The organism is Pelomonas baiyunensis, from assembly GCF_043555935.1.
In the GTDB taxonomy this organism is placed as follows: domain Bacteria; phylum Pseudomonadota; class Gammaproteobacteria; order Burkholderiales; family Burkholderiaceae_C; genus Pelomonas; species Pelomonas baiyunensis.
This window is the reverse complement of the sequence record NZ_JBIGIB010000005.1, coordinates 56292-110241: the sequence shown is the minus strand read 5'-3', so window position 1 is coordinate 110241 and position 53950 is coordinate 56292. Positions and strand designations below refer to the sequence as shown.

66 protein-coding genes and 1 tRNA gene (2 of these 67 only partly in view) are annotated in these 53950 nt (G+C 64.7%); 25 read left to right on the top strand and 42 right to left on the bottom strand.

Features of this window, described 5'->3' with window-relative positions; translation table 11 throughout:
- The 3 genes from ACG01O_RS17390 to ACG01O_RS17380 form a co-directional block, all read right to left on the bottom strand.
- A protein-coding gene (locus ACG01O_RS17390) for a PD-(D/E)XK nuclease family protein (RefSeq protein ID WP_394386556.1) crosses the window boundary here: on the bottom strand, positions 1-200 show its 5' end (the start). It extends 1033 nt beyond the left edge of the window; the window shows 200 of its 1233 coding nt (coding positions 1-200); it begins with the start codon at positions 198-200; the stop codon falls past the left edge of the window.
- A 272-nt stretch (positions 201-472) separates the two neighbouring features.
- Positions 473-895, bottom strand: a complete 423-nt coding sequence (locus tag ACG01O_RS17385; protein WP_394386554.1) for a hypothetical protein — start codon at positions 893-895, stop codon at positions 473-475.
- A gap of 28 nt (positions 896-923) precedes the next feature.
- A complete protein-coding gene (locus ACG01O_RS17380) occupies positions 924-1859 on the bottom strand; it encodes a metallophosphoesterase (protein ID WP_394386552.1) in 936 nt (311 codons plus the stop codon).
- Between the two features lie 120 nt (positions 1860-1979).
- Here ACG01O_RS17380 and ACG01O_RS17375 point away from each other — a divergent pair, with 120 nt between their 5' ends.
- The 4 genes from ACG01O_RS17375 (at position 1980) to ACG01O_RS17360 (ending at position 4493) form a co-directional block, all read left to right on the top strand.
- A complete protein-coding gene (locus tag ACG01O_RS17375; protein WP_394386550.1) occupies positions 1980-2621 on the top strand; it encodes an NUDIX hydrolase in 642 nt (213 codons plus the stop codon).
- A gap of 36 nt (positions 2622-2657) precedes the next feature.
- A complete protein-coding gene (locus tag ACG01O_RS17370) occupies positions 2658-3026 on the top strand; it encodes a hypothetical protein (RefSeq protein ID WP_394386549.1) in 369 nt (122 codons plus the stop codon).
- Between the two features lie 113 nt (positions 3027-3139).
- Entirely contained in the window at positions 3140-3862 is a 723-nt protein-coding gene (locus ACG01O_RS17365) for a hypothetical protein (protein WP_394386547.1), read from the top strand.
- Positions 3863-4010: 148 nt separating this feature from the next.
- Positions 4011-4493, top strand: coding sequence for a hypothetical protein (locus ACG01O_RS17360; protein ID WP_394386545.1), 483 nt, complete (start codon positions 4011-4013; stop codon positions 4491-4493).
- 712 nt (positions 4494-5205) lie between these two features.
- Here ACG01O_RS17360 and ACG01O_RS17355 read toward each other — a convergent pair.
- A complete protein-coding gene (locus ACG01O_RS17355) occupies positions 5206-5823 on the bottom strand; it encodes a hypothetical protein (protein WP_394386543.1) in 618 nt (205 codons plus the stop codon).
- A gap of 714 nt (positions 5824-6537) precedes the next feature.
- Here ACG01O_RS17355 and ACG01O_RS17350 point away from each other — a divergent pair.
- On the top strand, positions 6538-7581 hold the full coding sequence (locus tag ACG01O_RS17350) for an integron integrase (protein ID WP_394386915.1): 1044 nt from the start codon (positions 6538-6540) through the stop codon (positions 7579-7581).
- Positions 7582-7753: 172 nt separating this feature from the next.
- Here the strand turns inward: ACG01O_RS17350 and ACG01O_RS17345 are convergent, their stop codons facing one another.
- The 6 genes from ACG01O_RS17345 to ACG01O_RS17320 form a co-directional block, all read right to left on the bottom strand.
- Positions 7754-8608 carry a GIY-YIG nuclease family protein gene (locus ACG01O_RS17345; protein WP_394386541.1) on the bottom strand — a complete coding sequence of 285 codons (855 nt, stop codon included), beginning with the start codon at positions 8606-8608 and terminating at the stop codon, positions 7754-7756.
- A gap of 32 nt (positions 8609-8640) precedes the next feature.
- Entirely contained in the window at positions 8641-9168 is a 528-nt protein-coding gene (locus tag ACG01O_RS17340; RefSeq protein WP_394386539.1) for a hypothetical protein, read from the bottom strand.
- A 13-nt stretch (positions 9169-9181) separates the two neighbouring features.
- Entirely contained in the window at positions 9182-9535 is a 354-nt protein-coding gene (locus ACG01O_RS17335; protein ID WP_394386537.1) for a hypothetical protein, read from the bottom strand.
- A gap of 191 nt (positions 9536-9726) precedes the next feature.
- The gene (locus ACG01O_RS17330; protein ID WP_394386535.1) at positions 9727-10155 is read right to left on the bottom strand and encodes a hypothetical protein; all 429 of its coding nucleotides are present in this window, start codon (positions 10153-10155) and stop codon (positions 9727-9729) included.
- Positions 10156-10352: 197 nt separating this feature from the next.
- Positions 10353-11582, bottom strand: coding sequence for a tyrosine-type recombinase/integrase (locus ACG01O_RS17325; protein WP_394386533.1), 1230 nt, complete (start codon positions 11580-11582; stop codon positions 10353-10355).
- Between the two features lie 34 nt (positions 11583-11616).
- Positions 11617-11850: a hypothetical protein gene (locus tag ACG01O_RS17320; RefSeq protein WP_394386531.1), complete on the bottom strand. Its 234-nt coding sequence runs from the start codon at positions 11848-11850 to the stop codon at positions 11617-11619.
- Between the two features lie 114 nt (positions 11851-11964).
- On the opposite strand from ACG01O_RS17320, the gene ACG01O_RS17315 reads away from it, so the two are divergent.
- Entirely contained in the window at positions 11965-12207 is a 243-nt protein-coding gene (locus ACG01O_RS17315) for a hypothetical protein (protein WP_394386529.1), read from the top strand.
- Between the two features lie 230 nt (positions 12208-12437).
- Here ACG01O_RS17315 and ACG01O_RS17310 read toward each other — a convergent pair whose 3' ends face one another.
- The gene (locus tag ACG01O_RS17310) at positions 12438-12560 is read right to left on the bottom strand and encodes a hypothetical protein (protein ID WP_394386527.1); all 123 of its coding nucleotides are present in this window, start codon (positions 12558-12560) and stop codon (positions 12438-12440) included.
- A 673-nt stretch (positions 12561-13233) separates the two neighbouring features.
- On the opposite strand from ACG01O_RS17310, the gene ACG01O_RS17305 reads away from it, so the two are divergent.
- The 9 genes from ACG01O_RS17305 (at position 13234) to ACG01O_RS17265 (ending at position 25772) form a co-directional block, all read left to right on the top strand.
- A complete protein-coding gene (locus tag ACG01O_RS17305) occupies positions 13234-14004 on the top strand; it encodes an NYN domain-containing protein (protein ID WP_394386525.1) in 771 nt (256 codons plus the stop codon).
- A 16-nt stretch (positions 14005-14020) separates the two neighbouring features.
- Positions 14021-15586: a class I SAM-dependent DNA methyltransferase gene (locus ACG01O_RS17300; RefSeq protein ID WP_394386523.1), complete on the top strand. Its 1566-nt coding sequence runs from the start codon at positions 14021-14023 to the stop codon at positions 15584-15586.
- Between the two features lie 7 nt (positions 15587-15593).
- Positions 15594-16061, top strand: coding sequence for a restriction endonuclease subunit S (locus ACG01O_RS17295; RefSeq protein ID WP_394386521.1), 468 nt, complete (start codon positions 15594-15596; stop codon positions 16059-16061).
- A gap of 96 nt (positions 16062-16157) precedes the next feature.
- Positions 16158-16910: a restriction endonuclease subunit S gene (locus ACG01O_RS17290; protein WP_394386519.1), complete on the top strand. Its 753-nt coding sequence runs from the start codon at positions 16158-16160 to the stop codon at positions 16908-16910.
- 71 nt (positions 16911-16981) lie between these two features.
- On the top strand, positions 16982-19180 hold the full coding sequence (locus ACG01O_RS17285) for an AAA family ATPase (protein WP_394386517.1): 2199 nt from the start codon (positions 16982-16984) through the stop codon (positions 19178-19180).
- Positions 19177-20478, top strand: coding sequence for an McrC family protein (locus ACG01O_RS17280; protein ID WP_394386515.1), 1302 nt, complete (start codon positions 19177-19179; stop codon positions 20476-20478). Before ACG01O_RS17285 ends, ACG01O_RS17280 begins: the two co-directional genes overlap by 4 nt.
- Before the next feature lie 150 nt (positions 20479-20628).
- Complete coding sequence (locus tag ACG01O_RS17275; RefSeq protein WP_394386513.1) at positions 20629-21024, top strand: hypothetical protein; 396 nt, start codon at positions 20629-20631, stop codon at positions 21022-21024.
- A 49-nt stretch (positions 21025-21073) separates the two neighbouring features.
- Positions 21074-24334, top strand: a complete 3261-nt coding sequence (locus ACG01O_RS17270; protein ID WP_394386511.1) for a type I restriction endonuclease subunit R — start codon at positions 21074-21076, stop codon at positions 24332-24334.
- Positions 24335-24506: 172 nt separating this feature from the next.
- Positions 24507-25772: a hypothetical protein gene (locus ACG01O_RS17265; protein ID WP_394386509.1), complete on the top strand. Its 1266-nt coding sequence runs from the start codon at positions 24507-24509 to the stop codon at positions 25770-25772.
- A 356-nt stretch (positions 25773-26128) separates the two neighbouring features.
- Here the strand turns inward: ACG01O_RS17265 and ACG01O_RS17260 are convergent, their stop codons facing one another.
- Positions 26129-26371, bottom strand: coding sequence for an ATP-binding protein (locus tag ACG01O_RS17260; protein ID WP_394386507.1), 243 nt, complete (start codon positions 26369-26371; stop codon positions 26129-26131).
- Positions 26372-26868: 497 nt separating this feature from the next.
- A tRNA-Met gene (locus ACG01O_RS17255) sits at positions 26869-26945 on the bottom strand.
- Positions 26946-27105: 160 nt separating this feature from the next.
- Here ACG01O_RS17255 and ACG01O_RS17250 point away from each other — a divergent pair.
- The 10 genes from ACG01O_RS17250 (at position 27106) to pdeM (ending at position 39431) form a co-directional block, all read left to right on the top strand.
- Positions 27106-27624, top strand: coding sequence for an RNA polymerase sigma factor (locus ACG01O_RS17250; protein ID WP_394386505.1), 519 nt, complete (start codon positions 27106-27108; stop codon positions 27622-27624).
- Entirely contained in the window at positions 27612-28424 is an 813-nt protein-coding gene (locus ACG01O_RS17245; protein ID WP_394386503.1) for an anti-sigma factor family protein, read from the top strand. The genes ACG01O_RS17250 and ACG01O_RS17245 overlap by 13 nt, the downstream gene beginning before the upstream one ends.
- Positions 28421-28609: a hypothetical protein gene (locus ACG01O_RS17240; protein ID WP_394386501.1), complete on the top strand. Its 189-nt coding sequence runs from the start codon at positions 28421-28423 to the stop codon at positions 28607-28609. Before ACG01O_RS17245 ends, ACG01O_RS17240 begins: the two co-directional genes overlap by 4 nt.
- A gap of 122 nt (positions 28610-28731) precedes the next feature.
- Positions 28732-30276 (top strand): S8 family serine peptidase, encoded by a 1545-nt coding sequence (locus tag ACG01O_RS17235; protein ID WP_394386499.1) that lies wholly within the window; start codon positions 28732-28734, stop codon positions 30274-30276.
- A gap of 110 nt (positions 30277-30386) precedes the next feature.
- Positions 30387-31808 carry a DUF4382 domain-containing protein gene (locus ACG01O_RS17230; protein ID WP_394386497.1) on the top strand — a complete coding sequence of 474 codons (1422 nt, stop codon included), beginning with the start codon at positions 30387-30389 and terminating at the stop codon, positions 31806-31808.
- A gap of 56 nt (positions 31809-31864) precedes the next feature.
- Complete coding sequence (locus ACG01O_RS17225) at positions 31865-32830, top strand: endonuclease/exonuclease/phosphatase family protein (protein WP_394386495.1); 966 nt, start codon at positions 31865-31867, stop codon at positions 32828-32830.
- Between the two features lie 618 nt (positions 32831-33448).
- Entirely contained in the window at positions 33449-34489 is a 1041-nt protein-coding gene (locus tag ACG01O_RS17220) for a ligase-associated DNA damage response exonuclease (protein WP_394386492.1), read from the top strand.
- Between the two features lie 73 nt (positions 34490-34562).
- Positions 34563-36290: an ATP-dependent DNA ligase gene (locus ACG01O_RS17215; RefSeq protein WP_394386490.1), complete on the top strand. Its 1728-nt coding sequence runs from the start codon at positions 34563-34565 to the stop codon at positions 36288-36290.
- Positions 36205-38775 (top strand): ligase-associated DNA damage response DEXH box helicase, encoded by a 2571-nt coding sequence (locus ACG01O_RS17210; protein WP_394386488.1) that lies wholly within the window; start codon positions 36205-36207, stop codon positions 38773-38775. The genes ACG01O_RS17215 and ACG01O_RS17210 overlap by 86 nt, the downstream gene beginning before the upstream one ends.
- Positions 38772-39431, top strand: coding sequence for a ligase-associated DNA damage response endonuclease PdeM (gene pdeM, locus ACG01O_RS17205; RefSeq protein ID WP_394386486.1), 660 nt, complete (start codon positions 38772-38774; stop codon positions 39429-39431). Before ACG01O_RS17210 ends, pdeM begins: the two co-directional genes overlap by 4 nt.
- A gap of 64 nt (positions 39432-39495) precedes the next feature.
- Here the strand turns inward: pdeM and rplQ are convergent, their stop codons facing one another.
- From rplQ to rplC, 29 genes are all read right to left on the bottom strand, one after another.
- A complete protein-coding gene (gene rplQ / locus ACG01O_RS17200; RefSeq protein ID WP_394386484.1) occupies positions 39496-39885 on the bottom strand; it encodes a 50S ribosomal protein L17 in 390 nt (129 codons plus the stop codon).
- Positions 39886-39980: 95 nt separating this feature from the next.
- Entirely contained in the window at positions 39981-40970 is a 990-nt protein-coding gene (locus tag ACG01O_RS17195) for a DNA-directed RNA polymerase subunit alpha (protein ID WP_056194188.1), read from the bottom strand.
- A gap of 139 nt (positions 40971-41109) precedes the next feature.
- Positions 41110-41733 (bottom strand): 30S ribosomal protein S4, encoded by a 624-nt coding sequence (rpsD, locus tag ACG01O_RS17190; protein WP_394386482.1) that lies wholly within the window; start codon positions 41731-41733, stop codon positions 41110-41112.
- Positions 41734-41965: 232 nt separating this feature from the next.
- Positions 41966-42370, bottom strand: a complete 405-nt coding sequence (rpsK, locus tag ACG01O_RS17185) for a 30S ribosomal protein S11 (RefSeq protein WP_056194196.1) — start codon at positions 42368-42370, stop codon at positions 41966-41968.
- Between the two features lie 29 nt (positions 42371-42399).
- The gene (gene rpsM / locus ACG01O_RS17180) at positions 42400-42765 is read right to left on the bottom strand and encodes a 30S ribosomal protein S13 (RefSeq protein WP_394386479.1); all 366 of its coding nucleotides are present in this window, start codon (positions 42763-42765) and stop codon (positions 42400-42402) included.
- 30 nt (positions 42766-42795) lie between these two features.
- Positions 42796-42909: a 50S ribosomal protein L36 gene (gene rpmJ / locus ACG01O_RS17175; RefSeq protein WP_056194202.1), complete on the bottom strand. Its 114-nt coding sequence runs from the start codon at positions 42907-42909 to the stop codon at positions 42796-42798.
- Positions 42910-42969: 60 nt separating this feature from the next.
- On the bottom strand, positions 42970-43188 hold the full coding sequence (gene infA / locus ACG01O_RS17170; protein ID WP_009855680.1) for a translation initiation factor IF-1: 219 nt from the start codon (positions 43186-43188) through the stop codon (positions 42970-42972).
- A gap of 62 nt (positions 43189-43250) precedes the next feature.
- Complete coding sequence (gene secY / locus ACG01O_RS17165) at positions 43251-44561, bottom strand: preprotein translocase subunit SecY (protein ID WP_394386475.1); 1311 nt, start codon at positions 44559-44561, stop codon at positions 43251-43253.
- A gap of 21 nt (positions 44562-44582) precedes the next feature.
- Positions 44583-45014: a 50S ribosomal protein L15 gene (rplO, locus tag ACG01O_RS17160; protein WP_394386473.1), complete on the bottom strand. Its 432-nt coding sequence runs from the start codon at positions 45012-45014 to the stop codon at positions 44583-44585.
- A 24-nt stretch (positions 45015-45038) separates the two neighbouring features.
- A complete protein-coding gene (gene rpmD / locus ACG01O_RS17155) occupies positions 45039-45221 on the bottom strand; it encodes a 50S ribosomal protein L30 (protein ID WP_056877725.1) in 183 nt (60 codons plus the stop codon).
- Between the two features lie 20 nt (positions 45222-45241).
- Positions 45242-45763 (bottom strand): 30S ribosomal protein S5, encoded by a 522-nt coding sequence (gene rpsE / locus ACG01O_RS17150; RefSeq protein ID WP_394386470.1) that lies wholly within the window; start codon positions 45761-45763, stop codon positions 45242-45244.
- 16 nt (positions 45764-45779) lie between these two features.
- Positions 45780-46136 (bottom strand): 50S ribosomal protein L18, encoded by a 357-nt coding sequence (gene rplR, locus ACG01O_RS17145; RefSeq protein ID WP_394386468.1) that lies wholly within the window; start codon positions 46134-46136, stop codon positions 45780-45782.
- An 11-nt stretch (positions 46137-46147) separates the two neighbouring features.
- A complete protein-coding gene (gene rplF / locus ACG01O_RS17140) occupies positions 46148-46681 on the bottom strand; it encodes a 50S ribosomal protein L6 (RefSeq protein WP_394386466.1) in 534 nt (177 codons plus the stop codon).
- Positions 46682-46698: 17 nt separating this feature from the next.
- Positions 46699-47094, bottom strand: coding sequence for a 30S ribosomal protein S8 (rpsH, locus tag ACG01O_RS17135; protein ID WP_394386464.1), 396 nt, complete (start codon positions 47092-47094; stop codon positions 46699-46701).
- Between the two features lie 23 nt (positions 47095-47117).
- A complete protein-coding gene (gene rpsN, locus ACG01O_RS17130; protein WP_088484488.1) occupies positions 47118-47423 on the bottom strand; it encodes a 30S ribosomal protein S14 in 306 nt (101 codons plus the stop codon).
- An 8-nt stretch (positions 47424-47431) separates the two neighbouring features.
- Positions 47432-47971: a 50S ribosomal protein L5 gene (gene rplE / locus ACG01O_RS17125; protein WP_394386462.1), complete on the bottom strand. Its 540-nt coding sequence runs from the start codon at positions 47969-47971 to the stop codon at positions 47432-47434.
- A 10-nt stretch (positions 47972-47981) separates the two neighbouring features.
- Positions 47982-48296 carry a 50S ribosomal protein L24 gene (rplX, locus tag ACG01O_RS17120; RefSeq protein WP_088484486.1) on the bottom strand — a complete coding sequence of 105 codons (315 nt, stop codon included), beginning with the start codon at positions 48294-48296 and terminating at the stop codon, positions 47982-47984.
- A 23-nt stretch (positions 48297-48319) separates the two neighbouring features.
- Positions 48320-48688, bottom strand: a complete 369-nt coding sequence (gene rplN / locus ACG01O_RS17115; RefSeq protein ID WP_056194233.1) for a 50S ribosomal protein L14 — start codon at positions 48686-48688, stop codon at positions 48320-48322.
- 283 nt (positions 48689-48971) lie between these two features.
- Positions 48972-49481, bottom strand: a complete 510-nt coding sequence (locus ACG01O_RS17110; protein ID WP_394386459.1) for a peroxiredoxin — start codon at positions 49479-49481, stop codon at positions 48972-48974.
- Between the two features lie 93 nt (positions 49482-49574).
- Positions 49575-49844, bottom strand: coding sequence for a 30S ribosomal protein S17 (gene rpsQ / locus ACG01O_RS17105; RefSeq protein WP_394386457.1), 270 nt, complete (start codon positions 49842-49844; stop codon positions 49575-49577).
- Positions 49841-50041 carry a 50S ribosomal protein L29 gene (gene rpmC, locus ACG01O_RS17100; protein WP_394386455.1) on the bottom strand — a complete coding sequence of 67 codons (201 nt, stop codon included), beginning with the start codon at positions 50039-50041 and terminating at the stop codon, positions 49841-49843. The genes rpsQ and rpmC overlap by 4 nt, the downstream gene beginning before the upstream one ends.
- A gap of 11 nt (positions 50042-50052) precedes the next feature.
- Positions 50053-50469 (bottom strand): 50S ribosomal protein L16, encoded by a 417-nt coding sequence (gene rplP, locus ACG01O_RS17095; RefSeq protein WP_088484481.1) that lies wholly within the window; start codon positions 50467-50469, stop codon positions 50053-50055.
- Between the two features lie 2 nt (positions 50470-50471).
- Complete coding sequence (gene rpsC / locus ACG01O_RS17090; RefSeq protein ID WP_394386453.1) at positions 50472-51329, bottom strand: 30S ribosomal protein S3; 858 nt, start codon at positions 51327-51329, stop codon at positions 50472-50474.
- Between the two features lie 15 nt (positions 51330-51344).
- Entirely contained in the window at positions 51345-51674 is a 330-nt protein-coding gene (gene rplV / locus ACG01O_RS17085; protein ID WP_394386452.1) for a 50S ribosomal protein L22, read from the bottom strand.
- A 12-nt stretch (positions 51675-51686) separates the two neighbouring features.
- The gene (rpsS, locus tag ACG01O_RS17080; RefSeq protein WP_088484478.1) at positions 51687-51965 is read right to left on the bottom strand and encodes a 30S ribosomal protein S19; all 279 of its coding nucleotides are present in this window, start codon (positions 51963-51965) and stop codon (positions 51687-51689) included.
- 10 nt (positions 51966-51975) lie between these two features.
- Positions 51976-52800: a 50S ribosomal protein L2 gene (gene rplB / locus ACG01O_RS17075; protein ID WP_233395050.1), complete on the bottom strand. Its 825-nt coding sequence runs from the start codon at positions 52798-52800 to the stop codon at positions 51976-51978.
- Positions 52801-53115 (bottom strand): 50S ribosomal protein L23, encoded by a 315-nt coding sequence (rplW, locus tag ACG01O_RS17070; protein WP_394386449.1) that lies wholly within the window; start codon positions 53113-53115, stop codon positions 52801-52803. It abuts the gene before it with no gap.
- Positions 53112-53732 (bottom strand): 50S ribosomal protein L4, encoded by a 621-nt coding sequence (gene rplD, locus ACG01O_RS17065; RefSeq protein ID WP_268169255.1) that lies wholly within the window; start codon positions 53730-53732, stop codon positions 53112-53114. Before rplD ends, rplW begins: the two co-directional genes overlap by 4 nt.
- Positions 53732-53950, bottom strand: the final stretch of a protein-coding gene (gene rplC, locus ACG01O_RS17060; protein ID WP_394386446.1) for a 50S ribosomal protein L3. Its footprint extends 453 nt past the window's final position; the window shows 219 of its 672 coding nt (coding positions 454-672); its start codon lies off the right edge, out of view; its stop codon occupies positions 53732-53734. Before rplC ends, rplD begins: the two co-directional genes overlap by 1 nt.

Sequence of the window (53950 nt, the reverse complement as noted above, 5' to 3'; positions counted from 1 at the left end):
TCACCCAACTCGTGCTCGTTGAGCGGATTGAATAGCCAATGCAGGATGCGTGCATGACGCACTTCACGTGGATCAGTGATCTCCAGAAGGCTACGAGACGTGATGCCGCCACGGAACTCTGCAACTTGAGGGTCTTCGCGAAACTTCTTGATCTGCGCTGCGGATGGAACTGCAGGGGATGCGTGTTTAGTGTTCTTCATGGGACGCGTTAGCGCGCATTAATTTGAGTGGCGACGAGAATCTGTCAACTGCAGGCAAAAGCAGCTGGGCGATTGTTCGCACTAAGAATACCTAACGCCATGGGCAATGAGATCATCCGTTTCCCTAGGGCCTCGCATTGCGAGCAGTGAGTGGCGCACTAGCCCATTCTTTCCGCCACGGGCAGCGCGTTCCGGATACACGACCTTCGACTGCGCCGACCTCCTAGCCGTTTCTTCAACCAAGTTCCGGACACCTAACTCGAGCAATCCGATCACGCCCCTTGAGCCGCTCGCGCCTCCGCCTCGGATACAAAGGGCCCATCGATCACTTGAACGTAGCCCCTGGTGAATCGCGTGCCCAGCTCTGCGGTGGACACCACCCGGTTGCAATAGGCGCCACCAAACTCCAGTTCACTGTGCAGGTGCGCGGCATCAACCTCCGCCACCCACCAGAACCCGCTCACCCTCGCCAGAGACACAGGCCCACGAAGCCCGAACCCGGCCAGCGTACGCGCCACGCGCGGGCTTACGCGGGTGAGCCGCGAATGCTCGGGCGCACTGCCATCGGGGGTGTCCTCGCAGACCAGACACACCGGCGCCTTGTCCATGCGCTGCACCACGGTCGACCGGGTGAGCCTGTCGATCAACGCGCGTGTCTCGCGATAGGCTTCCTGACTCACGAGGGGCTCATGCATCACACACCTCCTGTTCGAGCAGAGTCCGTCAAACGCCTGCAGTCACCCACTTGTCGTCGCTGAGCACCTGCTCGCCGTCCCAGCGGTAGGCCACAAGCGGCCCGTCACCGGCGGCCGACCAGTCCAAGCACGCGACCTTGGGGGCTTGCAACACCGGGCGCCCCTGCATCCAGTAGTGCCCGATGAACACGGGAACGTCGTCGACCGTGCGCCCGGCGTAGGCGCCACCCATCGGCTGCGCAGGCAATTCTCCTTGCTGGCCTGCCGTCAGGATGGCCGCTTCCTGCAGCGTCACATCGCTTCCCAGCCACCAGCGCGTGCGCACGTCATGCCGACGCACGCCGGCGTGATCGTGGACGAAAAGCCCGTCGGGAAGCCGCACTTCCAGCCCCTTGGCGATGCCCTCGACCGCGTGCCACTCGTCCGTGCCTTTGGTGAAGGCCGCGTGCAGGAAGTCCTCCTCCATAGGCGCGCCCCCTGGGTGCCGGCTGCGAACCAACTCGACATAGGGCTCATGCCACCAGGCGTGCACGACCCGCAGTTCCCCCAGATCCAGACACAGGGGCAGCGTCCGGAACCAATCCAGGATCTCGTGGTGCAGTGCACTGCCCTCCCCGACCTGCGCCAGAAACTCGGCGTGCTGGGCTCGTTTTTCGGCCGAGTGCTCTCGCAGGAAGCCTGCCCCGTCCCGGCGGGGCGTCGCGAAGCCGATCGCATTGAACTCGTGGTTGCCCATGATGGCCAGGGCTTGGCCGTTGTCGACCATGCTCCGCACGATCTGCACGACGCGCACCTGCTCAGGGCCACGGTCGCTCAGGTCGCCAACAAAGATCGCCTGCCGCCCGGGCGGCGCTTCCCAGCCCGACGCGGTCTCCACGTAACCCATCGCACTCAGCAGGGCTTGCAGCTTGCCCGCCTGCCCGTGGATGTCACCGATCAGGTCGTACGCCAGGTTCTTCTTCATTCCATACCCCTTAGTTGCATATCGCCACGAACAAAGTGTGGCACAGTTCGTTGCATTACACAACTAACGATCGAGATGCCGACATCACAGAGCGCCACCGCGGCGCGCTCCAAGCACCCGATGCCGTTCGTTCGCGTTGAGGTGTGCGTGCTGGGCCTGAGCGAGTCGGGTCTTCAGGTGCTCCTCGGCCAACGGGAGGCTGCGCCGTTCGCGGGTCAATGGGCGCTGCCAGGCGGTGTGCTGCGAATCGATCTGGACGAAGACTTGGACGCCGCAGCACGGCGGGTGATGGACGAGCGTTTGTCCTTGACGCTGCCGTTCCTTCGACAGTTGGTGACCGTCGGGAGCAGGACACGCGATCTCGATCGAGCGCCGTGGGCGTTGAGCGTGGTTTACCGAGCCCTCGTGTGGGTCGATCAAGTGCAGCCTCTGGCCGGCAAACGCATGCGTGGGCTGGCCTGGCGCCCTGTGGAGCAAGCGCAATCCGATGCGACGCTGGCCTTTGACCACCGAGACCTCATCGCGCTGGCCGTCCAACAGACACGCGATGAGGTGGACGCCCTGACGCTACCCAGCGGATTTGTTCCGTCCGCTTTCACGCTCGGGGAGTTGCAGGCCCTGTGCGAGCGAATCCTGGGGCGCGCCTTGGACAAGTCGAGCTTCAGGCGCAAACTGCACGACCGGGCCCTGGTTCGCCCCATTGAAGGCGCCATGAAGGGCGGAGCCAATCGGCCGGCGCAGGTGTTCGAGTTGCAGCGCTGACCACCCACCCCGCCCAGCAACCAGGCCCCCCATGTCATGAAGCACACGCCCTCGCACATTGCATCGGTCCTCTGCTCTGCCGCGTTCCGCCGCACGCAAGCCTCCCAATCTGCGCAAGAGTTCGCGCACCGTTTGGAGCACCCGGTGATCGCTTGGACCTGGCCGGGATCGATTGAAGCGCTTTCGACGGAAGCGTCCTCGACCGACCTCCCGTTGGCGGACTCACCCGAAGATCTGAGTGCCGCCCTTCTGGGTTTGCTCTTCCCCAAGACGGCGGGGAGAGATCGTGAATGGGTCGCGCCGATGGCTCTGCTGCCGAGCGGTGGAGCGGCGGGCCTGCGCGGCGTAGACGTTTGCGAACTGGACTTCTCAGCGCACGCTCACCTGTATCCCGCCGCCGATTGACGGTTTCCGGCGTATCCTTTGCGCATGGATTGGTCCACCTGACGGACTGGGGGATTTGTTCCTGCTTGTGGTCCCCGGCCTTCGCCGAATCCCACTAAAACTGGAGACCGTTCATGGAACGACGCGCATTTCTTCGCGCGCTGCTGGCCGTTGGTGCCAGCGCACCCTTGGCTTCCCTTCCCTCGAACGCCCCCGCTGCGGTGGTGGATCAGTTGTGGCAGCAGGCGATAGAAACGCCAACCGAGTTCGCCGTCGACAGCTACGGCACCCTGTGGGTCCCGGGAGTCCCCGAGGTCGAATACCGGCACCAAGCGTTCGAGCTGGTGGTTCGAGACGGCATGACGGGTGCGCAAATCGCATCCCTGGTGGAGGAGTGTCCGCCGCTAGCCGAGGATCTGAATGACGCGTGCTTGAGGGCGCTGGAGGACCTAGCCGAAGCTGAACAGGAGCCCGGGCGCGCGCAACACCGATCGCTGAAGCGCCGCATCAGCCGCGCCCCGGCAAGCGAAGCCTGGCGGGCTTGGATTGACTTCCTCGCCGCACAAAAACGTTTGCCCGAGTTGGTCGAGTTCATCCAGGCATGGTTGGCCCAACCGCTCGCGGTGGCTGACTACGAACATGTCAGCCCCTACAACGGCCCCCAGGGTGAGGCGTGTCGGTTCTTCGACACCTTGCCGCACAAAGCGCTGACCGCGCTCGGTGTGCGCCTGGTCGAGGGGGACCATCCAGGCAGCAGCTATTTCGCAGCGGAACTGACGGTGGGTCTGGATGACGCGAATGCCCGAGTGGCCAAGCTGGGGTGGCCGATCCGGTTCGTTGAAAGTTCGCGGTGGTGACAGGACTTTGCTATTGACGCAGGCGGCCCTCAGCTGCGAGCTTGGTAGGCCCCGTCAACCGTATTGACCTCGCACGAACTGCGGCTCTGCAGCGTGAGCGGACGGGGCTGGCAAACTGTGCGTCATCATCAAGAAGGGACGGTTTCAGATGAAGACGACGTGGATCGCGCTAGCGCTGGCCCTACTTGCGGGATGCGCCAAGAAGGCGCCAGAGCCAGTTGTGAACCTCAGTGGTTTTGAGCTGGGTGGCAGCGCAGAGCAGGTGATGCAATCGACGCCCGATTGGAAGAGCATAACCATCGGAGGCGTCCCTTCGTATTTCGTTCATTTAGGTCCATCGGCGGAGTTTGGAACTGATAACAAGCTTCAGTCGCTGATGTTCTCGTTCCAATCAACGAGCTTCAGCCAAGTTGTTGGAAATGTTTCGAGCAAGTACCCCAGCCTGGCCTGCAAGGACAGCAGGGGGTCGCATCCCAATGGCAGCGCCACCTTCGACCAAACCGTATGCTCGATGAGGGTCAAAGGCGGCGAGTTGGTCATCCAGCGTGTCCATGGTGACGTCAAGATGTCCGTCTTGACGCTGAAGAGCGATGCCGTCATCTCCAAAGAGAAGCAGAACAAACAGAAATGAAAGCGCGGCCTTGCCCTTCCTGCGGGGCAGTCAAACGCCTCTCGTAGCCGCGGTGGATGGCCGCTTCCAGCCTGACGCCGCCTTCGTAGGTCGACCGGCAGGTCTGCAGCGGTTGCGGTCTTTCGCTCCATCGAATTCGACGCCCGGAAGCTGCCGTTCAACGTGCGAGGTCAGCGGGCGGCGCAGCCGTCCGCTGCAGCGACCGGTTAGCCCTCAGGCTCGTGCGAGATTGGCGCATTACGGGTTGCCAGGGTAGAGCGGGGACGGCCTTGAAAAGGACACCTTGTCATCCCGAGGAGGCACAGCCTTCAAAGGCCAAGCAATTGCGGAAGCGCAGGTGAGCGCGACGGCTATAGCCGTCGCGGTAAACAGCAGCGAAGCCCCGCCGGAGAAGCCCCAAAGGACCAAAGCTGAGATTGCGACTAGCTCGAACAGAACCGCAGCTGGAGCGGTGGCGTTGGATGGCAGGAAACTGAACTCATCACAACCCGTGCATCGCACTGGACGGCGCTTGATTGATCGGAGTGCGGCAAGCACCGGTATTGATCGAGCGTGCCAATGCGGACAACGCTTCATGATGAAGGCTAACGCAGAGTTAACCGGGCGACGACGGTATGGCGCCTGGCCCGTGCGGCGCATGATGAGCAGACGGCGCCGCGTGGGCCAGGCGCCATGCCGTTGGCGATCCGGTTGAACGACCTGTTAGGCCGCACTATGGCAACAGCGTCTGCATGTCACGCGCATAGGTCGCGTAGTCTTCCCAACCGAGTAGCTCGACAATTTGCTTTGCCCGATTCTGCTGGGGATGCGCTGCAAGGGAGAAGTGTGTTCCCTGTTCTGACTCCAGGGTGGCGAACAGATCGGTGAGGGCCTTCTTGAAGTTGCCCTCTTCATAGTGCATCGACTGATTGCGTCCCTGCCAGATGATGTCTCTGATGCAGAGCGATCCAATCGTTCGACCCGTTGGCGCTGCGTTGAGGCCACCGTGGACTAGGGAGATCCCCTGTTTGGCAATCTGGAGGACTGCACCTGCGACCGCCTGGGTGGCTTGTTGATGTGCGCCAACGCTGGCTTGAAGCATGGCCACTTCAGATCTGAGCCTCTCAGCGTCCTGCGACGCCTTTGCTGCCCGCCCGAACGCGGCCATAACGTAGGCGTCGGAGAAGTCATCGTTCAAGTCGCTGGTTTGAAAGTCCCACTGGTGGACCCTAAGGCGCGCCTCGGCACTTGCCAGTTGACCTGAGAGTTCCCGCAGTTGCTGCTCCTCTTCTGTTGCCAACCGTAGGAGGTTTTGGGTGGCGTACTCGGTGTCTTTAAGGTACTGATGCATGTTGGACTGGGAGTTGTGCGGCCTAACGTTTAAGCTGAGCCGCGAGCGGCGGCTTGCCGACGCGAATCGGCTCGATCGACTGGTTAGCCATCGCTGTTGCCAACACGACTACTCGCCCTGCTTCTCGACGACCAAACCATGATGCTTCTCGAGATGCCCAATGACCTTCTCCAACGCAGACATCACATCGAGCTGATTGGCACCGAATGCGTAGTAAGCCCCGCGCACCATTTCGTCAGTTGCAGTTGGCGGAACTATTGTGGTTCGAACCTTCCTCGTACTGCCATCCGCTGCGCGAAGCGTCACGGGGTATCTGAAACTCCGACCCGCGGCTTCACGCACACCGCCCGGCCCGTAGTTCTGGATGCTCGCGTTGTAGCACTCGTTGCCAAGAATGCTCTCAAGTTGCACGAGGAGTTGCCGGCGAGCTTTGGATAGTGGCTTTGGCATCGGTGGGCTTTGGGTGCGTGTTGCGATGGCTAACGTTTTGTAGACCGCAGGGCGACGCGGTCTATCACCGCAACCCGCGCAGTAACGGGGCGCACCGCATGCGATCCAAGTACTTGTCGATGCTGGACTTTCAGTCTAGTTGACTGTTTATTCATACAGTACCAAATTTCCCACCAAGAGCCGCACCCGTTACAAAGCTGCTTGACCGGTTCGCGGCGCCGGCAAGCGGAGGCTGCCATGCTGCCCGCCGTCGTTCGCCCCACCATGCCTCGCGCAGCTTTGCGCCCGGCTCTCCCGGCCAACTTACCGCCCTTGCGAGCAGTGAAGTTGCTCGATCAGTTGCGTGAGCGCGTCCGGATGTTGCACTACAGCCGGCGGACGGAGCAGGCGTACTTGTACTGGTCTCGGGCGTTCATCCGGTTCCATGGCTTGCGCCATCCTGCGGAGATGGGCGGCCCCGAAGTCGAAGCCTTCCTGACCTATCTGGCATCCGACCGTGGGCTGTCGCCGTCCAGCCATCGCCAGGCCTTGTCGGCGCTCTTGTTTCTCTACGGCAAGGTGTTGGGCCTGCAGTTGCCTTGGATGCAGGAGATCGGCCGTCCAGTACCCAAGCGGCGCCTGCCCGTGGTGCTGAGTGTCGACGAGGTGTTGTCGGTGCTAGCCAGTTTGCAGGGCGAGCATCAGCTGCTGGCCCTGCTGCTGTACGGCACGGGCTTGCGGATCACCGAGGCCTTGTGCCTGCGGGTCAAGGACCTCGACTTTGCGCAGCGTGCGATCTATGTGCGCCAAGGTAAAGGGGGCAAGGATCGGGTGGTGATGCTGCCGCAGTCCTTGGTCTTGCCGCTGCGAGATCAGTTGGGGCGGGTTCGCCAGGTTTGGGCGGCTGATGTGGAGTCGGGCTGCGCCGGGGTGGAAATGCTCTATGCGCTGGAGCGCAAATACCCGCGGGTCGGTGCGAGCTGGGGATGGTTCTGGGTCTTCCCTCAAGACCATCACTCCACCGATCCGCGCAGCGGCGTCGTGCGTCGGCACCATCTCTACGACGAGACTTTTCAGCGCGCTTTCAAGCGGGCGGTTCAGGCTGCCGGCATCGACAAGCCTGCGACGCCGCACACGCTGCGGCACTGTTTTGCGACCCATCTGCTTCAAGCGGGTAGCGACATCCGCACCTTGCAGGAGTTGCTCGGGCACGCCGATGTGGCGACGACCATGATATATACCCATGTGCTCAGGATGGGCGGCGGTGCCGTGCGCAGCCCTCTGGACTCGCTTCCTGGCGCTGAGGAGCCGCAAAGCAGTCGTTGGTGAGCGACAGCAACCAGCCTGATGCAGCCAGAGGCATCGCTGGCATGGCCGGACAATTCTGGCCGACAACGGTCTCTTCAAATCGCGCTCAAGGTTAAGGGCGCCTACTGCAAGGCAGCGTTCCTAGCCCTGCGAGTCTGTGCACTGATCCGCTGACCCTAATCGTTCTACGCGATCAACCCAGCGATCGACGAGCCTTCATCCGCGCAATCAGCCCCTTGACCTGCCACGCCAGGTCATGCCCGCCGGACCAGCGCTCGATCACAGAGGTAGGCATAAACGTCAGCACCAAGTCGTCCTCCTCATAGGCCAAGGTTTTGACGAAATTCAAAGGCCGTGGTCCATCCCAGCATTGGTAGGTGCTGGTGTCGAGTGCCCGCTGACGAAGCAGGTACCACTCGCCGCCCAGTTCCATGGGCACTTGACGCACCTGATGAATCACCAGGGCCAGTTCAGGCGTGGCGCGCACCGACACACGTCGATGGTGAACGATGCGCAGAAGCAAATCTTCGATCAGCCACCACTGCGTCTGCGGATCGACTGTGCAGCCTTGAGCGTCGGGGCGATACAAGTCGTCTTGCGGTCGGGAACCCCACGGCTGCAAGACCGCCACTTTCAGGCTGTCGCGCCGCAGCGGGACGACTGACAGTGCGGCCTTCGCACGAAAGTACGACGCCCCCGCGAACCATTCCGACGAGCCAGCCATGCCAGGCGCGGCATGCAGCCGATACGGTGCGAGCAGTTTGTGCAAGGCCCGTTCCGATTGCTCAGCCCGCTCTCGCGAAGGCAACCAAATGACATGCGAGCTCGGCAGGTCCAGCGCCGAATCGAAATACTCGTAGAAGCTTTTGACGCGTGCAGACGGGTTGAAGGACCAGCCGATCTTGAACCGGGTGCGATCGATACGCTGCAACAGGTACACCGCAGCCGCCGAATCCCGCTGAGGGGATGACCATTGAATCGATGGTCGGACGGCTACGCGGTTCGATGCGACTTCCGGCTGCGTGCCAAAGAGGGAGGACGTTTTCATGGGAGTCCTGGTTCGGATGCTGGGGAGGGGTTTCAGCCTTGCGGCGGCTCTTGCGTCGTGTCCTCGCTCGGTGAGGCGCCCCAGCGGGCCATCCAGCGCTGGAATTCGGGAAGAAGCCAGCGCAGCGACATGCCACCCACGGTGCCGTTGAGTGCAATCACCTGCCAGGTCTCCTGAGCATCAAAGCCGGCCACCATGGCGGCCGTCCAGGACCAGGCGATCCAGGTCGCCGTGATGGCCGCGACGGCGCGAAGCGTCCAGGGGCTGGCCGGGCCGGCACCGAGGTGCCACATGGCGATCTCGCCGACCACGGGGATCCATCGCAGGCAGGCCAACGGCCACGCGCCCGGTTGTGCCGCGGCCAGTTGCCACAGGCTGGTACGCCCAGCGGAGTTCAGTGCATCCCCATGGGCGTGGCGGTGGCCTCGCTGGATCAACCAGAGCGAAGCGGCTTGATAGACGCTGAGCGTCAACAGGAAAAACGTCCCATGGGCGATCCAGCCGCCGTACCCAGGGAACAGTTGCAGCAACAGCGCATGACAGTCTTGAATGATGGGCATGGTGCGAACTCCTTCAATCGGCACTGCAGGCCGAGGGGTTGTTGAACGGGGTGATGCGGTCGGTGGTCAGGCCGGGACTTGCCTGGTCGTTGCCTTGGATGAGCCAGTGGCTTCGCTGGCTGTGGCGCGCGCTGAGCGTCTGCCCATACGGCATGGACGACCCGGGCGGCAGGCGCAGCGGTGGCAGCGACTTCTGTTGCACCCGCCGGCTGTAGCGACGCTGTCCGCGCGGGCCTTGAGGTGTGCGCGTCAGGACGATTTCTCGGTGTTGGATCGACAGCCAGATCCGGGCCCCGGTGCGGAACTCGCCCTGAGGCTCATGAGGCAGTTCGACGCGCAGCGAGCCATCGGCACGGCGGGTGAGCACGGTGCAGCGTCCGGGTTGGCTGCCTGCGCCATTCCGGCGTTGGCGGTTTTGTCCGTCGTGTGCGCAGCGCCGAAGAGGTTGGGTGGACATAGAAAGCTCCAAACGTGAGTTCGAACGAAGCGGGAGTCCGCCGGCCGCGTGCGTGCGACGGGCGGGGTGCTGATGAGGCAACGCGCGAGGCGGCGCTGCCTTCACGCTTGCCACCAAGGCGGCTCTTGCGACACGTCCTCGTCGCACGGGTGCGCGTCGTGGTGCTCCGCACGGGGGCAAGCCGAGTCCCTCGACTTGGATGCAAAAGTGACCGCACAGGCGCTGGAGGTGCGAGGCCGTGAGACATGGACGAGTCGCACCTCCGGGCGCGCGCACAGCCAGCCCATCACCGCTCCGCAGTCCTCGTCGGTGATGGCGGTGTCGACGGCCGTGATGGCGATGGCGTCGGCCGAGTACTGCGCGGCCAGTCCGCGCGTCGCGGCGAAGGCCGCCAACTCCGCGCGCAGCTGGCTTCGGGCCCTTTCTGGCAGGGCGTGAGTCACAACCGTGAGGGTCCAGTCCGCATGGGCAGTCGACGGTGCGAGGCGCCGAGAAGCGTTCAAGGCCGTTGTGCTGGGCGTGTTCTGCATGGGATCTCCGATGGGTGGCGCGGCAGACGGGTCGCCGGGCGGCACTGGGGCCTGCCGTCATCGCCAGGGCATTTGCGAGCGCAACGCAACAAGGGCTGCGAGGCGCTGGATTTATTCGGGGCAGTGCTCCGCCAGCCCGGCCGCTGACAGGCAGCGGGCCGTGCGGGTCACCTCAGGGGATGGGCGCCGATGCCGAATCAGGCGGCGTGGCGCTGCAGGTCAGGCGGAGGCTGGGCCTTGGCGCCGTCGTCGTTGGCGGACTCGGTGCGGGATGCAGAGGCCGAGTTCCCGCTCGCGAAACGGCTGGCCAGCAGGCGGTCCATGGCCGATCCGTCACGACGGGTCAGGTTGGGCACGTAGCGGCTGTAGACCTGGAACAGCATCTGCGTGTTGGCATGCCCCAGTTGGCGCGCGATCCACTCCGGCGCTTCGCCTGAGGCCAGCCAGAGCGTCGCGGCCGTGTGGCGCATCTGGTAAGGCCGCCGCTCCAGGCCCAAGTGCCGCAGCAACGGGTAGTACACCCGGTCGCTGAAGTTCTTGTTGTCGATGGGCTGGCCGGCACGATTGCAGAACACGTAGTCGCGCTTGCCCGTGGCTTCTTGTTGGCGCTTCAGCGCCTCGAAGACGGGCTGCGACATCTGGATGTCGCGCTGCGAACTGTCGGTCTTGGTGTACTCGTCCTCGCCCAGCACGAAGGTCTCGCGGATGAGGATGAGGCGGCGGTCGAAGTCGACGTACTTCCATTTGAGGCCATGGGCCTCGCCGGTGCGCATGCCGGTGAAGAAGCGCACCAGGAAGTAGTCCCGCCAGTCGGCGCGAACCTCAGCCAGCATGCGCTGCACCTCGTCCAGCGTGAATGGCTGAACGTCGGACTTGCGGATCTTGAGCGCTTTGACGTTCGCGCAGGGCGAGATGAAGTCGTAGCGGTCGGCCGCCTCGGCCATGATTTGGCGCAGCACCCCGAGGATGTTGTTGATCCGCTTGTTGCTGAGCTTGGCGCCGGTGCGGCCGGGTTTGTCGGCGAGCTTGGCGCGGAAGGTCAGGACGTCGGCTTTGGTGATGCTCGATACGGGTCGGCTGCCGAACTCGGGGAGTAGGTGGCCGTCCAGGGTGGAGTCGAGCACCTTGATGTGGGAGCGGCGCCATTCGACCTGGTGCTCTGATTTCCAGGTGGAGGTGAAGTCCTTAAACGTCGGCGCAAATCCGCTTGTCCGTACAACCTGGGGCGCCGCCGGTTCTGACGCCGCAACAACTGCAGGCTGCGCCGCCGAGCGGCTTCCCGGGAAGGTTGCGGCGTAATCGAAGGTCCCTGTTGCAATGTCCGCTTCGATCTTGGCCAGAACCTTTTCCAGCCGCTTCCGATTGCCGGGCGTGTCGGGCAGTACCGTGTATTCACGGCACCGCCGACCTTGGAACCTGAAGTCCATGAACAGCGTTCCACGGCCGGTCAGCGTGCGAATACTACCCATGGAGCACCCCACCATTCGCCATCGGGATGCCGACCGTCGTCTGACTGGGCTTGCCCATGTCGCGAGCGATCTGCGCCCAGATGTAGAGGATCTTCCTTCCGCCGAACGGCCGTATGTAGTGCACGCCCTCCAGCAGGACGCTGTCCTTGAGCCGCTCGCGAATGGTTCTTGCGTCGTACTTGATCCTCGCGGCGAGCTCATCAGTAGTCAGATATTCATCAGTCACGTCGACCCCTTCGTCTACCCAGCGTATCGCTAGACATAAAGAGTCTACCGCTATATCGCTAGACGTCAAGCGTCGTATCAAGGAAGCGATCTAGAAAACTACAATCACTGCACGATGACCGCCCCTACTCGCACTCAACTCAATGTCCGCATCAGTGAGCGGCTTGAACGCGCCATCGATGAGAAGCGTATTGAGCTGCGCGAGGCGCTCGGCGCTATCCCATCCCGCTCGGATGTTCTGAGGCTCGCCCTGGAGGCATACCTCGGCATCGACCTGACCGAGGATGAGCAAGATCGGCGGTCTACAACTGGCCCTGCGAAGCGCGTCAAGGCAAAACAAGGCCAAACGCGGAGCTAGCGCCGAACTTCCTGTCAGGGCCGATCAGGGCACGTCGTCAAGGGCTTTGTCGATGAGTTGGTGCCCTGCCGCCAGCAAGCTCGGACAGTTTGCGCGCTGAGGTTGCCGTGCGAGGGTGAAACGGCTCAGGCGGTGGATCTGGTCGCGCTGTCGAGGGGCGGTGCTCAGTCCAGCCTGCGGGGCACATAGAGCTAGATGAACCAGATGCGGCGTAGGTGCCGCGCTAGGTCCTAGACCCATTCCGTATTGAAGCCCAGCCAAAGGACCTCACCGCCGGTGCTGCACGGCATGGTCGGGTCAGGCTGCAGTTCAGCCATGAACTCGGCGCTGTCGTCATCTGGCGCAGCGAGCATGGTGTGATGCCCAAATCCGGAGTGCTGGGCAGCTCCGTCGTCATCACCGCGCCCCGGCGATGACGGCTTGAGTAAGCCCTGGAAACGGCTGAGCTCTCGTTCGTCGTCAACGTCAGCGACTGAAACGAAATCCTGTAGTTCGGTGCAGGACTACGCAGTAAGTGCGGGCATGGTGGTGGGGTTGCTGAACTACTGCCGAAGGTCGGAAAGAGGGATCAACGAGGCTTGCTGACTACAACGAAGGGCCACCTGTAAGACGTGTACACGTGGGGGCGGCAACCCTGCTTCTGCTTGAGCGTGGCGCATATCCGAAACACCGTGCCCACCGGATAGTCCGTATGCATCTCGGCGGCGCACTCAACCAGGAGCCCCTCGGGGAAACATTGGCCAGGCTCGGGACGTATCTCGACTGGATAACGATGATTCGACTCGCTGGATGGGTGAGACCGGACCAAGACCGATTGATATCCAGGCTTGCAACGGTGCATAGCGTCGGCTGCGCGTTGTAACGACCCGCTGAACTTTAGGCCCGTTAGTCGAGGTTGCCGACGGTGTCGGGCCGAGCAGTCACGCGCTGCCGCTCCGCGTTCATGGGCATTACCGCCCCATCCTCCAAGCAACAGATGCGGTGTGCACGCAATAACATCAGAGCAAAAGAGGGAGAGGTAAATCGATGGCATCAATCGATTCAGGCACAGACTCGCGCGTCGCCGTTTTGGTGGACTGCGACAACACGACGCCAGAGATTCTTGAATACGCGCTGCGCGTCGTTGCCCAGTTTGGGCGGGTGGTACTGCGCCGTGGCTATGGCAACCACGCCACCCTGGCCAACAAGTGGCAGGACGCGATGGTGCGCCTGGCCTTCACTCCTTGCCTGCAGTACCAGTACGCCGCCGGCAAGAACACGGCTGACATTGCGCTGGCGCTGGATGCCGTTGAGGCCCTGTTTGATCAGCGCGCCGACACCTTCTGCCTGGTCACCAGCGACTCCGATTTCGCCTACCTCTGCCGCAAGCTGCGCGAGCGCGGCGCCACGGTGCACATCGTGGGCGAAGCCAAGACGCCCGATGCGCTGCGCAACGCCAGCGACCAGTTCTTTGAATGGGCTCCATCTGACCCAGCCGTGCCCAGCGAAGCGACCGCGGCGAAAGCGCCAGCCCCGGCCAAACCGAAGCAACGGCCCAAGACGGTCGTCAACGCGGTGCGGCTGCTGGCCGCAGACACCCCTGACGGCCACGTCACCGTCAGCGGCTTGGGCTCCTACCTCCGGCGCACCGACCCAGCCTTCTCGCCCCAAACCCATGGGCACTCCGGCTTGCTCAACATGCTCAAGACCTACGATCTTCTTCAGGTCAGGCAGGAGGCCGGCGGCCACTGGACGGTGGCCCTCGCTGCACTGAAAGAGCCCACTGCCACCGCCCCAACTTCGAACGGCGCTGCCTAGATTCAATCCTCGCGACATGCTCGACGACATCAAGAAAACCCTCTGGGCCACAGCCGACAAGCTGCGCGCCAACATGGACGCGGCCGAATACAAGCACCTGGTGCTCGGCCTGATCTTCCTGAAGTACATCTCCGACACCTTCGCCGCGCGCCGGGCCGAGGTGGTGTCCCGGCTGGCGGACCCGGCCGACGAGTACTTCTACGGCGATGCCAGCCCCGAAGACCTGGCTGCGGAAGCTGACGACCGCGACTACTACACCGCCGTCAACGTGTTCTGGGTACCCGAGGCGGCCCGCTGGGAATCACTGCGTTCCCAGGCCAAGCGGCCCGAGATCGGCAAGCTGATCGACGAAGCCCTGAGCCTGATCGAAGCTGAGAACCCCAAGCTCAAGGGCATCCTAGACAAGCGTTATGCCCGTGCGCAGCTGCCCGACGGCAAGCTGGGCGAGCTGGTGGATCTGGTCTCCACCATCGGCTTCGGCGAGAACCCCAGCAGCGCCCGCGATGTGCTGGGCCAGGTGTACGAATACTTCCTGGGCATGTTCGCCAGCGCCGAGGGCAAGCGGGGCGGCCAGTTCTACACGCCGGCCAGCATCGTCAAGACGCTCGTCGCCGTGCTGGCACCGCACCACGGGCAGGTGTACGACCCCTGCTGTGGCTCGGGTGGCATGTTCGTTCAGAGCGAGCGCTTCATCGAGGCGCATGGCGGCAAGCTGGGCGATGTGTCCATCTACGGCCAGGAAGCCAACCCCACCACCTGGCGCCTGGCCGCGATGAACCTGGCCATCCGCGGCATCGACTTCAACCTGGGCCGCGAGCCGGGCGACACCTTCACGCGCAACCAGCACCCCGACCTGCGCGCCGACTTCATCCTGGCCAACCCGCCTTTCAACATCAGCGACTGGTGGCATGGCAGCCTGGAAGGCGACCCGCGCTGGCAGTACGGTGACCCGCCGCAGGGCAATGCCAACTACGCCTGGCTGCAGCACATGCTGCACCACCTCAAGCCCACCGGCCGCGCCGGCATCGTCCTGGCCAATGGCTCCATGAGCTCCAGCCAGAACAACGAGGGCGTCATCCGCGCCGCGATGGTGGACGCCGACGTGGTGGAGGTGATGGTGGCCCTGCCGGGGCAACTGTTCTTCAATACGCAGATTCCGGCCTGCCTGTGGTTCTTGGCCAAGAGCAAGCCTGCCGCGCGCAAGGGTCAGGTCTTGTTCATCGATGCGCGCAAGCTGGGTCGCATGATCTCTCGGGTGCAGTGCGAGTTCGCAGACGAAGAGATTGGCCGCATCGCGGGCACGGTGGCCGCGTGGCGCGGTGAGGCGGCGGGCGAGGTGGTTGGTGAGTACGCCGATGTGCCGGGCTTCTGCCGCAGCGTGTCGCTGGCCGAGATCGCCCAGCATGGCCATGTGCTGACGCCGGGGCGCTATGTGGGCGCCGAGGAGGTCGAGGACGACGACGAGGCCTTTGTCGAGAAGATGACGCGGCTGACCGAGCAACTGGGCGAGCAGATGGCGAAGGGGGCGGAGCTGGATGCGTTGATTCGAACGAAGCTGGGGGGACTCGGCTATGAGTTCTGAGTGGCCCATGGTGCGTCTCGGGGACCATGTTGACGCCTGTCTGGGCAAGATGCTCGACGCGAAGAAAAACAAGGGAACGCCACAACCGTATCTTGGCAATAGCAATGTTCGATGGGGGATTTTCGATCTCGACGATTTGTCAAAGATGCCATTCGAGTCTCACGAAGAGGAACGTTATAGCTTGATGCCCGGCGACTTGGTCGTGTGTGAAGGGGGTGAACCGGGGCGGTGCGCGATCTGGACGGGCCCAGCAGGCATGAAGGTGCAGAAAGCGCTGCACAGAATCCGATCGACAGGTTCGTTTGATTCCTATTACCTCTACTACTGGTTTCAGCAACAGGCCAATACTGGGCGGCTAGAGCCCCACTTCACGGGAACCACGATCAAGCACCTGACTGGCAAGGCAATTGCGGCGTTGGAGGTTCCTCTGCCCCCAATCGCGGTTCAGCGGTCGCTGGTGGACGTTCTTAGATGACTTGACGACCGCATCACCCTGCTCCGCGAAACCAACGCCACGCTGGAAGCCATTGCCCAGGCGCTGTTCAAGTCCTGGTTCGTAGACTTCGACCCCGTGCGCGCCAAACGCGACGGCCGCGCCCCCGAAGGCATCGACGAAGCCACCGTCGCCCTCTTCCCCGACAGCTTCGAGGACTCGGCGTTGGGGGAGGTGCCGAGGGGGTGGCAGGCCAGTTCGCTTGCCGAGCTCACCGCCCGAATTGGCGGCAGCATTCAAACCGGGCCGTTTGGCAGCCAGCTGCATGCCTCCGATTACGTCGCCGATGGCGTGCCCGTTGTCATGCCCAAAGACATCAGCCTGCGCCGCGTTCAAACGGATTCCATCGCCCGCGTGCCGGCAGCAGACGTCGAACGCCTGGCGAGGCACAAGCTCCTGCCAGGTGACATAGTGTTCAGTCGGCGAGGTGACGTTGAACGACACGCCTTGATCTCGGAAACGGAGCGGGGCTGGCTTTGCGGCACAGGCTGCCTTCTGGTGAGACCGGGCAAGGGCTGGCCCTCACCAACATTCCTGTCCATGTTGTTGGATGCTCCGCAATCGCGAGCCTGGCTTGTTCAGCATGCTGTTGGCGCGACGATGCCCAACCTCAACACTGGCATCTTGGGTTCGGTGCCCGTGGTCTTGCCTCCTTCCAATCTGCTGGCGGCATTTGAAGATGTAGTGTCGGTACTGGAAGCGAGCCGGGCTGACAACTCAGAGAGGGTCCGCACGCTTGCATCCCTCCGCGACACCCTCCTGCCCCGCCTCATCTCTGGCCAACTCCGCCTGAGCAAGACGTCTGTTGCCATAAAAGGCTTGTCGGCATGAGATCAGTTGATCAACGAGACGAACTTTGGACGTCGTTCATTAGACGTTGGCCGCTATCTGCTCTCAGGAACTTGACGCTTGAAGAGTACACACAGGCAGACAGTCAAGCTGGCTTCACCGGGTGGGTGAAGTTCAAGACTGATGGGCTGGGTTGGCGTCCGAAGGGCGGATCAAGCTTCGATCGCGTTGGTGTGTGCGCCTTGCCAGCGGATCCGAAATGGCGTGCGAAGGTAATCGACAGCTTCAGCGAGCGTCCGCACAGCGCGGTCGACGCCGAGCGGGGTTACTGCTGGCGAAGGACTTTGGGTGCTGACATCGATGCGGCATTTCGGGCCACCAGGCTGCGCATCGTGGAAATTGCAGAAGCAGCACAGGGGGGAAATCTCAATGTATTGAAAGCTCCACAACTTCACGCGGACTACGAGTGGAAGGTGTTCTTCCTCTATCAGGATCGTGACCACCCGGTGCTACTCCCGGCACAGGAGCAATCGGATGTTCGCCAGTGGTATCACGCAAGGTACAGAGAGCGATTGCCGATGGGCGGAGGGAAATCTGCTGAAGCGTCTGTGCTGGCCAACCAGCGCCTGATGGACCAACGCAGCGGACAGTCTCTGTTCGATTACGTGGATGAACTCACCGGCGAAACGTATGGCCCTGACGACGACACGACCGAGTCGCTCAGCCCTCAAACGCCAGAAGCCTCTTTCGACGCAGTACGGACCGTCATGCCTGCTTTGAATCAAATCCTGTACGGCCCGCCTGGAACAGGCAAGACCTACGAGACCATCGACACCGCGTTGGCCATCCTGGATCCGGCCTACCTGGCGCAGCAGCGCGCCGATCGTTCAGCACTGAAGGCGCGCTTCGATACTCTGGTGCAGGAGCGTCGCGTCCGGTTCGTGACCTTCCATCAAAGCTTCAGCTATGAAGACTTTGTGGAGGGCATCCGGGCCAGCACGCCAGAGGGTGCGGCAGGGGGCGGGCTGACTTATGCGGTCGAGCGCGGTGTTTTTGGCGAACTGTGTGCCGATGCGAGCCGAAATCGCGAGTCCGACGAGCGAATCGGCGTCGGTTCCTCTCCCACGGTCTGGAAGTTGTCAATCGCTGAAGCCAGCAGCAAGGACGGCACGCGCCAGTACTGCTTCGAGCACGACGAGGCACGCATCGGCTGGAAGGACATTGGCGACCTCGAACTGGCCAATCTCGCGAACCCGTCTATGGCGCTGGGCGCCAAAGATCGGGCCTCGCTGCAGAACTTCGCCCACGAGATACAGGTCGGTGACGTGGTGCTATGCCTGGGCAGCAAGACCACGGTGCGGGCCGTGGGTGTGGTGGCGGGCCCCTACGAGTACCAGCCCGAGGTACCGACAGGTGTGCGCAGCGACTACGTCCACCGCCGTGCTGTGCGCTGGCTGAACACGAAGCTGGACTTCGACATCACCAGCCTCAATGGCGGTAAGCAGCTCACCTTGCAAACCGTCTACCCGCTCAGTCGGATTGAATGGCCGCAGTTGGAGCCTGCGTTGCGAGCCGTCGGGGCCTTGCCTGATGTCGCCCCAGCAGGGCCGGGCGCAGAGAAACAGCCCTACGTGCTGATCATTGACGAGATCAACCGCGGCAACATCTCGCGCATCTTTGGCGAGCTAATCACGCTGATCGAGCCCTCCAAGCGGGCGGGCGCCGAAGAGGCGCTGGAGGTGGTGCTCCCGTACTCCAAGATGCCGTTCAGCGTGCCGAGCAACGTCTACCTGATCGGCACCATGAACACCGCCGACCGCTCGCTCACCGGCTTGGATGTGGCATTGCGGCGGCGCTTCGAGTTCCGCGAGATGCCACCACGCCCCGGGGAGCTTAAGGGCATCAATGTGGAGGGCATTGAGGTCGATCGTTTGCTCGACACGATGAACCAGCGCATTGAGGCCCTGCTTGATCGCGATCACCGCCTGGGCCACGCCTATTTCATGCCCTTGCGTGAACAGCGCACGTTGGCACGCCTTGAGCAGGTCTTCCGCAACCAGGTGTTGCCGCTGCTGCAGGAGTACTTCTTCGACGACTGGCAGCGCATCCAATGGGTGTTGAACGACCACCGCAAGGCAGAAGACTTCCGCTTCGTGCGTGCCGTCGCCGCTGACGTGGCGGAGCTTTTCGGTTTGGATGTGAATGTGACGCGCAATGCACAGACCTGGTCGATCAACGAGTTAGCCTTCAAGCAGGCGCAGAGCTATCTGGGTGTCATCGACCACCGCGACGCGCAGGACGCAGCCGCATGACACTTGGGCTGCACCGCGTCAGCGTTCGAGAGCACGCCTGGCTCTGCACCGAGCCCGTGCCCGCGTCGCTGGATTGCGCGCAGCTCACCGAATCAGCCTTCGACTACCTGTGCAGCTTGAGCGAGCGCTTCTCAAGTGGCGGTGCGCGACTCTTGCAGGTGGAAGGCCGGCGCCGGCTGAAGTTGGACAACTTCGTGGGCGTGATTCAAACGCCATGCGGCACAGTGCTGGAGATCGTGCCCAAGCATCACGCCGAGGGGGGCAGCTTGGCCGAGGCGCGCTTGCTGCTTCGGAAGCTGCTGCTGGCGCTGTTGGATTTACCCACGCGTGATGTGGGCGCGGCCTCACTGCAGCTGTTCGACGCGCCCTTGTCTGAATGGGTGATGGGGCGCTTTCTTCAGGAGCTGGACACGCTGGTCAGCCGCGGTCTGCGGTTCGAATATCAGCGGGTGGACGAGGAATTGCCGTTCCTGCACGGGCAGCTGAACCTCAACAGGCAACTTCGCCAGCCACCTGGGCGAGAGCATCGCTTTCATGTGCGGCATGAGGTTTACCTACCCGATCGACCCGAGAACCGGCTGCTGAAGCTGGCGCTGGAGCGGGTGCGACAAGGCACTCAGGACGCCAATCACTGGCGCCTCGCCCAGGAGCTGAGCTTCCGGTTGGCAGAGATTCCTGCCAGCCGCCAGGTCGAGCAGGACTTCCGCGCCTGGGGCCACGATCGCCTGTTGGCGCACTACCAGGCCATCAAGCCGTGGTGCGAGCTGATCCTGAGCCAGCACATGCCCTTGGCCGTGGCTGGCGACTACCAAGGCATGAGCCTGCTGTTTCCGATGGAGAAGCTCTTCGAGCGCTTCGTCGCGCGCTGGCTGCGCGCATCGCTGGCAGTTGGCCTGGATATGCGCACGCCGGCCCGCAGCGAGTCGCTGTGCGAGCACCAGCAGCAGCCGATCTTTAGGCTGGAGCCCGACATCCTCATTGCAGACGGCGGCCAGCGCTGGGTGCTGGACACCAAGTGGAAGCTGCTGGATGCCAGCAAGCGCGCGGACAAGTACGGACTCAGCCAATCGGACTTCTACCAACTCTTTGCCTACGGGCAGAAGTACTTGGGCGGGGCCGGCCGCATGGCCCTGATCTACCCGCGTACGGAATCCTTCCAGAGCCCGCTCGATACCTTCGACTTCGGTGGTGGCTTGAGCCTAGAGGTGCTGCCGTTCGATCTGGATCAAGAGCGTTTGCTCGGTATTGAGCGCCTCAGACTCGCTCGGCGAACCCACGAGGAACGGCTTGTGGCCTAACACGCGAGCGTCGGGGTTCTTGGCAGGCGCAACCGTGCAAAACGACACCCGATTGGCAGGGCTACGACCACTTTTCGCGTCAGCGCGTAACGCTATCATCGATTGGCAAATTCGCTCACAACAAGCACTCGCAATCGAGGGAGATCCAACATGGCTAAGAAGTTCGCAGATATCAAGACCACCGCTGGCGCTCGCGTCATGCTGAACCTGGACTGCACTGCGTATGTCACCGCTACACACGGCACCAACATGGCAGACGGCGCAGAGGTTGTTCTGATGACGTTGAACGAAGAGGGTTTCAAGCAGGTTAGCGTGCCGGCCAGCCAAGTCGAGAAGTTGCTCAAATCCATCAACGCACTGGGTGACCAGTTTGTGAAGGTGGCAGCCATTGGTGGGGGTGAGCTCTTCCTGAACACCATGTTCATTTCAAGCATCGACCCACTTCACGGCAATGACTTCAGCGACGGCGCAGCGGTTAACGTCATGAGCTCGGTCGTTCAGGTCAGCAGCAGCAGCGCGCTTGACCTGATCAACTTGGTCGTCTAACCCTACCCGGATGCGCAAGGCCTGACGCCAGGCCTGTTTGACGTGACCGGTGGGCAGTGGTCATCTGTCGACAGGAGCGGAAGCGTTCGCCACAGAGGGGGTGGAACTAGTGGTCACTGAGGGTCAGTTGGAGCGCGAGGCCCTGGGCTGGCTGGCAGAGGTGGGCTACATCCACCGCCAAGGCGCTGACATCGCGCCCGATAGCGCCACGCCCGAGCGGAGTGACTACCGCCAGGTACTCCTGTGCGGTCGGCTTGCCCATGCCATCCATAAGCTGAACCCTGGCATCCCGGGCAGCGCCCGCGACGATGCGCTGGCGCAGGTGCTGGACCTGGGCATCCCCGCCCTGCTCTCGGCCAACCGTGCCTTCCACAAGCTGCTGGTCAGCGGCGTGCCGGTGCAGTACCAGAAGGACGGCGAGACGCGCGGCGACTTCGTCCGCCTGGTCGACTGGGGCGATGTGGCCGCCAACGAATGGTGGGCAGTCAACCAGTTCACGATCAAGGGCGCGCACCACACGCGCCGGCCGGACATCGTGCTCTTCGTCAACGGCCTGCCGCTGGTACTGATCGAGCTGAAGAACCCGGCCGACACGCATGCCGACATCTGGAAGGCCTTCGACCAGATTCAGACCTACAAGGCCCAGATCCCCGACGTGTTCCAGTACAACGAGGTGCTGGTGATCTCGGACGGCAGCGAGGCACGGATGGGCTCGCTGTCGGCCGATGAAGAGCGCTTCCAGCAATGGCGCACGATCAGCGGCGCAGACCTGGACCCGCTGGGCCTGTTCAACGAGCTGGAGACGCTGGTGCGCGGCGCGCTGGCCCCGGCGATGCTGCTGGACTACCTGCGCTACTTCGTGCTCTTCGAGGACGACGGGCGGCTGATCAAGAAGATCGCTGGCTATCACCAGTTCCATGCGGTGCGGGCAGCCATCGCGCATGTGGTAGCGGCCTCGCGGCCGGACAGCAGCGCGGCATTGCGCGGCAAGGGTGGCGTGGTGTGGCACACCCAGGGCAGCGGCAAGAGCATCACCATGACCTGCTTTGCGGCTCGGGTGATGCAAGAGCCGGCGATGGAGAACCCGACCATCGTCGTGATCACCGACCGCAATGACCTCGACGGCCAGCTGTTCGGCGTGTTCAGCCTGGCTCAGGACCTGCTGCGCGAGCAGCCGGTGCAGGCGACCACGCGGCAGGAGCTGCGCACGCTGCTGAGCAATCGGCCGTCTGGCGGCATCGTCTTCGCGACGATACAGAAGTTCATGCCCGGCGAGGATGAGGACCTGTTCCCCATGCTCTCCGACCGACGCAACATCGTCGTCATCGCCGACGAGGCCCACCGGACCCAGTACGGCTTCGAGGCCAAGCTCAAGGAGGTCAAGGTTCGAGGCGGGTCTGCATCAAGCACCCTGACCACCGACGGGGCCGAGCCGGCGCATACGGCGGGGGATTTTGAGTCCCCTGCGTACAAGACCAAGTACCAAGTCGGCTACGCCCAGCATCTGCGCGATGCCCTGCCCCATGCCACTTTCGTGGCCTTCACCGGCACGCCGGTTTCCGCGGCCGACCGCGACACGCGTGCCGTGTTCGGCGACTACATCCATGTCTACGACATGCAGCAGGCCAAGGAAGATGGCGCCACGGTCGCCATCTACTACGAGTCGCGCCTGGCTAAGCTGCGTCTGAAGGATGAAGAGCTGCCCACCATCGACGATGAGGTGGATGAGCTGGCCGAGGACGAAGAGGAAAGCACCCAGGCCAAGCTCAAGAGCCGTTGGGCGGCGCTGGAGAAGGTCGTCGGTGCCGGCCCGCGCGTGGCCAGCGTGGCGGCTGATCTGGTGACGCACTTCGAGGCCCGCGACTGCGCCCAGCGCGGTAAGGCCATGGTCGTCGCGATGAGCCGCGACATCTGCGTTCACCTCTACGACGAGATCATCAAGCTGCGGCCAGCCTGGCACGACCCGGACCCCGAGAAGGGTGCGGTCAAGATCATCATGACCGGCTCGGCCAGCGACAAAGTGCTGCTGCGCCCCCACATCTACAGCAGCCAGGTCAAGAAGCGACTGGAGAAGCGCTTCAAGGACCCGACCGACCCGCTCAAGCTCGTGATCGTGCGCGACATGTGGCTCACCGGCTTCGATGCGCCCTGCGTGCACACCATGTACGTGGACAAGCCGATGAAGGGCCACAACCTCATGCAGGCGATTGCCCGCGTGAATCGCGTGTTCAAGGACAAGCAGGGCGGCCTGGTGGTGGACTACATCGGCATCGGCAACGAGCTGAAGGCGGCCATGCGCGAGTACACGGCCAGCCAGGGCCGAGGCCGGCCGACCGTCGATGCGCATGAGGCCTATGCGGTGCTGGCCGAGAAGCTGGATGTGCTGCGGGCCATGCTTCACGGTTACGACTGGAGCGGCTTCCTGACCGGCGGCCACAAGACCTTGGCGGGTGCTGCCAACCATGTGCTGGGCCTGAAGACCGAAGGCAATCGCGACGGCAAGAAGCGCTTTGCCGACGCCGCCCTGGCGATGAGCAAGGCCTTCACGCTGTGCTGCACGCTGGACGAGGCCAAGGCCGTGCGCGAGGAAGTGGCCTTCCTGCAGGCCGTCAAGGTGATCCTGACCAAGCGCGACATCTCGCAGCAGAAGAAGACCGACGAGCAGCGCGAGCAGGCCATCCGGCAGATCATCAGCCAGGCCGTTGTGTCCGACGCCGTCGTGGACATCTTCGATGCGGTCGGCCTGGACAAGCCCAACATCGGCCTGCTCGATGACGAGTTCCTGGCCCAGGTGAAGAACCTGCCCGAGCGCAATCTGGCGGTGGAACTGCTGGAGCGTCTGCTGGAAGGCGAGATCAAGTCCAAGTTCGCCAGCAACGTCGTGCAACAGAAGAAGTTCTCCGAGCTGCTGGGCAACGTCATCACCCGCTACCAGAACCGCTCGATCGAGACCGCGCAGGTCATGGAAGAGCTGGTCGAGATGGCCAAGAAATTCCGCGAGGCAGCGTCACGCGGCGAGGCCCTGGGGCTGACCGATGACGAGGTCCGCTTCTATGACGCGCTGGCCAACAACGAGTCGGCCGTCAGGGAACTGGCCGACGAGACTCTGAAGAAGATCGCCCACGAGCTGACCGAGAACCTGCGCAAGAACCTGAGCGTGGACTGGTCAGAGCGCGAGAGCGTGCGCGCCAGCCTGCGGTTGATGGTCAAACGCATCCTGCGCAAGTACAAGTACCCGCCGGATATGCAGGACGCGGCGGTGGAGCTGGTGTTGCAGCAGGCGCAGGCGTTGGGGGAGAGTTGGTCGTGAAGTGCCAAGAGATGTGACCAGCGGAAGACAACTGCGTGTCCGTATGGATGACCCAAGAATTCACGACCCATCCAAAAATCGACACTGGGCGTCTTTGACGCCGCCAGGGGGCAGCACATACTTGGGCTGGAAACGTTGAGCCCGCAAGCCGATACGAAAAGGCATATCTCAAATGCAGACATCCGTTGTCTTTGACATCCCGACAGACATTGCAGGCCGGATTGCCCTTGGGCAATACGAGCGAGTCGGTGGCGTCGTTCGGGAACGAGCTACTGGTCAGGTAGTCACATGGCTGAGGGAAACTGGGACGTCGGGGGGCGGAAAAGCGCTCGAACTTCTCGGCTCAGTGGGTAGCGCCGCCAGCATCCTGAACTTGGGCGCTACCGTCGGCTTCGGCATCGCGACGCTTCGCAAACTGGACAAGATTGAAGGAAAACTTGATCACATCAGCAACAAGCTGAACGAAATTGAGTCGCGAATTGCAAAACTCCACTGGACTGTGGAACTCGGCTTTGCGCAGACCCTGCACGCACTTAACCAGATCGCGGAGTGGAAAGAAATGGAATTGAGCGCTGCCTTAAGCAGCGCTGCCAACTTGGCGTGGAGCAGTCAATTCCTAGAGCCTGGCAGCACGCAGCGAGTAATGCGACTTGAAAACGCTCTGCACTCTGCCAATGAAGCCAAGGAAAAGCTTGTTTTACTGGCGCGCCGGGAAACGGACGAGGCTGTTGAAGGGATTAGAAAGTCTCGACAAACGGACGCCGGCTTCAACTTTGATTCAAGTGCCGCGACGACAGCAATCCGACTCAGGCAAGCAGTTGCCGCTAGTGCATTGTGTGCGTCGATAAGTGCTGAGGCCAATGACCTACTTTCTGCGGCCGCTGCGCTGAAGCAAGACTATTCCGTGCTAAACGGCCTGTATACAACCCTCGGTCTTGCAGGCATTGGACAAGGACTTGGGGTCGTCGAACTCTTGGGGCATACAAGCAAGAACGGATCGTTATCTACAGGCCGCTTAGACTCGCTCGTGCGTCGTTTCCGTGCGAATGGCATTCTGGACCTGGTCGATATGCGAAACACAATTGAAGAAAAGGCCGATCCCTCCAATTCTGGCGGCGAGCATATTGATGCTGGCGCGGCGCTTAAGATTGCAGGAACGATCATTGCCGGCGTGTCACCGTGGCCATTTCCGACAAAGATTTCTGGTGGCACGGCAAAGCCAGAACCGATTCGCGTCTCAACCGTCAGCCCCGACGCGATGCGATTTTTTGGGATGCTCGATCAAGTGGCTGAAGACATGGACCGGCTCAATGGGCACTCGCTTGAGTATGAATCCGGCGCGTTGATTGGTGCGTCAATTCACGAGTACCGACAAGCGTTCTGCGTCGATGATGCGCCTGACTCCGCTTCCATAGCCTATTTCAAGATCGCCGCTTAAGGTACTGCGATATCAGTTCAGTATCCGATTGGTAGGCCGTCAGCACTTGCCGCTTGAGGCGACTTATTCCACTCGAGACCATCGTCGTGGAACAGTGGCGGTGCGTCGTCGCCGACGTGAAGCAGGGCGTGCCGACAGCGTGCGTAGGTGCGATGTCGCATGGCGGGATGTGGTGCGGATGGCCGCAGCGCCCTACGCAGGTAGCGCCGACATCGGCTGCGCGCTGAGGCCAACTTGACCCTGCTCCCGATTCAGTACCGCTCGGAAGTAAAACTTTCCTGCCTATCTGAAGCAGCCCAAATGCTTAGGCCCACTCATCCGCCGGCGATCGCCCGACATGGCACGCCCATGTCGCGCTAGTTGTCCGGATGGCAGGTGAAGAACAGAACCTGGTGACGCTGCGCGGCATCGAACAGCACGCGCTTCATATGGGTCAGGCGCTCTGTGTCGCTGTGCACCATTGCGTCATCCAAGATCAGCAGAGTCGGGCGGCCAGCATCGCGCAGCAGATCGGCGTACGCGAACCGGCTGACCAAGCCCAGTTGCTCCAGTGCCCCAAAGCTCAGTGAGGAGAAAGTTCCTGCATCCGTCACGCCCATACCTAGCCGGCGCGTAAGGACGTCTGGGTGTTGTCGCGTCGCAAGCCAGAGCCACTTTCCCGCCTAAGGCGGGCGGCTCGGTGAGGTTTGATTGGGCAACCTCCAGCGGGGAGCTGGGCCCATGAGCCCGCGTCGACCGCGGGTTTAGGCCCCAGCCTTTCCGCCGGCGTCAGCCGGCAGTCAAGACGTCGACAGCCTTTTCTCTAGCCATGGCGCGCCACGTACGCCGCCGAACGGCCGCCGGCAGATTTAGTAGCCGCGCATCATTAAGGGGCCTCGGACTGCGCCCGGCAGCCATCCCGACGACCGGGGCACCTCGCCTCGACGAGGCGCTTGTTGCCTCGGGCTATGACCCAATGGTCATCGAGGCTAGGTGCAACTGACGGGTGGGCCAAGCCCAGGCCACCGGTGGGCCACACATGGGCCACGGCGCCCAGAAACGACAAAGCCCGCACTGGGCGGGCTTTGCTAAGCCCTTGTCAGGACTCATTATTTCTTGGTTGCGGGGGCCGGATTTGAACCGACGACCTTTGGGTTATGAGCCCAACGAGCTACCAGACTGCTCCACCCCGCGACTGAAGCTAGCAGTATATATCGGTTTTTGACCGAGTGGCAAGACTTTCTTGAAATTCTTGCTTTGGCCGCGTTCAAGACGCCGCGCGGACGAGGTCGAACGGCCGGGATGAACCCGCCAGGGAAGAAACTGGGGCGCTTGCACGTTGTGCGTGCATGTCATGAATTCAATGCACGACACCCCTTCTTTCGGCGCGTCGCTGTCGGCCCTGGTGCCGCGGCTGCGGCGCTTTGGGCGGCTGCTGACCGGGCACGCCCAGGACGCCGACGACCTGGTGCAGCTGGCGCTGGCGCGCGCCTGGCAGCACCAGGCCCGGTGGGAGCCGGGGACGCGCCTGGACAGCTGGATTTTTCGGATCATGCAGAACGCCTGGATCGACGAGGTGCGCGCCCGGCAGCGCCAGGCGCAGGTGCTGGTGGCAGACACCGACGAAGCCCTGGCGGCCACCGCGGGCGCGCCGTCGCCGGTGGACGCGATCGCGGTGCGGCAGGCCGTGGCACAGCTGAGCGAAGACCACCGCGCCGCCGTGGCCCTGGTGCTGGTGGAAGGGCTCTCCTACAAGGAGGCCGCAGAGGCCTTGGGGGTGCCCATGGGCACGCTGACCAGTCGCCTCGCGCGGGCCCGTGAACAGTTGCAGGCGCTGCTGGCGCCGGAGGAGAAACAACCATGCGCGACCTGAACGACGCCGCGCCCCGCTGGCCCACATCGCCCGACACCTTGCCCCTGAGTGACGAGGTGTTGATGGCCTGGGTGGACGGTGAGCTGGACGCCTCGGCACACGCCCGGGTGCAGGCGCAATTGGCGGGCGACCCGCAAGCGCGCGAGCGCGTCGCCCAGCTGCAAGCCCTGACCGTCCAGTTGCGCCACGCATTTGCGCCTGAACTGGGCGACACCGTGCCGGCGGCGCTGCAGGCCGCAGCCCGCGGCGAGGGGCTGCAGACGGCCCAGGTGCTGACCTGGCCGGACGCCCGGAGGACGCCACCCGCACCGGCCGATCGACGCGCCGGCTGGAGGGGCTGGGCCCGCTGGGGCGGGCTGGCGGCCAGCGTGGTGGTGGCGCTGGGGGTGGGCGCGGTGCTGTGGCAGCCCCAGCCAGGCGCCGAAACCCTGCTGGCCCAAGCCGACGGGCGCCTGGTGGCGCGCGGCGCGCTGGAACGCAGCCTGCAGCAGAGCCTGGCCAGCGAGCCGGGCCACGGCCCGGTGCGCGTGCTGCTGAGCTTCAAGGACCACGACGGCCAGTTCTGCCGCACGTTCGCATCCCCCGCCGGCTCAGGCCTGGCATGCCGCCGCGGGGCGGACTGGCAGGTGGCAGTGCTGGCCACGCCGCCCTCCACGGCCCCCAGCCCTTCCACAGGCCTGCGGCTGGCCAGCGGAGACCTGCCCGCCACGGTTCTGGAGGCCGTGGAACGGCGCATCTCCGGCCTGACGCTGGACGCCCCGCAGGAGCGCGCCGCACGTGACGGAGGCTGGCGTCCATGAAGCCGTCGCCCCGCCACCTCAAGCTGCTCGGCCTGACGTTGCTGACGGCGGCCGCGCTGTGGGCCCACGCCCAGGCGCCCGCCGCCCCGCTGCGCTGGCTGGACCTGATGTCGCGCACCTGGACCGACGTGCCCGACCCCGAGCCCGGGGGCTGCCGCGGCGATGATGAGGCATGGACGCTTTGAACCGTTGGCCCCGCCGCCGTGCCGCCTTGGGGCTCGCGGCGTGGCTGTGCGCAGCCGCAGGGCTGACGTGGGCAGGCGCAGGGGCTGGCGGGGGTGCCGCCGGCGGCCCGACGGTGCGGCCGATGGGTGCGGGGACCGGTGCAGGAACGACCGGGAGTACGGGCAGCTGGACACGCCCGAGCCTGCCCACGGATCGCCCGGTCGAGCGCCCGACCGGCCTGCCCACCACTCAACCCACCCGCGACGCGCAAGACGCCGCACGCCCCACCGGCCGCGACGCTCCGGCCAAAGACCTTCCCACCAAAGACGCACCCGCCAAAGACGCACCTGCCAAGGACACCGCCACGCCGGCCACCACGTCGACGACGCCCGCCCCACCGCGCGAGGGCGATGCCCCCAGCAACACCACCACTCCGGCACGCCGCGACGGTGAAGCTCGCGACGCCCGAGACCCGCGCGACGACACCCGCACCATGCCCAAGCCCGGTGACGCCGAGGCCCGCCCGCCCCGGGCGGAGCGGCCGGAGCGGAGCGAACGGGCCGAACGCGTGGAGCGCCTGTTGAGCGCCCTGCCCTGGGCCCTGGAGCGCGACCCTGCAGGCGCTGCGGTGCGTCGCGCCGAAGTGACGCTGTGGTTGCCGGAGCGCGCCGTGTGGCCGCCGGCGCTGCACACCTCCGGCTTCACCGTGCTGCGCGAGCGCGAGGTGCTGGGCCGCCGCCTGGTGGTGCTGCGCCCACCGGCGGGCATGGCGCTGGCCGACGCCGTGGCACAGGTCAGCCAATGGTTCCCGCGGGCGGAGGTGGACTTCAACCATCTGATGCTGGACAGCGGCCGTGCCGAAGCCGCGCCGAACAACGCCTCAGCGCCCCGCCCGGCCCCGCCGCCGCCCGCGGCCCCTTCGCGCCCCGGCCCACCGCCGGCCCTGTTGCATGTGGGCTTGATCGACGAAGCCCTGGAGCCCGCGCCGGAACTCATGGACGCGCACGTGCAGGCCTGGCGCTGCCCCGAGCCCGCCGCCGAGCTGCCCCGGGGCCACGGCACCGCCGTGGCGCGCGTGCTGGTGCGGCAGTTGCGCCAGGCCGGGCGGCCGGCCGTGCTGCATGCCGCCGACCTGGGCTGCGGCCCGGGCGCGGTGGATGCCATGGCCACCGCGCTGCAGCAGATGGCGCAGGCCCGGGTGCCGGTGGTGAACCTGAGCGCGGTGGGCCCGCACAACCGGGTGATGGCCGCCGTGGTGGCAGCCTTTCTGGCGCGCGGGCACCTGTTGGTGGCGGCCGTTGGCAACGACGGCCCGGCCGCCCCGCCGCTGTACCCCGCCGCCTACCCCGGTGTGGTGGGCGTGACTGGGGTGGACGCGCAAGGCCGCGTGCTGCTGGAGGCTGGCCGGGGCGAGCACGTCGCCTTCTCGGCCCTGGGCGTGGTGGAACTGGACGGCCCCGACGGCAGCCGGCGCGTGTGGCGCGGCACCTCGTTCGCCGCGCCGGTGGTAGCCGCAGCGCTGGCCCAGCGCCTGCCTGCCCCTGACGCGCGGCGCGCCGCCGACGCGGTGGCCGATCTGGCCCGCCACGCACGCGACCTGGGCGAGCCAGGCTGGGACCGCGTCTACGGCCACGGCCTGGTGGAGCCAGACACGGTGCGCCTGGCGGGCCCGGCCGAACGCCGCTGACATTCCGACACAACGCGCCTGCCGGGCGAGGGAATAAAGCAGGCGCCTGCCGCGTTCATGCAGGCAACCGGGGCCGCTGTCGTGCGCCGGCATCAACTGCGGAGAGTTTCATGAGCAAGCGCACTTCCCTTCTGCGTATCGCCCTGGCGGGCAGCGTGGCCGCCGCCGTGCTGGCGGCCTGCGGCGGCGGTGGCTCGGGGGCCACGGCCTCGGGCCCCAGCGTCACGCCGATGTCCTACAGCCTGCAGACCTACATCACCGACAACCTCGCGACTGAGTACTCCAAGGTCTGGGTCACGCTGAAGAAGATCACCGCCGTGGACGGCAGCGGCAGCGAAGTGACGCTGCTGGACGCCACGGCCAGCCCGGTCACGGTGAACCTGTCGTCGCTGGCGGACGTGGGGCAGTTCATGTCCACCGTGACGCTGCCCGCCGGCCTGTACGCGCAAGTGAAGGTGACGCTGGGCAACAGCGTGCAACTGGTGTCGCTCAACGGCGCCACCACCGTCAACGCCAAGTTCAACAGCACGGGCGCCGACCTGGTGTGGACGATTCGCGACCTGGACGTGAACCCCGCCAACAGCGGCCAGCTGGTGCTGGACTTCAACCTCGCCAAGTTCACTTACGACGCCACCACCGGCATCGTCACACCCGTGATCGAGCGGCGCGACGCGGGCGAGGCCTTCGGCAAGTTCATCCGCCAGCACGCCGAGGTGCACGGCACCGTGAGCGCGGTGAACGTGAGTGCGGGCACCTTCACGGTGACGGGCACGCGGCTGGGCGGCAGCGTGATCGTGAAGCTGGCCACCGACGCCACGCTCATCAACGAACAAACCCAGGCCAAGCTCACGCTGGCCGACCTGGCCGTGGGCGCCACCGTCGAGGTCAAGGGCACGGTGACCCCCGGCGCCACCACGGCCGACCCGGCCACCGTCACCACCGCCGTCGTGCACGTGCTGCCTGCCGGCAGCAGCAGCACGGGCACCGACGCCGTGCCGCGCCTGCGCGGCGCGGGCACCATCACCGCGGTGAACAGCAGCAAGATCACGGTGTCGCTGACCGACGCCAACTTCCTGCCCAGCAGCAACAGCGTGGTGGTGGACACCGCCAGCGCGCGCTTTTCCCACGGCCAGAGCAGCGACCTCGCCGTGGGCGTGGCGGTGCACTTCACCGGCACGGCCAGCAGCAGCGCCAGCACGGCCATCACCGCCAAGGTGGTGGATGTGGACGGCGCGTCGTCCACCCCGCGCAGCGGCGACAAGTTCACCTCGGGCGTGCAGGGCAAGGTGTCGGCCGTGGCCAGCAGCACGGCCTTCACGCTGGTGGTCAGCAACAGCAACAGCAGCGTGCCTGCCGGCACCTACAGCGTGGACGCCACCAACGCGCGCTACGAGTCCGGCACGGCCACCTGCCTGGTGGTGAACGCCCAGGTGAAGGTGCGCGGCGCGCTGAGCGGCAGCACGCTGACCGCCACCGAAATCGAGATCCCGGGCTGCGCCGGGCAGGGCCGCTCGTCGCCGGGTCATCACTGACGTCACCGGCATGGCGTAGGCTGGCGGCCCACCGTTGAGGGTTCGCCCGCCTGCCCATGCCTCTGCTGTCGATCGTCCGTTCGCTGCTGCTGTTGCGCTTATCCCGGCGGAGCGCTGGGCCCGCCGGTGTTCGCGCGGCCCACACGCAAAAGCGAACACACCCCTGGGGCATCGCGGTCGGCCTCATCGCTTTTCTGAGTGCCACCGCCGGTCACGCTGGCGAGCCGCTGAAGGTGGCCACCTTCAACCTGCGGCTGAACTTGGCCAGCGACGGCGCTGACGCCTGGCCCCACCGCAAGGCCCACGTGCTGGCCATGGCGCGCTACCACGGCTGGGACATCCTGGGCACGCAAGAAGGCCTGCCCGACCAGATCGCCGACCTGGAGCAGTTGGAGGGCTTCACCCGCGTGGGCGTGGGCCGGGACGACGGCGCCTCGCGCGGCGAGCATGCCGCCATCTTTGTGCGGCACACCCGCTTCGAGGTGAAGCGCTCGGGCACCTTCTGGCTCAGCGAAACGCCGGAGCGCCCCTCCAAGGGCTGGGACGGCCGCTGCTGCCACCGCATCGCCACCTGGGTGGAGCTGCGCGACAAACAAGCCCCGGCGTCGGCGGGCAGCTTCTACGTGTTCAACACGCATTTCGACCACGAAGGCGTGGTGGCGCGCCGCGAGTCCGCCCGGCTGCTGCTGTCCCGGTGGCAGGCGCTGGCGGGCACGGCCCCGACGCTCGTGATCGGCGACTTCAACAGCAGCCCCGGCAGCGAGCCCGTGCGCCTGCTGGAAGCCGCGTTGCTGAACGCCCGCGACACCACCCGCACGCCGCCCTACGGCCCGGAGGGCACGTTCCAGGCCTTCCGCATCGACGCACCGCTGCCGGCGCAGGAACGCATCGACCACATCTTTCACACCCCCGGCATCGAGGTGCTGCAGTGGGGCGCGCTGACCGACTCGCTGCGCGGCCGCTGGCCGTCAGACCACCTCCCGGTGGAAGTGCGCGTGACGCTGCCGGACGCGCCCCGCTGATCGGCTGCGGGGGTGCGTGGGGCTGACCGATCCAGCCTCAGCGCCCGTCACGGCCGCAGGCAACGCCCATCGGCTGTGAGTGCGACGCGCCAGCGGCGCAACAACGCCGGGTTCGCATCCAGCCGCGTGTGGCCCCAATGGCCTCCGGCACAGCCGCTGTTTGGGCGGCCGGCGGCTTCCACGCAGCGATCAGCCGGCCCGGCGTGATGCCTCCTGCGCCGGGCACAGCGCGGCGTGGGGGCGACGTACATCGTCACGCCCCAGGGCCGCGGCTGGTGGCTGTGCAGCACGTCGTCGGCCATGTCATCACGCGTCTGCCCCACCTGCACGGTGGTGCGGCCTTGGGGGCGGTGTGCAGGCCGATGATGGGGGCCGTGGTGGGCGTCGTGATGGGCGCTGATGCAGCGCCGGCGCCCGAGGCCCCCAATGCCACGAATGCCCCCAATACCCCCAATGCCCCCCACGAGCACGCTGCAGCCCAACCGTCGAAGGATCGACGTCATGCGCCGCATGCGATAGCGCCATCAACCGCTTTGCACGGAGGTCTCGCCGCAGGCTGCCAGGCCGCCGCGCTGCCGTCCGACAGCAGGGGCTTTGGCCCGCCGGCACACTGCGGCCATGCCGCGTGCCGATGTCGACCTGATCACCCGCCGCCCCGAGGGGCTGTACTGCGCGGCGGGCGACTTTTTCATCGACCCCTGGCGGCCGGTGGCGCGCGCCGTCGTCACCCACGCGCATGCCGACCACTGCCGCGCCGGCCACGGCAGCTACCTCGCCCACCGCGATGCCGAGGGCCTGATGCGCGCCCGCATCGGGCCGGAGTTGCGCCTGCAAGGCCTGGCTTACGGTGAAGTCGTGCACCTCAACGGCGTGGCGCTGAGCCTGCACCCGGCCGGCCATGTGCTGGGCTCGGCCCAGGTGCGCGTGGCGCACGGTGGGCAGGTGTGGGTGGTGTCGGGGGATTACTTCGTCAGCGGTGCGGGCGATGTGAACGACACGTGTGCCCCGTTCGAGCCCGTGCGCTGCGATGTGTTCATCACCGAAAGCACCTTCGGCCTGCCCATCTACCGCTGGGCGCCGCAGCGCGAGGTGCTGGCCGGCATGCGGGCCTGGTGGGCCGACTGCGCCGCGCAAGGCCGCCACGCGCTGTTGATGGGCTACAGCCTGGGCAAGGCGCAACGGCTGCTGGCCGGCCTGGCCACGGCCGACGCCCCCGGGCCGGTGTTCGTGCACCCCGCCGTGGCGCGCATCAACGACGCATACCGTGCCGCAGGCGTGGCGCTGCCCGAGGTGCCCGCCGTGACGGCAGACGCGTCGCTGAAGCGCCAGCGGGGCGCGCTGGTCATCGCGCCACCCGCCGTGCATGGCAGCCGCTGGGCGCAAGCGCTGGGCCCGCACAGCGACGCCTTTGCCAGCGGCTGGATGCGGCTGCGCGGTGCCCGCCGGCGCCGGGGCGTGGACCGCGGCTTCGTCTTCAGCGACCACGCCGACTGGCCCGGGCTGCTGAGCGCCATCCGCGCCACGGGTGCATCGCGCGTCATCGTCACGCACGGCGACGAAGGTGCGCTGGTGCGCTATCTCACGGAACTGGGCCTGCAGGCTGAAGCCTTCGCCACCGAGTACGGGGATGAAGCGCACGGCGTGGAGGCGGCCGAGTGAGCGCCGCGGCTGCCCACCCCGCGCACGCGTGCGCCCGCGGGGCGGAAGACGCCGCAAGCGGAAAGGCGCCCGCATGAAACGCTTCGTCGCGCTCTACCTGGCGCTGGACGCCAGCACCTCCACGCTGGCCAAGGTGGCCGCGCTCAAGCACTACCTGGCGCAGGCCCCGGCGCGAGACGCCGCCTGGGCGGTGTACCTGCTCGCGGGCGGCACGCCCCGCCGCGCCGTGCCCACGCGGGAACTGCGCGCCCTGGCCTGCGAGGCCGCCGGGCTGCCCGACTGGCTGTTTGAGGCCGGCTACGCCGCCACGGGCGACCTGGCCGAGGCGATTGCGTACGTGCTGCCCGACCCGGTCGACACCTGGGACCTGCCGCTGGCCGACTGGATGGAGCAGCGCATCTTGCCGCTGCGCGGGCTGGCGCCCGAGGCCCGACGCGAGGCGGTGCTGGACGCGTGGCGGGGCCTGTCGGCGGACGAGCGCTTCATGTTCGTGAAACTGGTGGGCGGCGGCTTTCGGGTGGGGGTCAGCAAGCTGCTGGTGCAGCGGGCGCTGGCGGCGTGGTCGGGGGCCGATGCGGCTGGTATCGCGCAGCGCATGATGGGCTACACCCAGATCGACACGCCGCCCACGGCCGAACGGTTTCAGGCACTGTTGGCCGACGACACGAGCGGCCACCGCGGGGGCCAACCCTACCCCTTCTTTCTGGCGCATCCGTTGGCCGCCGAGCCGGCCACCCTAGGCCCGCGCGACGGCTGGCTGGCGGAGTGGAAATACGACGGCATCCGCGCCCAGGTGGTGAAGCGGCAGGGGCAGGTGTGGATCTGGTCGCGCGGCGAAGAGCTGGTCACCGAACGCTTCCCCGAGGTCGCACTGGAAGCCGGGGCCTGGCCCGACGGCACGGTGGTGGACGGCGAACTGCTGGCCTGGGCGCACGGCGACACCGCACCGGCGCCGTTCGCGCTGCTGCAAAAGCGCATCGGCCGCACGCGCCTGACACAAGCCGTGCTGCGGGAAGCGCCGGTGCGCCTGCTGGCTTACGACCTGCTGGAGAGCGACGGCATCGACCGCCGGGCCGAGCCGCTGGAGACGCGCCGGGCCCGCCTCGTGCCGCTGGGCGTTGCGGTGTCGCCGCTGGTGGAGGCGGCCGACTGGGCCGGGCTGGCCGCGGCCCGCGAGGGCGCACGCGAGCGGCGGGTGGAAGGCCTGATGCTCAAGCACCGGGCGTCGGCCTACGGCATTGGCCGCACCGGCAGCGCCTGGTGGAAATGGAAGGTGGCGCCGCTGAGCGTGGACGCGGTGCTGATCTACGCCCAGGCCGGCCACGGGCGGCGCGCCAACCTGTACACCGACTACAGCTTTGCGGTGTGGAACCGGGCGCCGCGCGATGCCGCTGAAGCACAAGCCGCGCTGGACGCACCGGGGACCGAGCTGACGCTGGTGCCCTTTGCCAAGGCGTATTCGGGCCTGACGGACGCCGAGATCCAGCGCGTGGACCGCGAGATCCGCCGAACGACGGTGGAGAAGTTCGGCCCCGTGCGGCGCGTGCGGCCGACGATGGTGTTCGAGTTGGGCTTTGAGGGCATCCAGGCCAGCAGCCGCCACAAAAGCGGCTTGGCCGTGCGCTTCCCGCGCATGCTGCGCATCCGCGACGACAAGCCGCTGCACGAGGCCGACACGCTGGCGACGCTGCGCGCGCTGATGGAGACCGTTCCCCATGACGACGAAGATCGCGACAAAGACAGCCACAACGAAGGCGACGAAGACCGCGCCCCCAACGGCCACAACCGCGGCGACCACTGACTGGCTCGCCGCGCGCGGCTGGAAGGCGTTCCCCTTCCAGCGCCAGGTGTGGCGCGACATCGCGGCCGGGCGCTCGGGGCTGCTGCACGCCACCACCGGCTCGGGCAAGACGCTGGCGGTGTGGCTGGGCGCGCTGCAGGCGCTCAGCGCCACCGAGGCGCCGCTGACGGTACTGTGGGTCACGCCGATGCGGGCCTTGAGCCAGGACACGCTGCGGGCCTTGCAAGACGCGGCGGCGGTGCTGGCGCCGCACTGGTCGCTCGCCGCGCGCACCGGAGACACGTCCTCGGGCGAACGCGCTGCACAGCAACGCCGCTGGCCCACCGCCCTGGTGACGACGCCCGAGTCGCTGAGCTTGATGCTCGCGCGTGCGGACGCCCCCGAGGTGATGCACCGCGTGCGGCTGGTGGTAGTCGACGAATGGCACGAATTGCTGGGCAGCAAACGCGGCGTGCAGTTGCAGCTGGCCCTGGCGCGGCTGCGGCACTGGAATCCGGGCCTCATGACCTGGGGCTTGTCCGCCACGCTGGCCAACCTGGAGGAAGCGGCCGACACGCTGGCGCCCGGCGCGGTGCTGGTGCGCGGCGCGCAAGACAAGGCAATCGACATCGACACGCTGCTGCCCGCCCGTATTGAGCGGTTTGCGTGGAGCGGCCACATGGGGCTGAGTCTGTTGCCGGCGGTGATCGAGCGCATCGCCAGCGCCGCCAGCTCGCTGGTGTTCACGAACACGCGATCGCAGTGCGAACGCTGGTTTCAGGCGCTGCTGGACGCGCGCCCGGACTGGGCCGGCCTGGTGGCCCTGCACCACGGCTCGCTGGATGCCGAGGCGCGCACTTGGGTGGAAGCCGCCATGAAGTCGGGTCAGCTCAAATGCGTGGTTTGCACCGCAAGCCTGGACCTGGGCGTGGACTTCCTGCCCGTGGAGCAGGTGCTGCAGATCGGCTCGGCCAAGGGCGTGGCGCGGCTGCTGCAACGCGCCGGCCGCAGCGGCCACGCACCGGGGCGCCGCTCGCGCGTGACGCTGGTGCCCACGCACAGCCTGGAGATTTTGGAAGCCTCCGCCCTGCGCGCGGCCGCGCAGGCCGGGCAGATCGAGCCGCGCCGGGCGCCCGAAGCGCCGCTGGACGTGCTGGTGCAGCACCTCGTCACGGTTGCGCTCGGCGGCGGCTTTCGGCCCGACGAGTTGCGGGCCGAGGTGCGCAGCGCGCCGAGTTATCGGGCCTTGAGCGACGACGCGTGGCAGTGGGCGCTGGCCTTCGTGCGGCACGGGGGCGAGTCCTTGCGCAGCTACCCGGACTTCCAGCGCGTGGTGCCGGATGAATCCGGCGTCTGGCGCGTGCCCGACGCGCGACTGGCCCGGCGCCACCGCAGCAACATCGGCACCATCGTGTCAGACGCGGCCATGAGCGTGCAGTTCCTGACCGGTGGCCGCATCGCCACCGTGGAAGAAGGCTTCATCGCACGGCTGCGCCCGGGCGACGTCTTTTTGCTGGGCGGCCGCTCGCTCGCGCTGGTGCGCGTGGAGGGGCTGACGGCGTACGTGCGCACTGCCCCGCCCGGCAAAGCCCTGCTGCCCCGCTGGGACGGCGGCCAGTTCCCGATCTCGGACACCTTGGCAGGCGCCATGCTGGCCCGCTTCGACGAGGCGGGCCAGGGCCGCCTGGCCGACCGCGAGATGCGCTTCATCGAGCCGCTGCTGGCGCTGCAAGCGACATGGTCCGCACTGCCGGGCACCGAGCGACTGGTGGCCGAGGTGATGACCTCGCCCGAGGGCCACCACCTCTTCCTCTTCCCGTTTGCCGGGCGCACGGTGCACTTGGGCCTGGCCGCGCTGCTGGCCTGGCGGGTGGGGCGCGACACGCCGGCCACGTTTTCCATGGCCATCACCGACTACGGGCTGGAACTGCTGAGTGCCACGCCCATCGATTGGGCCGCCCGCTTGAGTGCCCTGCTCGCACCCGTGGACCGCGACACGCTGCGCGAGGAGGTGCAGGCCAGCCTGAACGCCAGCGAGTTGGCACGCCGGCGCTTCCGCGAGATTGCGCGCATCGCCGGGCTCATCTTCCAGAGTCACCCCGGCGAAGCGCGCAGCCAGCGCCAGCTGCAGGCGTCGGCCTCGCTGTACTTCGACGTCTTCCAGCAGCACGACCCGGGCAACCGCCTACTGCAACAGGCGCAGCAGGAGCTGCTGTCGGCCGAGCTGGATGTGGATGCGCTGGGTGCCGCGCTGACGCGCATGGCCCGTCAGACCCTGGACCTTCAGCATCCCGCACGCCCGACGCCGCTGGCCTTTCCGCTGTTGGTGGAACGGCTGCGAGAGCGTGCGAGCACGGAGTCGCTGGCGCAGCGCTTGGCGCGCATGTTGGCGGAACTGGAGTCGGCCGCTGGCGGGCAGGCCGTGGCCGATGTGAGTGCACGGCTGGCGTTCAGCCAAGGCGACAGTAAGCCCGCACCTCGCCGCACGCGGAGGTCCCGCCGATGAGCCTGCCGTTGATGGCTGCAGGCACGCAGCTCTCCTTGCTGCCCGAGGGTGCGGTGTGGTGGCCGGCGCAGCGCACCCTGTTTGCGGCCGACCTGCATCTGGGCAAGGGTGCGGCGTTTCGGGCGCAAGGGCAGCCGGTGCCGGCCGGCAGCACCGCGCACACACTGGCGCGGCTTCAGCGCCTGGTCGAAGCCCACGAGGCCGAACAGCTCGTGGTGCTGGGCGACTTCTGGCATGGCGCAACAGGCCTGACGCCTGCCGTGCTGGACGCGGTCTCCGGCTTCGCGACGGCGGTACCCACCGTGCTGGTGCTGGGCAACCACGACCGGCGCATCCACCCGCCCGGCCTGCCCGTGCACGCCCTGCACGGCCCGTGGACGGTGGGAGCACTCACCGCAGCGCACGAGCCCCCTGTTGCCGACGCGCCGGGCTTCACGCTCGCGGGCCACTGGCACCCCGCGGTGACCCTGGGCAGTCGCGCGGGCGATCGGCTCCGGCGCCCCTGCTTCGTGCACTACACCCACGCGCTGGTGCTGCCCGCCTTCGGCGCCTGGACGGGGGCGCTCACCCGGACGCCACGAGACTGGAGCGCTGAAGGCGCCGAGATCGCTGTGGTCGGCGACGGCCAGGTGCACTGGCTGTACCGGGCGAAATGAGGCCCATGTCCAGACGAAAAAAAGCCCGCTCAAGGCGGGCTTTCCAGTTCAGCGTGCGCTGAGCTTATTCAGCGGCTTCGCCAGCGGTCTCGCCTTCGGCGCGATCCACCAGTTCCACGTAGGCCATCGGAGCGTTGTCGCCCACGCGGAAGCCCATCTTCAGGATGCGGGTGTAGCCGCCCGGGCGGTTCGCGAAACGCGGGCCCAGTTCGTTGAACAGCTTGCCGACGATGTCGCGGTCACGCAGACGGTCGAAAGCCAGGCGGCGGTTGGCCAGCGTGGGTTCCTTGGCGAGCGTGATCAGGGGCTCAACCACGCGGCGCAGTTCCTTGGCCTTGGGAACCGTGGTCTTGATGGCTTCGTGCGTGAGCAGCGAAACGCACATGTTGCGCAGCATGGCAGCGCGGTGAGCGCTGGTGCGGTTGAGTTTGCGGAGGCCGTTACGGTGACGCATGGTGCTTTTCCTTTCACTTCATTAATGCCGCCAGCCGGATCAGGTACTGGCGGGTGCACCGGGTGGCGTTGGTCAGCGCGCCACCCTTCTAAAAATTAACGCTTGTCGAGACCTTGGGGAGGCCAGTTCTCGAGACGTGCGCCCAAGGTCAGGCCACGCGAGGCGAGGACTTCCTTGATTTCGTTGAGCGACTTGCGACCCAGGTTCGGGGTCTTCAGCAGCTCGGTCTCGGTACGCTGGATCAGGTCGCCGATGTAGTAGATGTTTTCGGCCTTCAGGCAGTTGGCCGAACGCACGGTCAGCTCGAGCTCGTCGACCGGACGCAGCAGGATCGGATCGAAGCTGCTGGAGCGCTGGGCCGGCTGGTCGAAGGCATCGACCAGGTCGGTGCCCTGCAGCTGGGCGAACACGGCGAGCTGTTCCACCAGGATCTTGGCCGAAGCACGGATCGCTTCCTCAGGCGAGATGGCGCCGTTGGTTTCGATTTCCATGACCAGCTTGTCCAGGTCGGTACGCTGCTCGACGCGAGCGTTTTCGACGGCGTAGCTGACGCGCTTGACGGGCGAGAACGAAGCGTCGAGGACGATGCGGCCAATGCTCTTGGTCGGCTCGTCGCCGAAACGGCGCATCGTGCCGGGCACATAGCCACGGCCCTTCTCGACCTTGATCTGCATGTCCAGCTTGCCACCTTGCGACAGGTGGGCAATGACGTGCTCGGGGTTGATGATCTCGACGTCGTGCGGGGTCTGGATGTCAGCCGCCGTGACAGGGCCTTCACCTTCCTTGCGCAGGACCAGGGTCACTTCTTCGCGGTTGTGCAGACGGAAGACGACGCCCTTGAGGTTCAGCATGATGTGAACCACGTCCTCTTGCACGCCGTCGATGGCCGAGTACTCGTGCAGCACGCCAGCGATCGTCACTTCCGTCGGCGCATAACCCACCATCGACGAGAGCAGCACACGGCGCAGGGCGTTGCCCAGGGTGTGACCGTAGCCGCGTTCGAACGGCTCCAGCGTGACCTTGGCGCGATGACCGCCCAGGGGCTCCACGTTGATGGACTTGGGTTTGAGCAAGTTGGTTTGCATGAGGTCTTTCTTTCAATACCCTCGGTTCGTTACACCGATAAGGCTGAGGACCAGCCGGGCAGAGCCTTCGAAGGGCCAATAAGCCCGGACGAGGAAACGCCGACCGCACCCTTTCAGGCGTGGTCGGCGGGGGGAACGATTAACGCGAGTACAACTCGACGATCAACGATTCGTTGATCTCGGCACCGAACTCATCGCGGTCCGGGGCCTTCTTGAACACGCCTTCGAGCTTCGTGCCGTCCACGGCCACCCAGGCCGGCAGGCCGATGGAGTCCGCCAGCTTGAACGACTCGGTCACGCGCAGTTGCTTCTTGGCCTTTTCGCGCACGGCGACGGTGTCACCGGCCTTGACCATGTAGGAAGCGATGTTCACGACTTCGCCGTTCACCACGATGCCCTTGTGCGACACGAGCTGACGTGCTTCAGCGCGGGTCGAGCCGAAGCCCATGCGGTACACGACGTTGTCCAGACGCGATTCCAGCAGTTGCAGCAGGTTCACGCCGGTCGAGCCCTTGCGGCGCTCGGCTTCAGCGAAGTAGCGGCGGAACTGACGCTCCAGCACGCCGTACATGCGCTTGACCTTTTGCTTCTCGCGCAGCTGCAGACCGAAGTCCGAGGTGCGCTGGCCCGACGTGCGGCCATGCTGGCCCGGCTTGCTGTCGAACTTGGCCTTGTCGCTGATGGCGCGGCGGGCGCTCTTCAGGTAGAGGTCGGTACCTTCACGGCGGGAAAGTTTGGCCTTGGGGCCGAGATAACGTGCCACTTTGCGTGTCCTTCAATCAATCTGACGCCGAGTCGAGGAGTCCCGAACTTGGCGCGAGTCCAGCCGATGTTGTTTTGGGCTTGGACGGTGGGCTTACGAGCCTGCACCGGCTGGCGAGGCTCAAGACTGAAGCCGGCGTGGCACTACAGCGCCACGCCGGCTTCGGGAAAACGCGCGATTATCGCACCGTCATCCGAATCTGCAACTCCAAATCACCCAGGGGTGACGGGTCTTAGATGCGACGACGCTTTTGCGGACGGCAGCCGTTGTGCGGCACCGGGGTCACATCCGAGATCGAGTTGATCCGGATGCCCAGGGCGGCCAGCGCACGAACCGACGACTCACGACCCGGGCCCGGGCCCTTGATCTTCACGTCCAGGTTCTTGATGCCCTGCTCTTGAGCCGCGCGACCGGCCACTTCAGCCGCCACCTGGGCTGCGAAAGGCGTCGACTTGCGCGAGCCCTTGAAACCCTGGCCGCCCGACGAAGCCCAAGACAGGGCGCCGCCTTGACGGTCGGTGATGGTGATGATGGTGTTGTTGAACGAAGCGTGAACGTGCGCGATGCCGTCAGCAACGTTCTTGCGGACCTTCTTGCGAACGCGCTGAGCCGCCGAATTGTTGGGTGCCTTTGCCATATTGACCTTCTTTCAGTTCGGATCAGCGATCACTTCTTGCCGGTAGCCGCCGACTTGCGCGGACCCTTGCGGGTACGGGCATTCGTACGGGTACGCTGACCACGCATCGGCAGGCCGCGACGATGGCGGAAGCCGCGGTAGCAACCCAGGTCCATCAGACGCTTGATGTTGATGGACTGTTCGCGACGCAGATCGCCTTCGATCGTCAGCTTGTTGACTTCATCACGGATCTTTTCCAGATCGGAGTCCGTCAGGTCCTTGACCTTCTTGTCGAACGGGATGCCGCAGGTGGTGCAGATCTTCTGCGCGGTCGTACGGCCAATGCCGTAGATCGACGTCAGACCGATCTCAGTGTGCTTTTGCGGCGGAATGTTGATACCAGCAATACGTGCCATGGTGGTCCTCTAGTCCTGTCGTGCGGCCAATCAGCCCTGGCGCTGCTTGTGGCGCGGGTCGGTGCAGATCACACGCACCACGCCCTTGCGGCGGATGATCTTGCAATTGCGGCACATCTGCTTCACCGATGCCGAAACTTTCATGGTCTGCTCCTTGGCCTAACTCTTATGCGCTCTTGACGCGTTCCCGGGGGTTCAAACAGCTCACTTCGCCCGGAACACGATGCGAGCACGACTCAAATCGTACGGTGTCAATTCCACGGTCACTTTGTCACCAGGCAGGATCCGGATGTAGTGCATCCGCATCTTGCCCGAGATGTGTCCAAGGACGACATGCCCGTTTTCCAACTTCACCCGAAACGTGGCGTTGGGGAGGTTCTCAAGAATCTCGCCCTGCATTTGAATGACGTCGTCTTTCGCCATGCCCAACGTTTCAGAGTGGTTGAATAGAAACCTTATCTCTTGATCCGATCAGTTCTCGCCCATCAGTTGGGCTTGAAGCTGGCCTTCTTCAGCAGCGATTCGTACTGCTGACTCATGATGTAACTCTGCACCTGAGCCCAGAAGTCCATCGTCACAACAACGATGATCAACAGCGACGTACCACCAAAGTAGAACGGCACGTTGTACTTCAGCGTCAGGAACTCGGGCAGCAAGCACACCAGCGTGATGTACACGGCACCCGCCAACGTCAGGCGCGAGAGGATCTTGTCGATGTGCTTGGCTGTTTGCTCACCCGGACGAATGCCCGGAATGAACGCGCCGCTCTTCTTCAGGTTGTCTGCCGTTTCCCGGCTGTTGAACACCAACGCCGTGTAGAAGAAGCAGAAGAAGACGATCGCAGCCGAGTACAGCAACACGTAGATGGGTTGCCCAGGGCTCACCATCGACGCCAAATCCTTCAACCAGCGCATGCCGTCGCCCGTGGCCACCCAACTCACAATGGTGGTGGGCAGTAGGATGATCGACGACGCAAAGATCGGCGGAATCACCCCGGACATGTTGAGCTTCAAGGGCAGGTGAGACGACTGACCACCATAAACCTTGTTACCCACCTGGCGCTTGGCGTAGTTCACCAGGATCTTGCGCTGACCGCGTTCGACAAAGACCACGCCGTAGGTCACAAAAACCACCAGCGAGATCACCACCAACGCAGAGCCGTAGCCCATCGCACCGGTACGGACCAACTCGAACAACCCGCCAATCGCGCCAGGCAAACCTGCTGCGATACCGCCGAAGATCAGAATCGAAATGCCGTTGCCGAGACCGCGTTCGGTGATCTGCTCACCCAACCACATCAGGAACATCGTGCCAGCCACCAAGCTGGAAACCGCCGTCAGACGGAAACCGAACCCCGGGTTCAGCACCAGGCCCGCCGAGCCTTCCAACGCCAGCGCAATCGACAGGCTTTGGAAAAGCGCAAGACCCAGCGTCGCGTAACGCGTGTACTGCGTGATCTTGCGGCGACCGGACTCGCCCTCCTTCTTCAACTGCTCGAGCGATGGAATGACGTAACCCATCAGCTGCAGAACAATCGACGCGGAGATGTACGGCGTGATGCCCAACGCGAACACCGTGAAGCGCGACAGCGCGCCGCCGGAGAACATGTTGAACAAGCTCAGGATGCCGCCCGACTGACCCTTGAAAAATTGGGCCAGCTGGTTAGGGTCGATGCCCGGCACCGGAATGTGGGCGCCGATGCGGTAGACAACCAGAGCCAGCAGCAAGAACACAAGCCGGCGACGCAGGTCGCCAAACTTGCCGCTCTTGGCCAGCTGATTCGCGTTGGTAGCCACGCTGGATCAGTTCCTGAACGTTCAGGCGACCGAGCCGCCAGCTGCTTCGATCGCGGCCTTGGCACCCTTCGTGGCGTTCACGCCCTTCAGAGCCACCTTGCGTTCGATCGCGCCGGACAGGATCACCTTCACCGACTTCGCCAGTTGCGGGACCAGGCCCACAGCCTTGAGCGTCGACACGTCGATCTCGTCGCCAGCCAGGCCTTGCAGGTCCGACAGCGTGATCTCGGCGTTGTACTTCAGCGTCAGCGACTTGAAGCCACGCTTGGGCAGGCGACGCTGCAGCGGCATTTGACCGCCTTCGAAGCCCACCTTGTGGTAGCCACCCGCGCGGCTCTTTTGACCCTTGTGACCGCGACCTGCGGTCTTGCCCAGGCCGGAGCCGATGCCGCGGCCGACACGGCGCTTGGCATGCTTGGCGCCCTCAGCGGGCTTGATCGTATTGAGTTCCATCGTCTTGTCCTCGGTGGGCAGCGCTTACAGCACCTGCACCAGATAGGCGATCTTGTTGATCATGCCGCGCACGGCGGGCGTGTCTTCCAGCGTGCTCTGGCTGTTCAGCTTGCGCAGACCCAGGCCGACCACGGTGGCACGGTGCGAGGCGCGGCAGCCGATGGGGCTACGCACCAGCTTGACCGTCACGGTTTTCTTGTCAGACATCTTGTGCTCCGCTTGGGCGATCAGTTGAAGATTTCTTCAACCGTCTTGCCGCGCTTGGCAGCGACTTCCGACGCGGTGGTGGAACGCTTCAGAGCATCCAGCGTCGCGCGGACCATGTTGTACGGGTTCGTCGAACCGTGGCTCTTGCTCACGATGTCGGTCACGCCCATCACTTCAAAGACGGCACGCATCGGGCCGCCAGCGATCACGCCAGTACCGGTCGGAGCCGGAGCCAGCATGACGCGCGAAGCGCCGTGCTCGCCCACCACGTTGTGGTGAACGGAACCGTTCTTCAGCTGGACCTTGATCATGTTGCGGCGGGCCGATTCCATCGCCTTTTGCACAGCGACGGGCACTTCCTTGGCCTTGCCCTTGCCCATGCCAATGCGACCATCGCCATCACCGACCACCGTCAGAGCAGCGAAGGACAGCGTACGGCCGCCCTTGACCACCTTGGTGACGCGGTTCACCGCGATCATCTTTTCCTTCAGGCCGTCGTCGTTGCCTTCAGCCTGGGCGCCGCGGGGTTGAAACTTTGCCATTTCGTATTCCTATGCGTCAGAACTGCAGACCGGCTTCGCGAGCCGCCTCGGCCAGGGCCTTCACCCGGCCGTGGTACGCGAAACCCGAGCGGTCGAAAGCGACCTTCTCGACGCCAGCAGCCTTGGCCTTCTCGGCAATCAGCTTGCCAACCACGGATGCTGCAGCCACGTTGCCGCCGTTGCTGACTTGGGCGCGAACCGACTTCTCGGCGGTCGACGCAGCAGCCAGCACCTTGTTGCCGTCTTCCGACAGCACTTGGGCGTAGATGTGCAGGTTGGAGCGGAACACCGTCAGACGGGCGACGCGCTGGAGCGCGATGCGAGCACGGGTCTGGCGCGAACGACGCAGGCGTTGTTCTTTCTTGGTCATCATGGCGCTGTTCCTTACTTCTTCTTGGTCTCTTTGAGGGTGACCTTCTCATCCGAATAACGGATGCCCTTGCCCTTATAAGGCTCAGGGGGACGGAAGGCGCGAACCTCAGCGGCGATCTGACCGACGATCTGACGATCGGCACCCTTGATGACGATTTCCGTCTGGGTCGGGCACTCGACCTTGATGCCAGCCGGCATGTCCTTGACCACCGGGTGCGAGAAGCCGATCTGCAGGTTCAGCTTTTGACCCTGGGCTTGAGCGCGGAAACCCACGCCGACCAGGTTCAGCTTCTTCTCGAAGCCCTTGCTGACGCCATTGACCATGTTGGCCACCAGAGCACGCATCGTGCCGCTCATCGCATCGGCTTCGGCCGACTCGTTGGCGGGCACAAAGCTCAGCTTGCCAGCGTCATTCTTGACGGACACCAGCTTGTTCGCCGGACGCACCAGCGTCCCCAGCGAACCCTTGACGCTGATCGAATCAGCGCCGACGGTCACATCCACGCCTTGCGGGAGGATGACCGGCATTTTTCCAACGCGGGACATTGTTCCTACTCCTTCGCTTAGGCGACGTAGCAGAGCACTTCACCGCCGATACCGGCAGCGCGCGCCTTGCGGTCCGTCATGACGCCCTGCGGCGTGGTGACGATCGCCACACCCAGGCCATTCATGACCTGAGGAATGTCGTGACGGCCCTTGTAGATACGCAGCCCCGGGCGGCTCACGCGCTCGATGCGCTCGATCACCGGACGGCCAGCGTAGTACTTCAGGGAAATTTCCAGCTCAGGGCGGGAAGCTTCGCCACGGACGGCGAAGTCGTCGATGTAGCCTTCGTCCTTCAGGACCTTGGCAATCGCCACCTTCAGCTTGGACGACGGCATGGCAACGCTCGTCTTCTCGACGATTTGGGCGTTGCGGATGCGGGTCAGCATATCGGCGATGGGATCACTCATGCTCATTTGCGATATCTCCTATCAGCCGATTACCAGCTGGCCTTGACGACACCAGGGATGTCGCCCTTGAAGGCCAGTTCACGGATCTTGTTACGGGCCAGGCCGAACTTGCGGAACGTACCGCGCGGACGACCAGTCAGTTCGCAGCGATTGCGCAGACGTGTCGGGTAGGCATTGCGCGGCAGCTTTTGCAGCTCGAGGCGAGCGGCGTAACGCTCTTCATCGGACTTCTTGCTGTCGTCAATGATGGCCTTCAGTTCGGCGTACTTCTTGGCGAACTTGGCGACGAGCGCCTCGCGCTTCAGCTCACGTTGTTTGATCGAGAGTTTTGCCACGGTTCACCTCAGTTCTTGAACGGAAACTTGAACGCAGCCAGGAGAGCCTTGGCTTCGTCGTCCGTCTTGGCAGTCGTCGTGATGCTGATGTTCAGACCACGCAGAGCATCCACCTTGTCGTACTCGATCTCGGGGAAGATGATTTGCTCTTTGACGCCGATGTTGTAGTTGCCGCGACCGTCGAACGAACGGCCGGAGATACCACGGAAGTCGCGAACGCGCGGCAGCGCGATCGTCACGAAGCGGTCCAGGAATTCGTACATCTGGACGCCACGCAGCGTCACCATCGCGCCGATGGGCACGTTGTCACGAATCTTGAAGCCGGCGATCGCCTTCTTCGACTTGGTCACCACGGGCTTCTGACCCGCGATCTTGGTCAGGTCGCCAACAGCGTGGTCCATGACCTTCTTGTCAGCCACCGCCTCGCTCACGCCCATATTCAGCGTGATCTTGGTGATGCGCGGCACTTCCATGACCGACTTGTAACCAAACTTCTCGGTCAAGGCGGGCACGATTTTTTCGCGGTATTGCGTTTGCAGACGAGCCATGTCGGACCTCTTAAGCCTTGATCTCTTCGCCGGTCGACTTGAACACGCGCACCCGCTTGCCATCGACGAGCTTGACGCCCACGCGATCGGCCTTGCCGGAAGCGGCGTTGAAGATCGCCACGTTGGATTGATGGATGGGCATGGTCTTGTCAACGACGCCGCCGGTTGTACCCTTCATGGGGTTCGGCTTGACGTGCTTCTTGACGACATTCACGCCCTCGACCACAACGTGGTCTGCGTCAGCGCGCGCGGTCACGGTGCCGCGCTTGCCTTTGTCGCGGCCGGTCAACACGATGACCTGGTCGCCGGTACGAATCTTGTTCATGGCTTACCTCAGACTGTGGGGGCTCAAAGCACCTCAGGCGCCAGCGACACGATCTTCATGAAGCGCTCGGTACGCAGTTCACGCGTAACCGGGCCGAAGATGCGCGTGCCGATCGGCTCGAGCTTGGCGTTGAGCAGCACGGCGGCGTTGCCGTCGAACTTGACGAGCGAGCCGTCTTGGCGACGAACACCCTTGGCCGTACGAACGACCACAGCGCTGTACACCTCGCCCTTCTTCACGCGACCACGCGGCGCAGCTTCTTTGATGCTGACCTTGATGATGTCGCCAATGTGCGCATAGCGACGCTTGGAGCCGCCCAGCACCTTGATGCACTGAACCGACTTGGCGCCAGTGTTGTCCGCGACGTCAAGCCGCGATTGCATTTGAATCATGTCTGTCCCCAACTTGCCCCGAGTCCCTCCGCATCAGCGAAAGTCGTCGGTCAGTCTTGGGCCCGTAAGTCGATCAGCGCTGGCTTTCACCAACACCCCTCGACGGTTGAGGGCGGATCCGAGGCCAGGCAGTTTGGAGCGAGGATGCTCACGCGCCTAGCGTTCGGCGAAGCTGCGCATTATGCAGCGCGGCGGTGTTGACGTCAACTACCCCCGCAATGTTTTTGCAAAGCGCCCCGGAGCGGCCATCAAGAGCCGCCGCCGAGGGGAAATGCCTGCGCAATTAAAGGGCGCGCGCTTGCTGCAGCATCGTGGCTGCGTCGCTGACCGCGAATTGTCCCGGAGCCTCCACGTTCAGCGTACGCACCACGCCATCTCGGACCAGCATCGAATAACGCTGCGAACGCAGCCCCATGCCCTTCGAGGTGAGGTCCAACGTCAGCCCAACCGCCTGGGTGAAGGCGGCGCTGCCGTCGGCCATCATGCGCACTTTCCCGCCCGCCTTCTGCTCGCGCCCCCAGGCGCCCATGACGAAAGCGTCATTGACAGAGACGCACCAAATTTCGTCAACGCCTGCCGCGCGAAGTTCATCCGCCGCCTCGACATAGCCGGGCACGTGCTTGGCCGAACACGTCGGCGTGAAGGCGCCCGGCAGCGCGAACACCGCGATGGTTTTGCCGGCAGTGGCCGCTTTCACATCGAACGCGTTGGGCCCGAGGGTGCAACCCTCACCTTCCACTTCGATGAATTCCTGCAGGCTGCCCGCGGGCAACGAATCACCAATTTGAATCATGGATACACCTCATTGGCATGGCGCCAAATAAAAAACCGGCGCGCCAGAAATCCAGCGCGCCGGTTGCAGTCCGGTCAGGAGACCGAAATCCGTTTAGACGATTTCAGCCTTCTCGACCAGGCGGGTGACAACCCAGCTCTTGGTCTTGGAAAGCGGACGGCCTTCGCTGATCTCGACCACATCACCCATCTTGTACTCGCCCTTTTCATCGTGGGCGTGGTACTTGCGGGAACGGGCCACGATCTTGCCGTAGAGCTCGTGCTTGGCGCGACGCTCGACCAGGACGGTGACCGTCTTGGCGCGCTTGTCGCTCACCACGCGACCGACGAGGGTGCGGGTGTTCTTGGTGACGGCCTCAGTCATTTCGCGGCCTCCTTCTTCTTTTGTGCCAGAACGGTCTTGGCACGCGCGATGTCGCGGCGGGTCTTGCCCAGCTGGCTGTGGTTGGTCAGCTGCTGGGTGGCCTTTTGCATGCGCAGGCCGAAGTGGGCCTTCAGCAGGTCGGTCACTTCCTTTTCGAGGGCAGCGACGTCCTTGGCGCGGAGTTCAGATGCTTTCATGGTGTCCTTCCTCAGGTACCGACCTGGCGGGCCACGAAGGTGCACTTCAGCGGCAGCTTGGCAGCGGCCAGCGTAAAGGCTTCACGAGCGAGTTGCTCGGGAACGCCGTTGACCTCGTAGATCACCTTGCCCGGCTGGATCTCGGCGACGTAGTACTCGGGGTTACCCTTGCCGTTACCCATACGAACTTCGGCGGGCTTTTGCGAGATGGGCTTGTCCGGGAACACGCGGATGAAGATCCGGCCGCCACGCTTGATGTGACGCGAGATCGCACGGCGAGCCGCTTCGATCTGGCGGGCCGTCAGGCGGCCACGCTCCGTGGCCTTCAGGCCGAAGTCACCGAAAGACACCGCAGCGCCTCGGGTTGCAACACCCGTGTTGCGGCCCTTCTGCTCCTTGCGGTATTTACGACGAGCGGGTTGCAGCATATTTATTCTCCTTTGGCCTCACCAGCAGCGGGAGCCTTGCGGATCACGCGCTTGCCGGCGGGCTGGGCTGCACCGCCAGGAGCGGCTGCAGCGGGCTGGTCTGCTCCGTCACGCGGGCCACGGTCGCCACCCGGACGGCCACGGCCACCAGGAGCGCCCGGACGGGCGTTACGGCGCGGGCGACGATCGTCTTCGGCGCCTGCGGGGGTGTTGATGACCGGAGCCTCGCCATTGGCCAGGCGGTCACCGCGGTAGACCCAAACCTTGACGCCGATGACGCCGTAGGTGGTCTTGGCTTCAGAGAAGCCGTAGTCGATGTCGGCCTTCAGGGTGTGCAGGGGCACACGACCTTCGCGATACCACTCGGTGCGAGCGATTTCGATGCCGTTCAGACGACCCGCGCTCATGATCTTGATGCCCTGGGCACCCAGACGCATGGCGTTTTGCATCGCGCGCTTCATGGCGCGGCGGAACATGATGCGCTTTTCGAGCTGCTGGGTGATCGAGTCGGCAATCAGCTGGGCATCGACTTCAGGCTTGCGCACTTCTTCGATGTTGACGGCGACGGGCACGCCCAGACGCTTGGTCAGCTCAGCCTTCAGCGCTTCGATGTCTTCACCCTTCTTGCCGATCACGACGCCCGGACGAGCCGAGAAAATCGTGATGCGGGCGTTCTTGGCAGGACGCTCGATCAGGATGCGCGAAACAGCGGCGTTCTTAAGCTTGGCCTTCAGGTAGTCGCGAACCTGCAGATCTTCAGCCAGCATGCTGGCGAAGTTCTGGTTGTTGGCGTACCAGCGCGAGGCCCAGTTACGGGTGACAGGCAGGCGGAAGCCAACCGGATGGATTTTCTGTCCCATAGTCTTCCTTGCGCCTTAGTTGCCGACTGCCACGAAGATGTGGCAAGTGGGCTTGCTGATGCGGTTGCCGCGGCCCTTGGCGCGAGCCGAGAAGCGCTTCAGCGTGGCACCCTGTTCGACGTAGATCGAGGTGACCTTCAGATCATCAATGTCAGCGCCGTCGTTGTGCTCGGCGTTGGCGATGGCGCTTTCGAGCGCCTTCTTGATGATGACGGCCGCCTTCTTCTGGGTGAAGGTCAGGATGTTGAGGGCGTGATCCACCTTCTTGCCGCGGATCATGTCGGCCACGAGGCGGCCCTTGTCACACGACAGGCGGACGCCACGGACGATTGCTTTGGTTTCCATCGTCTCTAGTCCTTACTTCTTCCCGGCCTTCTTGTCGGCCGGGTGGCCCTTGAAGGTGCGGGTCAGTGCGAATTCACCCAGCTTGTGGCCGACCATTTGGTCAGACACATAGACCGGCACGTGCTGCTTGCCGTTGTGAACGGCGATCGTCAGACCGATGAACTCGGGCAGGATCGTCGAGCGACGCGACCAGGTCTTGATGGGCTTCTTGTCCTTGTTGGCAACCGCCTTGTCGACCTTGGCCTGCAGGTGGTGGTCAACGAACGGGCCCTTCTTCAGCGAACGAGTCATGGCCTAGCCCTTACTTCTTGCGACGCGAGACGATGAACGTCTGCGTGCGCTTGTTGTTGCGAGTGCGATAGCCCTTGGTCATCGTGTTCCACGGGGACACGGGGACCTGGCCCTCGCCGGTGCGGCCTTCACCGCCGCCGTGCGGGTGGTCAACCGGGTTCATGGCGACGCCGCGGACGGTCGGGCGAATGCCCTTCCAGCGGATGGCACCGGCCTTGCCGTACTGGCGCAGGCTGTGCTCTTCGTTGCTCACTTCACCGATGGTGGCGCGGCAGTCGATGTGCACGCGGCGGACTTCGCCGGAGCGCAGGCGAACCTGAGCGTAGACGCCTTCGCGAGCCATCAGGACGGCGGAAGCGCCGGCCGAACGGATCATCTGGGCACCCTTGCCAGGCAGCAACTCGATGCAGTGGATCGTGGAGCCGACCGGAATGTTTCGGATCGGCAGCGTGTTGCCCGCCTTGATCGGCGCTTCAGCGCCGCTCAGGATGGTCGCGCCGACTTCCAGGCCGCGCGGAGCAATCACGTAACGACGCTCGCCGTCGGCGTAGCACACCAGAGCGATGTGAGCCGTGCGGTTCGGGTCGTACTCGATCGTCTCGACCTTCGCGGGAATGCCGTCCTTGTTGCGCTTGAAGTCCACAACGCGGTAGTGGTGCTTGTGACCACCGCCCTTGTGACGCATCGTGATGTGACCGTTGTTGTTACGGCCAGACTTCTGCTTCTGGGGCTCCAGCAGCGAAGCCTCAGGCGCGCCCTTGTGGAGGTGCTTGTGCACCACCTTCACAACGCCACGGCGACCGGGCGAAGTGGGCTTGACTTTGACGATGGCCATTTACGCGGCCTCCCCGGAGAAATTGAGCTCTTGACCGGCCTTGAGGGCCACGTAGGCCTTCTTGACGTGGTCACGGCGACCCGGACGGCCACCAAAGCGCTTGGTCTTGCCCTTGACGTTCACCACGCTGACCGACTCAACTTCCACCTTGAACATCAGTTCAACAGCGGCCTTGATTTCGGGCTTGGTGGCATCGCGCAGGACCTTGAACAGAACCTGGTTGTGCTTCTCAGCGACTTGCGTGGCCTTTTCGGACACGATGGGCGCGAGCAGCACGGAGGCCAGGCGGCCTTCAGCAAACTTGGGGGCGCTCATGCCAGCATCTCCTTGAGTTGCTCGACCGCAGCCTTGGTCACCAGCACCTTCTTGTAGAAGACGAGGGACAGCGGGTCGGCGTAACGCGGCTCGACGACGAGCACGTTGGCCAGATTGCGCGAAGCCAGCAGCAGGTTGTCGTCGACCGTGTCGGCGATCACCATCACCGAGTCCAGGCCCATGGCCTTGAACTTGGCAGCCAGCAGCTTGGTCTTGGGAGCTTCGACCGAGATCGAATCCACCACAGCCAGGCGACCTTCACGGGCCAGCTGCGACAGGATCGCAGCCATGCCAGCGCGGTACATCTTCTTGTTCAGCTTGTGCGAGAAGTTCTCGTCAGGCATGTTCGGGAAGATGCGACCGCCCCCGCGCCACAGCGGCGACGAGGTCATACCGGCGCGAGCGCGGCCGGTGCCCTTCTGGCGGAAAGGCTTCTTGGTCGAGTGATGGACCTGTTCACGGTCCTTCTGAGCACGGGTGCCTTGACGGGCATTGGCCTGGAAGGCCACGACCACCTGGTGCACCAGGGCTTCGTTGTAATCGCGAGCGAAGATGGTGTCGGGCGCGTCCACCTTGGACGTGGCCTGACCCTGCTCGTTCAGGAGCTCGAGCTGCATCAGTTGGCTCCCTTCTTGATCTTGACCTTGACGGCCGGGCGAACGACAACGTGGCCGTTCTTGGAGCCCGGAACCGCACCGCGAACCAGCAGCAGCGAACGGGCTTCGTCCACGCGCACGATGTCGAGGTTTTGGGTGGTGACGGTTTCGTCGCCCATGTGGCCGGTCATCTTCTTGCCCGGGAACACGCGCCCCGGATCTTGCGCCATCGAGATCGA

Excerpts from the sequence above, each read along its gene's own strand:
- rpsM (WP_394386479.1), bottom strand. The coding sequence starts at position 42,765 with ATGGCACGTATTGCTGGTATCAACATTCCGCCGCAAAAGCACACTGAG.
- rpmC (WP_394386455.1), bottom strand. The coding sequence starts at position 50,041 with ATGAAAGCATCTGAACTCCGCGCCAAGGACGTCGCTGCCCTCGAAAAG.
- ACG01O_RS17315 (WP_394386529.1), top strand. The coding sequence starts at position 11,965 with ATGACCGCCCCTACTCGCACTCAACTCAATGTCCGCATCAGTGAGCGG.
- ACG01O_RS17275 (WP_394386513.1), top strand. The coding sequence starts at position 20,629 with ATGGCTAAGAAGTTCGCAGATATCAAGACCACCGCTGGCGCTCGCGTC.
- rplW (WP_394386449.1), bottom strand. The coding sequence starts at position 53,115 with ATGAGCGCCCCCAAGTTTGCTGAAGGCCGCCTGGCCTCCGTGCTGCTC.
- infA (WP_009855680.1), bottom strand. The coding sequence starts at position 43,188 with ATGGCGAAAGACGACGTCATTCAAATGCAGGGCGAGATTCTTGAGAAC.
- rplE (WP_394386462.1), bottom strand. The coding sequence starts at position 47,971 with ATGGCTCGTCTGCAAACGCAATACCGCGAAAAAATCGTGCCCGCCTTG.
- rplR (WP_394386468.1), bottom strand. The coding sequence starts at position 46,136 with ATGATGACCAAGAAAGAACAACGCCTGCGTCGTTCGCGCCAGACCCGT.
- ACG01O_RS17265 (WP_394386509.1), top strand. The coding sequence starts at position 24,507 with ATGCAGACATCCGTTGTCTTTGACATCCCGACAGACATTGCAGGCCGG.
- ACG01O_RS17280 (WP_394386515.1), top strand. The coding sequence starts at position 19,177 with ATGACACTTGGGCTGCACCGCGTCAGCGTTCGAGAGCACGCCTGGCTC.
- rpmJ (WP_056194202.1), bottom strand. The coding sequence starts at position 42,909 with ATGAAAGTTTCGGCATCGGTGAAGCAGATGTGCCGCAATTGCAAGATC.
- rpsH (WP_394386464.1), bottom strand. The coding sequence starts at position 47,094 with ATGAGCATGAGTGATCCCATCGCCGATATGCTGACCCGCATCCGCAAC.
- ACG01O_RS17380 (WP_394386552.1), bottom strand. The coding sequence starts at position 1,859 with ATGAAGAAGAACCTGGCGTACGACCTGATCGGTGACATCCACGGGCAG.
- ACG01O_RS17230 (WP_394386497.1), top strand. The coding sequence starts at position 30,387 with ATGAGCAAGCGCACTTCCCTTCTGCGTATCGCCCTGGCGGGCAGCGTG.
- rplN (WP_056194233.1), bottom strand. The coding sequence starts at position 48,688 with ATGATTCAAATGCAATCGCGGCTTGACGTCGCGGACAACACTGGCGCC.
- rpsK (WP_056194196.1), bottom strand. The coding sequence starts at position 42,370 with ATGGCAAAGGCACCCAACAATTCGGCGGCTCAGCGCGTTCGCAAGAAG.
- ACG01O_RS17305 (WP_394386525.1), top strand. The coding sequence starts at position 13,234 with ATGGCATCAATCGATTCAGGCACAGACTCGCGCGTCGCCGTTTTGGTG.
- ACG01O_RS17300 (WP_394386523.1), top strand. The coding sequence starts at position 14,021 with ATGCTCGACGACATCAAGAAAACCCTCTGGGCCACAGCCGACAAGCTG.
- ACG01O_RS17195 (WP_056194188.1), bottom strand. The coding sequence starts at position 40,970 with ATGCAAACCAACTTGCTCAAACCCAAGTCCATCAACGTGGAGCCCCTG.
- pdeM (WP_394386486.1), top strand. The coding sequence starts at position 38,772 with ATGAGCCTGCCGTTGATGGCTGCAGGCACGCAGCTCTCCTTGCTGCCC.
- ACG01O_RS17340 (WP_394386539.1), bottom strand. The coding sequence starts at position 9,168 with ATGCCCATCATTCAAGACTGTCATGCGCTGTTGCTGCAACTGTTCCCT.
- rpsE (WP_394386470.1), bottom strand. The coding sequence starts at position 45,763 with ATGGCAAAGTTTCAACCCCGCGGCGCCCAGGCTGAAGGCAACGACGAC.
- rplF (WP_394386466.1), bottom strand. The coding sequence starts at position 46,681 with ATGTCCCGCGTTGGAAAAATGCCGGTCATCCTCCCGCAAGGCGTGGAT.
- ACG01O_RS17220 (WP_394386492.1), top strand. The coding sequence starts at position 33,449 with ATGCCGCGTGCCGATGTCGACCTGATCACCCGCCGCCCCGAGGGGCTG.
- rplX (WP_088484486.1), bottom strand. The coding sequence starts at position 48,296 with ATGAACAAGATTCGTACCGGCGACCAGGTCATCGTGTTGACCGGCCGC.
- ACG01O_RS17355 (WP_394386543.1), bottom strand. The coding sequence starts at position 5,823 with ATGCATCAGTACCTTAAAGACACCGAGTACGCCACCCAAAACCTCCTA.
- ACG01O_RS17360 (WP_394386545.1), top strand. The coding sequence starts at position 4,011 with ATGAAGACGACGTGGATCGCGCTAGCGCTGGCCCTACTTGCGGGATGC.
- ACG01O_RS17110 (WP_394386459.1), bottom strand. The coding sequence starts at position 49,481 with ATGATTCAAATTGGTGATTCGTTGCCCGCGGGCAGCCTGCAGGAATTC.
- ACG01O_RS17350 (WP_394386915.1), top strand. The coding sequence starts at position 6,538 with ATGCCTCGCGCAGCTTTGCGCCCGGCTCTCCCGGCCAACTTACCGCCC.
- ACG01O_RS17385 (WP_394386554.1), bottom strand. The coding sequence starts at position 895 with ATGCATGAGCCCCTCGTGAGTCAGGAAGCCTATCGCGAGACACGCGCG.
- ACG01O_RS17260 (WP_394386507.1), bottom strand. The coding sequence starts at position 26,371 with ATGGGCGTGACGGATGCAGGAACTTTCTCCTCACTGAGCTTTGGGGCA.
- rpsS (WP_088484478.1), bottom strand. The coding sequence starts at position 51,965 with ATGACTCGTTCGCTGAAGAAGGGCCCGTTCGTTGACCACCACCTGCAG.
- ACG01O_RS17310 (WP_394386527.1), bottom strand. The coding sequence starts at position 12,560 with ATGCTCGCTGCGCCAGATGACGACAGCGCCGAGTTCATGGCTGAACTG.
- ACG01O_RS17345 (WP_394386541.1), bottom strand. The coding sequence starts at position 8,608 with ATGAAAACGTCCTCCCTCTTTGGCACGCAGCCGGAAGTCGCATCGAAC.
- ACG01O_RS17235 (WP_394386499.1), top strand. The coding sequence starts at position 28,732 with ATGGGTGCGGGGACCGGTGCAGGAACGACCGGGAGTACGGGCAGCTGG.
- rplV (WP_394386452.1), bottom strand. The coding sequence starts at position 51,674 with ATGGAAACCAAAGCAATCGTCCGTGGCGTCCGCCTGTCGTGTGACAAG.
- ACG01O_RS17370 (WP_394386549.1), top strand. The coding sequence starts at position 2,658 with ATGAAGCACACGCCCTCGCACATTGCATCGGTCCTCTGCTCTGCCGCG.
- rplQ (WP_394386484.1), bottom strand. The coding sequence starts at position 39,885 with ATGCGTCACCGTAACGGCCTCCGCAAACTCAACCGCACCAGCGCTCAC.
- ACG01O_RS17215 (WP_394386490.1), top strand. The coding sequence starts at position 34,563 with ATGAAACGCTTCGTCGCGCTCTACCTGGCGCTGGACGCCAGCACCTCC.
- ACG01O_RS17365 (WP_394386547.1), top strand. The coding sequence starts at position 3,140 with ATGGAACGACGCGCATTTCTTCGCGCGCTGCTGGCCGTTGGTGCCAGC.
- rpmD (WP_056877725.1), bottom strand. The coding sequence starts at position 45,221 with ATGTCTGACAAGAAAACCGTGACGGTCAAGCTGGTGCGTAGCCCCATC.
- ACG01O_RS17330 (WP_394386535.1), bottom strand. The coding sequence starts at position 10,155 with ATGCAGAACACGCCCAGCACAACGGCCTTGAACGCTTCTCGGCGCCTC.
- ACG01O_RS17325 (WP_394386533.1), bottom strand. The coding sequence starts at position 11,582 with ATGGACTTCAGGTTCCAAGGTCGGCGGTGCCGTGAATACACGGTACTG.
- rplD (WP_268169255.1), bottom strand. The coding sequence starts at position 53,732 with ATGCAGCTCGAGCTCCTGAACGAGCAGGGTCAGGCCACGTCCAAGGTG.
- ACG01O_RS17245 (WP_394386503.1), top strand. The coding sequence starts at position 27,612 with ATGCGCGACCTGAACGACGCCGCGCCCCGCTGGCCCACATCGCCCGAC.
- rpsC (WP_394386453.1), bottom strand. The coding sequence starts at position 51,329 with ATGGGACAGAAAATCCATCCGGTTGGCTTCCGCCTGCCTGTCACCCGT.
- rplO (WP_394386473.1), bottom strand. The coding sequence starts at position 45,014 with ATGGAACTCAATACGATCAAGCCCGCTGAGGGCGCCAAGCATGCCAAG.
- rplP (WP_088484481.1), bottom strand. The coding sequence starts at position 50,469 with ATGCTGCAACCCGCTCGTCGTAAATACCGCAAGGAGCAGAAGGGCCGC.
- rpsQ (WP_394386457.1), bottom strand. The coding sequence starts at position 49,844 with ATGACTGAGGCCGTCACCAAGAACACCCGCACCCTCGTCGGTCGCGTG.
- ACG01O_RS17210 (WP_394386488.1), top strand. The coding sequence starts at position 36,205 with ATGACGACGAAGATCGCGACAAAGACAGCCACAACGAAGGCGACGAAG.
- ACG01O_RS17295 (WP_394386521.1), top strand. The coding sequence starts at position 15,594 with ATGGTGCGTCTCGGGGACCATGTTGACGCCTGTCTGGGCAAGATGCTC.
- rplB (WP_233395050.1), bottom strand. The coding sequence starts at position 52,800 with ATGGCCATCGTCAAAGTCAAGCCCACTTCGCCCGGTCGCCGTGGCGTT.
- ACG01O_RS17240 (WP_394386501.1), top strand. The coding sequence starts at position 28,421 with ATGAAGCCGTCGCCCCGCCACCTCAAGCTGCTCGGCCTGACGTTGCTG.
- ACG01O_RS17375 (WP_394386550.1), top strand. The coding sequence starts at position 1,980 with ATGCCGTTCGTTCGCGTTGAGGTGTGCGTGCTGGGCCTGAGCGAGTCG.
- ACG01O_RS17225 (WP_394386495.1), top strand. The coding sequence starts at position 31,865 with ATGCCTCTGCTGTCGATCGTCCGTTCGCTGCTGCTGTTGCGCTTATCC.
- ACG01O_RS17250 (WP_394386505.1), top strand. The coding sequence starts at position 27,106 with ATGAATTCAATGCACGACACCCCTTCTTTCGGCGCGTCGCTGTCGGCC.